Source organism: Dyadobacter luticola, assembly GCF_005860805.1.
In the GTDB taxonomy this organism is placed as follows: domain Bacteria; phylum Bacteroidota; class Bacteroidia; order Cytophagales; family Spirosomataceae; genus Dyadobacter; species Dyadobacter luticola.
In genome coordinates, this window is sequence record NZ_VCEJ01000002.1 from 115343 (window position 1) to 173013 (window position 57671).

Annotated in this window: 45 protein-coding genes; 29 read left to right on the top strand and 16 right to left on the bottom strand. The window is 47.8% G+C overall.

Translation table 11 applies throughout. The features are described 5' to 3' along the window. Window positions 1–151: 151 nt before the first annotated feature. Window positions 152–1507 (top strand): MATE family efflux transporter, encoded by a 1356-nt coding sequence (locus FEN17_RS00460; RefSeq protein WP_138363357.1) that lies wholly within the window; start codon window positions 152–154, stop codon window positions 1505–1507. Between the two features lie 452 nt (window positions 1508–1959). After that, window positions 1960–2961, top strand: a complete 1002-nt coding sequence (locus FEN17_RS00465) for a T9SS type A sorting domain-containing protein (protein WP_138363358.1) — start codon at window positions 1960–1962, stop codon at window positions 2959–2961. 9 nt (window positions 2962–2970) lie between these two features. Here the strand turns inward: FEN17_RS00465 and FEN17_RS00470 are convergent, their stop codons facing one another. Next, window positions 2971–3618 (bottom strand): 2'-5' RNA ligase family protein, encoded by a 648-nt coding sequence (locus tag FEN17_RS00470; RefSeq protein WP_138363359.1) that lies wholly within the window; start codon window positions 3616–3618, stop codon window positions 2971–2973. Window positions 3619–3765: 147 nt separating this feature from the next. Continuing rightward, window positions 3766–4611: an AraC family transcriptional regulator gene (locus tag FEN17_RS00475; RefSeq protein WP_138363360.1), complete on the bottom strand. Its 846-nt coding sequence runs from the start codon at window positions 4609–4611 to the stop codon at window positions 3766–3768. A gap of 143 nt (window positions 4612–4754) precedes the next feature. Between FEN17_RS00475 and FEN17_RS00480 the strand changes: the two genes are divergently transcribed. Both FEN17_RS00480 and porV read left to right on the top strand, forming a co-directional pair. Next, window positions 4755–5726, top strand: coding sequence for a phytanoyl-CoA dioxygenase family protein (locus FEN17_RS00480; RefSeq protein WP_138363361.1), 972 nt, complete (start codon window positions 4755–4757; stop codon window positions 5724–5726). 116 nt (window positions 5727–5842) lie between these two features. Continuing rightward, window positions 5843–6940, top strand: a complete 1098-nt coding sequence (gene porV, locus FEN17_RS00485) for a type IX secretion system outer membrane channel protein PorV (RefSeq protein WP_138363362.1) — start codon at window positions 5843–5845, stop codon at window positions 6938–6940. A gap of 27 nt (window positions 6941–6967) precedes the next feature. Here the strand turns inward: porV and FEN17_RS00490 are convergent, their stop codons facing one another. After that, a complete protein-coding gene (locus FEN17_RS00490; RefSeq protein ID WP_138363363.1) occupies window positions 6968–7354 on the bottom strand; it encodes a type II toxin-antitoxin system VapC family toxin in 387 nt (128 codons plus the stop codon). Beyond that, on the bottom strand, window positions 7354–7563 hold the full coding sequence (gene vapB / locus FEN17_RS00495) for a type II toxin-antitoxin system VapB family antitoxin (RefSeq protein WP_138363364.1): 210 nt from the start codon (window positions 7561–7563) through the stop codon (window positions 7354–7356). Before vapB ends, FEN17_RS00490 begins: the two co-directional genes overlap by 1 nt. Window positions 7564–7715: 152 nt before the next feature. On the opposite strand from vapB, the gene FEN17_RS00500 reads away from it, so the two are divergent. Then, window positions 7716–8441, top strand: a complete 726-nt coding sequence (locus FEN17_RS00500; protein ID WP_138363365.1) for an START domain-containing protein — start codon at window positions 7716–7718, stop codon at window positions 8439–8441. Between the two features lie 122 nt (window positions 8442–8563). After that, entirely contained in the window at window positions 8564–8797 is a 234-nt protein-coding gene (locus FEN17_RS00505; protein WP_138363366.1) for a hypothetical protein, read from the top strand. A gap of 111 nt (window positions 8798–8908) precedes the next feature. Here the strand turns inward: FEN17_RS00505 and FEN17_RS00510 are convergent, their stop codons facing one another. Together FEN17_RS00510 and FEN17_RS00515 are read right to left on the bottom strand one after the other, a co-directional pair. Beyond that, the gene (locus FEN17_RS00510) at window positions 8909–9973 is read right to left on the bottom strand and encodes a hypothetical protein (RefSeq protein WP_138365215.1); all 1065 of its coding nucleotides are present in this window, start codon (window positions 9971–9973) and stop codon (window positions 8909–8911) included. Window positions 9974–10007: 34 nt separating this feature from the next. After that, window positions 10008–11120: a hypothetical protein gene (locus FEN17_RS00515; protein ID WP_138363367.1), complete on the bottom strand. Its 1113-nt coding sequence runs from the start codon at window positions 11118–11120 to the stop codon at window positions 10008–10010. Between the two features lie 150 nt (window positions 11121–11270). Here FEN17_RS00515 and FEN17_RS00520 point away from each other — a divergent pair, with 150 nt between their 5' ends. Next, on the top strand, window positions 11271–11516 hold the full coding sequence (locus FEN17_RS00520) for a type II toxin-antitoxin system ParD family antitoxin (RefSeq protein WP_138363368.1): 246 nt from the start codon (window positions 11271–11273) through the stop codon (window positions 11514–11516). A 3-nt stretch (window positions 11517–11519) separates the two neighbouring features. Further along, the gene (locus FEN17_RS00525; protein ID WP_138363369.1) at window positions 11520–11813 is read left to right on the top strand and encodes a type II toxin-antitoxin system RelE/ParE family toxin; all 294 of its coding nucleotides are present in this window, start codon (window positions 11520–11522) and stop codon (window positions 11811–11813) included. A gap of 9 nt (window positions 11814–11822) precedes the next feature. Here the strand turns inward: FEN17_RS00525 and FEN17_RS00530 are convergent, their stop codons facing one another. Continuing rightward, window positions 11823–12623 carry a 5'-methylthioadenosine/adenosylhomocysteine nucleosidase gene (locus FEN17_RS00530; protein ID WP_138363370.1) on the bottom strand — a complete coding sequence of 267 codons (801 nt, stop codon included), beginning with the start codon at window positions 12621–12623 and terminating at the stop codon, window positions 11823–11825. A 6-nt stretch (window positions 12624–12629) separates the two neighbouring features. Next, on the bottom strand, window positions 12630–13928 hold the full coding sequence (locus FEN17_RS00535; RefSeq protein ID WP_138363371.1) for an NCS2 family permease: 1299 nt from the start codon (window positions 13926–13928) through the stop codon (window positions 12630–12632). Between the two features lie 96 nt (window positions 13929–14024). Here FEN17_RS00535 and FEN17_RS00540 point away from each other — a divergent pair, with 96 nt between their 5' ends. Further along, complete coding sequence (locus FEN17_RS00540; RefSeq protein ID WP_138363372.1) at window positions 14025–16799, top strand: DUF6797 domain-containing protein; 2775 nt, start codon at window positions 14025–14027, stop codon at window positions 16797–16799. Between the two features lie 24 nt (window positions 16800–16823). Here the strand turns inward: FEN17_RS00540 and FEN17_RS00545 are convergent, their stop codons facing one another. After that, entirely contained in the window at window positions 16824–19211 is a 2388-nt protein-coding gene (locus FEN17_RS00545) for an ABC transporter permease (protein WP_138363373.1), read from the bottom strand. A gap of 301 nt (window positions 19212–19512) precedes the next feature. Here FEN17_RS00545 and FEN17_RS00550 point away from each other — a divergent pair, with 301 nt between their 5' ends. Next, window positions 19513–19929, top strand: a complete 417-nt coding sequence (locus tag FEN17_RS00550) for a hypothetical protein (protein WP_138363374.1) — start codon at window positions 19513–19515, stop codon at window positions 19927–19929. A gap of 50 nt (window positions 19930–19979) precedes the next feature. Here the strand turns inward: FEN17_RS00550 and FEN17_RS00555 are convergent, their stop codons facing one another. The 4 genes from FEN17_RS00555 to FEN17_RS00570 form a co-directional block, all read right to left on the bottom strand. Continuing rightward, window positions 19980–20405 carry a hypothetical protein gene (locus FEN17_RS00555; RefSeq protein WP_138363375.1) on the bottom strand — a complete coding sequence of 142 codons (426 nt, stop codon included), beginning with the start codon at window positions 20403–20405 and terminating at the stop codon, window positions 19980–19982. 96 nt (window positions 20406–20501) lie between these two features. Then, window positions 20502–21650 (bottom strand): efflux RND transporter periplasmic adaptor subunit, encoded by a 1149-nt coding sequence (locus tag FEN17_RS00560; RefSeq protein ID WP_138363376.1) that lies wholly within the window; start codon window positions 21648–21650, stop codon window positions 20502–20504. Window positions 21651–21660: 10 nt separating this feature from the next. Continuing rightward, entirely contained in the window at window positions 21661–26010 is a 4350-nt protein-coding gene (locus FEN17_RS00565) for a CusA/CzcA family heavy metal efflux RND transporter (protein WP_138363377.1), read from the bottom strand. 102 nt (window positions 26011–26112) lie between these two features. Further along, a complete protein-coding gene (locus tag FEN17_RS00570; RefSeq protein ID WP_229208630.1) occupies window positions 26113–26463 on the bottom strand; it encodes a hypothetical protein in 351 nt (116 codons plus the stop codon). Window positions 26464–26772: 309 nt separating this feature from the next. On the opposite strand from FEN17_RS00570, the gene FEN17_RS00575 reads away from it, so the two are divergent. The 5 genes from FEN17_RS00575 to FEN17_RS00595 are packed head-to-tail and all read left to right on the top strand — an operon-like array spanning window position 26773 to window position 35533. Next, window positions 26773–29913, top strand: coding sequence for a SusC/RagA family TonB-linked outer membrane protein (locus FEN17_RS00575; protein WP_229208631.1), 3141 nt, complete (start codon window positions 26773–26775; stop codon window positions 29911–29913). 12 nt (window positions 29914–29925) lie between these two features. After that, window positions 29926–31821, top strand: coding sequence for a RagB/SusD family nutrient uptake outer membrane protein (locus FEN17_RS00580; protein WP_138363379.1), 1896 nt, complete (start codon window positions 29926–29928; stop codon window positions 31819–31821). 29 nt (window positions 31822–31850) lie between these two features. Next, on the top strand, window positions 31851–32540 hold the full coding sequence (locus tag FEN17_RS00585) for a DUF3823 domain-containing protein (RefSeq protein WP_138363380.1): 690 nt from the start codon (window positions 31851–31853) through the stop codon (window positions 32538–32540). Window positions 32541–32593: 53 nt separating this feature from the next. Further along, window positions 32594–33904 (top strand): glycoside hydrolase family 99 protein, encoded by a 1311-nt coding sequence (locus FEN17_RS00590; RefSeq protein WP_138363381.1) that lies wholly within the window; start codon window positions 32594–32596, stop codon window positions 33902–33904. Between the two features lie 54 nt (window positions 33905–33958). Beyond that, window positions 33959–35533: a glycoside hydrolase family 43 protein gene (locus tag FEN17_RS00595; protein ID WP_229208632.1), complete on the top strand. Its 1575-nt coding sequence runs from the start codon at window positions 33959–33961 to the stop codon at window positions 35531–35533. 1 nt (window position 35534) lies between these two features. Here the strand turns inward: FEN17_RS00595 and FEN17_RS00600 are convergent, their stop codons facing one another. Then, window positions 35535–38087 carry a galactose oxidase gene (locus FEN17_RS00600; protein ID WP_138363382.1) on the bottom strand — a complete coding sequence of 851 codons (2553 nt, stop codon included), beginning with the start codon at window positions 38085–38087 and terminating at the stop codon, window positions 35535–35537. A gap of 188 nt (window positions 38088–38275) precedes the next feature. Between FEN17_RS00600 and FEN17_RS00605 the strand changes: the two genes are divergently transcribed. The 10 genes from FEN17_RS00605 (at window position 38276) to FEN17_RS00645 (ending at window position 47507) form a co-directional block, all read left to right on the top strand. Continuing rightward, window positions 38276–40513 carry a GH92 family glycosyl hydrolase gene (locus FEN17_RS00605; RefSeq protein WP_138363383.1) on the top strand — a complete coding sequence of 746 codons (2238 nt, stop codon included), beginning with the start codon at window positions 38276–38278 and terminating at the stop codon, window positions 40511–40513. An 87-nt stretch (window positions 40514–40600) separates the two neighbouring features. Further along, window positions 40601–41110, top strand: coding sequence for an RNA polymerase sigma factor (locus tag FEN17_RS00610; protein WP_138363384.1), 510 nt, complete (start codon window positions 40601–40603; stop codon window positions 41108–41110). A gap of 8 nt (window positions 41111–41118) precedes the next feature. Next, entirely contained in the window at window positions 41119–41688 is a 570-nt protein-coding gene (locus tag FEN17_RS00615; protein WP_138363385.1) for a hypothetical protein, read from the top strand. A gap of 10 nt (window positions 41689–41698) precedes the next feature. Then, window positions 41699–42604, top strand: a complete 906-nt coding sequence (locus FEN17_RS00620) for a DUF4097 family beta strand repeat-containing protein (RefSeq protein ID WP_171037795.1) — start codon at window positions 41699–41701, stop codon at window positions 42602–42604. A gap of 26 nt (window positions 42605–42630) precedes the next feature. Beyond that, window positions 42631–43860 carry a hypothetical protein gene (locus FEN17_RS00625; protein ID WP_138363386.1) on the top strand — a complete coding sequence of 410 codons (1230 nt, stop codon included), beginning with the start codon at window positions 42631–42633 and terminating at the stop codon, window positions 43858–43860. 13 nt (window positions 43861–43873) lie between these two features. After that, window positions 43874–45151, top strand: a complete 1278-nt coding sequence (locus tag FEN17_RS00630; RefSeq protein ID WP_138363387.1) for a hypothetical protein — start codon at window positions 43874–43876, stop codon at window positions 45149–45151. A gap of 96 nt (window positions 45152–45247) precedes the next feature. Continuing rightward, the gene (locus tag FEN17_RS00635) at window positions 45248–46165 is read left to right on the top strand and encodes an NmrA family NAD(P)-binding protein (protein WP_138363388.1); all 918 of its coding nucleotides are present in this window, start codon (window positions 45248–45250) and stop codon (window positions 46163–46165) included. Window positions 46166–46177: 12 nt separating this feature from the next. After that, window positions 46178–46975 carry a TspO-related membrane protein gene (locus tag FEN17_RS00640; protein ID WP_138363389.1) on the top strand — a complete coding sequence of 266 codons (798 nt, stop codon included), beginning with the start codon at window positions 46178–46180 and terminating at the stop codon, window positions 46973–46975. Between the two features lie 77 nt (window positions 46976–47052). After that, window positions 47053–47217, top strand: coding sequence for a hypothetical protein (locus FEN17_RS27170; RefSeq protein WP_171037796.1), 165 nt, complete (start codon window positions 47053–47055; stop codon window positions 47215–47217). Window positions 47218–47240: 23 nt separating this feature from the next. After that, entirely contained in the window at window positions 47241–47507 is a 267-nt protein-coding gene (locus FEN17_RS00645; RefSeq protein ID WP_138363390.1) for a hypothetical protein, read from the top strand. 23 nt (window positions 47508–47530) lie between these two features. On the opposite strand, the gene FEN17_RS00650 is transcribed toward FEN17_RS00645, so the two are convergent. Next, window positions 47531–49042: a glycoside hydrolase family 32 protein gene (locus tag FEN17_RS00650; RefSeq protein WP_138363391.1), complete on the bottom strand. Its 1512-nt coding sequence runs from the start codon at window positions 49040–49042 to the stop codon at window positions 47531–47533. A gap of 193 nt (window positions 49043–49235) precedes the next feature. Here FEN17_RS00650 and FEN17_RS00655 point away from each other — a divergent pair, with 193 nt between their 5' ends. From FEN17_RS00655 to FEN17_RS00670, 4 genes are all read left to right on the top strand, one after another. Further along, window positions 49236–50027 carry a glycerophosphodiester phosphodiesterase gene (locus FEN17_RS00655; protein WP_171037797.1) on the top strand — a complete coding sequence of 264 codons (792 nt, stop codon included), beginning with the start codon at window positions 49236–49238 and terminating at the stop codon, window positions 50025–50027. 313 nt (window positions 50028–50340) lie between these two features. Then, window positions 50341–51117, top strand: a complete 777-nt coding sequence (locus FEN17_RS00660; RefSeq protein ID WP_138363393.1) for a response regulator — start codon at window positions 50341–50343, stop codon at window positions 51115–51117. A gap of 26 nt (window positions 51118–51143) precedes the next feature. Next, window positions 51144–52967: a tetratricopeptide repeat-containing sensor histidine kinase gene (locus FEN17_RS00665; RefSeq protein WP_138363394.1), complete on the top strand. Its 1824-nt coding sequence runs from the start codon at window positions 51144–51146 to the stop codon at window positions 52965–52967. Between the two features lie 86 nt (window positions 52968–53053). After that, on the top strand, window positions 53054–57235 hold the full coding sequence (locus FEN17_RS00670) for a hybrid sensor histidine kinase/response regulator (RefSeq protein ID WP_262711553.1): 4182 nt from the start codon (window positions 53054–53056) through the stop codon (window positions 57233–57235). Here the strand turns inward: FEN17_RS00670 and FEN17_RS00675 are convergent. Further along, the gene (locus tag FEN17_RS00675; RefSeq protein WP_138363396.1) at window positions 57232–57567 is read right to left on the bottom strand and encodes a hypothetical protein; all 336 of its coding nucleotides are present in this window, start codon (window positions 57565–57567) and stop codon (window positions 57232–57234) included. The genes FEN17_RS00670 and FEN17_RS00675 overlap by 4 nt on opposite strands. Window positions 57568–57671: the final 104 nt, after the last annotated feature.

A 57671-nucleotide genomic window follows, 5' to 3' on the forward strand; every position in this document is an offset into this window, starting at 1 on the left:
TTTATATCCGATATGCCAATTCTAAATGTAAATAAAATAGAGGAAAAGATAAAGGCGTCAACCGCGCGCATCGGTGCGCAGGATACTGTTTTTTACAAATATCTTTAAAACAGCACCAGATTTTCCCGAATGTTTGCGGTAATTCGCGGCCATGAACGCTTCTAATCCGCTCAGTACCGCTCCTATTAAGTCCCTGTTTTTCAAGTATTACATTCCCACATTGACCAGCATTGCGTCCGTGCTTTTGCACCAGGTAGTAAATGGATTGATTCTCAGCCGTCAGGTCGGAAAAGAGGGGATCGCGGCAGTGGGCCTTTATGGTTCTGTTCTGATGGTTTTCACAGCGCTCAATCTCCCGATCCTAATTGGCGGCGGGATTTTAATCGGTAAAAATATCGGCGCTGGAAATTACCAGAAGGCTCAGCAAGTTTTTCGGTTTGCGACAACGATTGGACTGGTTTTAGGTTTTATGGCTGTGCTTTTAGCGCCCTTTATTGTCACCCCCATCGCGCGATTTCTAGCCGGGAACGAAAATACCGAGATCATTAAAAGTACTTCCGATTATATGTTCTGGCAGTTTATGGGCTTGCCATTTTTCTGCATCCGGATTTTCTGGGGCAACTTCGTGGCCAATGATAATGCGCCCAAAGCATCCAGAAATGCTGCCGTGCTCGCCGTAGTAATCAATTTGCTGCTGGATTTTTTGTTGATCATTGTTTTTCCTTTTGGAGTTACCGGCGCTTCCATCGCCACCACGCTTGCGATTTTCGGCGGAGCACTGTATTTGTTTTTCCATATTAAAAAAGGGCAAGGACATTTAACACTTAATGGTTTTCGGTTGACAATCAGGCTACAAGAGTGGCGGGAATTGCTGAATCTTGGCCTGCCTTCCTTCGCTTCCGAAATCGCATTTTCAACCGGTTTGCTCGTGATCAACCGCAGCGTTGTTCCGTATGGTCAGTCGGCGGTGGCGGCTTTTGGGATCATTAATTACATGAGTTTTATTTTTATCCGGCTTTTCACATCTGCCATGATCGCCTCGTTGACCATCATTTCTTTCAATATGGGTGCAAAACTGCCGGGCCGGGTTTTAGAAACATTGCATTTTGGATTGGGCTTTACATTGATACTTGGCTTTGTGGTGACCGGGGTCGGCTTCGCAATTCCTGATTTACTGGTAAGCCTGTTTTCGGGCGACGAGCCTGAGGCATTTCAGCGCGAAGCAGGGCACGCGCTGAAAATTTACTTTCTGCTTTTTCTTGCTACTGGTCCCAATTTTATTCTGGCCGCCTATTTTCAAAGTATCGGAAAGTCGGTGGTTTCGATTTTAATCAATATCTCAAAAGGCGGTGTGCTGATCGCATTTTTTGCTTTTCTGCTACCGCGGTGGTTCGGGCTCGACGGCATCTGGCTCGCTCGCGGACTAGCCGAAATCGGGACTTTGTTGCTCGTAGCAATGTTCAGTGTGTTGAACTGGAAGAAGTATTATGTGGAAACGGCTATTTAGCATTCTCCAATGTTCTATCATTTTTTGGTCAAACATCTTTAATGCGCAACTTGCACGAGAGCCAGGCAAAAGGTCGGCAGCATTCCACAGCAACTACAATGATTGGCTCAAAATCGAACCCAAAGACCGATTAGACGCCGAAGTCGACATCAAAATTTCGCCGGTATAATTACTTCCTAAAAACGCTACGCAAAAAGGCTAACAGTCTACAACAAGCTTAAAGCTTCTATAAATATTACGTGCGATAAAGTTTTAGGGTAGATAAATATAGTTCGTATTCATCTCGACGAAGTACATTTCAATCGTAGGATAATGCTAATATCCAATGTAAAAGATTGCTGAAATTGATTCCTCCACGTCCCAAACCAATGTAACCTGACTATATTTATATTAATACGAATTCATGACTAACTGATTGATCGTGAGCGTGTAGTAGTGTAAATGATATTGTTATGATTGGAAAATTACTGTTTTGTCAAAGCATTTCGTTGTGGCGAAAGGCATTTGCGATACTTCTGACATTCGCCATTTTTCAAGCTGAATTGTCAGCTCAAACCCGCCGGAATAAAGCCTATGTCGCCAGTGGCGGGCAAATCACGATTTTGAAAAATTTCGATTTCGGTGTTGACGGCAGCCTCTCTGCCATCATCCGCACAGACCGCGAGCTTCCTTATGGTGTCGTGAACTTTGCTGCCAATATTCATTCTGTCAATGGTGGCGACAAAGCTCACGTCGACGGCTACGTCCGGAAATTTGGCTCCGCTAACCTTCTTTTTCCGGTCGGCAACAAAGGGTTTTACGGCCCATTTTCGGCGACAGCGGATGGTACTACCGGTGCATATTTCCGTCAAAACCCTTCCGACGCTTCTTATCGCGCGAGTTCCAAAGATCAAACCATCGGCCCTGTGAACCTGAAAGAATTCTGGGACATTGACGGAAAAAACAAAACCAAAATTTCACTCACCTGGGATGCCGACAGTAAAGTAGACACGCTGGTTGACCAGCTCAGCAAGCTTACCATCATCGGCTGGAAAAATGGTATGTGGGTGACAATCCCTTCCAAAGTCGATTCTATTTCTATCCTGAAAAAAAGATCAGATCTGCAATCCGGCTCCATTACCACGGCTGATGCAATCGCCCCCAACGATTTTGAAGTTTACACATTGGCAGGTAAGGCCGATCCGCCGATTGTGATCGACTCTCCACTCACAAACCTGACAGTCTACCCAAATCCAGCCAGCGAAGTATTGAAACTCGCCCAGGAAAAAACTGCGAAACCATTTAAAAAAGAAACCCTCCGAATCACGGATATTCTCGGCCGGGACCGCACGGACGCCGTTTATTGGATCAAAGACGATCTGCATATCGGCAACCTGATCCGGGGAATGTATATTATCTCCTTCCAGGATCAGTCAGGAAAATCGATCAGCTCGAAATTCCTGGTAGCCCGATAAACCCTGCTGCTAAAACAATGAACCCTGCATATACTGCCCATCCGGCAGGCCAAGCAGCGGAAAGGTAGCCACAGTTTCATATTTGGCCCCGTGGATGAGCGACCTCCGCAACAACTTCATCTCTGTCGCCTGAAATGATGCCTGGAATTCACGGTACAGCCAATCCATCACTGCTTTTTCAATTTGCGAGGCGGTCATATTCCGGGCTACTGTAAAATGCGGGTCTTCGCTGAAAATATATTCCGCTGGTGCCCATTGTTTTACATGCGTGCCAACTTCATTCCTGAGTTTTCGGACCAGGTCAAGAACATGGTCGGAAGACTTTGAAGCAAGGTCGACATAGAATGTGCCATGCTCATACTTGTTAAACTGGGTCAGGTCGATTTGAAGTGGCGAAGCATGTTTCGCCACTTTTGAAAATCCCTGAATGATCCGATCCACCTTGTTTTCGTGGATGGTGCATTTGAAAAGGGTCAGATGCGGGATAAGATTGGCCGCGTAGTGACAGCCGTAATTATCCTCGAAATACCTTTTTACATTGTGGATCAACGCCTCGGTAACCTTATCACATGAAAATACCAGCAGATACTCATACATGTGATAACGAATGTTCACCAGTGTATTCCAGTGATTGTTGTTGATGTGAGCGCTTTTCATTTTATGATGTTGATGAAGTGTAACTACTTTGTAAAAATAGTAATTGGTATTTTTAATATCAAACAAATGATCTCAAAAATATCTAAAATATTTTTCATAACACCTTGATGAGGCGCTGATTGTGGCAATAGTAGCTGGAAAAGGCAATTATTTGAGGTAGCGCCTTTTGAAATCGGAAGGGTTTTCGCCGACAACTTTTTTGAACAGCTTATTAAAATAGGATAGGCTTTCGAAACCAACCGCAAAACAAGTCTCCGACACCGTTCTATCCAGCAGCAAATAATTCTTGGCCTGGTTCACCCGATATTGATTCACGAAATCGGTGAACGTCATCCGCGTGTTCTTTTTAAAAAACCTGCAAAATGCTGCGGTAGTGAGATTTACCTGCTCCGCAATAAAGTTGACATCCGGATTCTGGTCAAAATGCGTTTCTACATACTTATAGATAGCATCCATCCGGTGCTGCTCTTTTTGCAGCGATTTATTCGCGGCGGGCGCAGCATTTAAAATCTCAACGTGTTCTGAGCCAGCCAGTAATCTGAGAATTTGCAAAAGTGAAAGCAGTTGTTCAAAAGGGTCAAGGCCAGGAAGCTGTTTCAATTTCTCGCCAGCGATTTGTTTGGTGGTACCAGAAAACGACAAGCCATAATGTGACTGGTTGAAAAGTGCCTTAATTGGAGCAAATTCAGGTATTTCCAGAAAATCTTTTCCCAGGAAATTCTCTTTCATTTGAATAATCACCTGCTCACATTCTGTACGGACGCCATAGTCGAAATTCAAATGCGGAATGTTCGGACCAATAAAAACCAGGTCGCTGCCCTCGTAAACCGACGTATGGTCGCCAACGTGACGGGTACCGCTCGTGCCTTCGACATACACGATTTCGTACTCGGGGTGAAAATGCCAAAGAAAAGTATCATTCAAACCGGGAGTCAGCAGCACCTTAAATGAGCTGCCCTGATCGGGGATGATTTCTTCTCGGATAACCTTCATTTCTAACCTTCATTTGCAGAAGTCGCTTTTCAATTTGGCAATAATATCAATACAGAGCAAATAGTGGTTATCTCAAAGGTGGAGAAGTGGGTTCAATGACAGTTAATTTTGTTTTATTAATTCACGAAAAAATAGTGATAAATATGGAGCATCAAACCATGGCGCCCACGATGGCACCCGCAAACGCACATAAAGATATTCCCGGCAATCCTTCGACGGCAAAATCGAGCAACATTAAATTGAATGACAGGAGTAATGGAAAGCCGCTGAAATTGCTGAGTGAGGATGACTGGAAGTTTTGGATTGAAAATGGTTATATCGTAGTCAAAAATGCAGTTCCGAAAGAACAGGTGAAGAAATTGGCTGATTTTCTTTGGGAGTTTGAAGAGAAAGATCCGAACGATCCCGGTACCTGGTATACGCCGCCGCGGGCTGAGATGAAAATGAAGGAACTGACCAATACAGGCATGGTGGAAGTTTACAACCATCAGTATATGTGGGACAACCGCCAGTTTCCGAAAGTGCATGAGGCTTTTACGGATATTTGGGGAACTGAGAAACTTTGGGTGACGATAGACCGCGCCAATCTCAACCTGCCACTTCGGCCTGGATTCGATTATAAAGGCTTCATTCACTGGGACTACGATCCCGAAACCAAGCCGCAGAATGTTCAGGGCGTGCTGGCTTTGGCTGACCAGGACGACGAAAACATGGGTGGTTTTCAATGTATCCCCGAGCTTTTCAGGACTTATGATACCTGGAAGCTGACCCAGCCTGAGGACCGCAATCATTTCCAGCCCGATACGACTGGTTTTGAATTAGTTAAAGTAAAAATGAATGCAGGCGACCTCCTGATTTTTAACAGCTCGCAACCCCACGGCATCCGCGCCAACCGCAGCGAAAACAAAGTCCGCCTCGCGCAATACATTTCGATGATGCCGGCTCAGGAAGACGACGAGGAACTGCGTCAGTGGCGCATCAAGTCATGGAAAGAGCGCCAGGCGCCGGAAGGATACGCATTTCCAGGCGACCCAAGAAATTGGGAAAAGACGAAGTATGAGACTGCGGAATTGTCGGATTTGGGTAGGAAGCTGCTGGGGCTGGATCGGTGGTAAATGTGCCGGGGAAAGCAAAGTATTAAATCTTAGAAATTTAATACTAATTCTCTGTTAGGCCACGTTCTCGATTTTGTAACTGCGGTTACAAATCCTTCAACTTAATCCTAACATCCATGAAAGCAAATTTCTTATTTATCTGCTTTGCTGCCCTCGCGTGTTCCGATGTTTTTGCTCAAAGTTATGGTACGAGAATCCCGAATGGCGAGCCGGGAAGTTTGACGATTGTTCCTGATGCCCGGAGTGCGGGGATAGGTGAAGCGGGAGTAGCCCTAAGTGCCGATGCCAATGCAACTTTCTGGAACCCAGCAAAACTTCCGACTGCCGAACATGATTTCGGCGTATCTGCTTCTTATGCGCCCTGGCTGCGTACATTGGTTGATGATAATTGGTTGGGATACGCCAGTGCGTACAAAAAGATTGGGACAAAGCAGGCGGTAGCGGCCTCGGTCAAATACTTCAACAGCCAAGCTTATTTCGCTAGCGGTGGCTCTATGCACGCTTATGATTTGGCTATCAGTGGCATGTATTCGAGACAATTAGGCAAAAATTTTGCGATGGGAGTGGGGTTGAAATACATTTCTTCCAGTATCGGGTCCGGCGTAATCAACGCCAATACATTAACACCAGGCCGCACGGTAGCGGCGGATCTAAGCGCTTATTATCACAAGCAAGTCGTGACTAGTACGAGCGGAGAAGATTTTAACTGGTCGCTGGGCGCCACACTTTCCGATTTGGGAGGGAAAATCAATTATGGGACAGGTAGTGAAGTTTTCCTGCCGACAACGCTGAGAGTGGGCGGCGGAATTTCTTACACGGCAACCGGAAAGCATCGGCTGAATGTGATTGCCGACTTGCGCAAGTTGCTGGTACCCACGCCAAATGGCACTGCAAGCCCTGGTTTACAATCATCCTGGCAGGGCGTCTTACATTCTTTCTCAGATGCGCCCGGCGGTTTTAAAGAGGAAATGCAGGAAATAGCTTTGGCGATGGGAGCAGAATATTGGTACAATGATATGATCGCTTTGAGAGGCGGCTACAACGCCCAAAACAAAAACAAAGGAGACCGGAAATTCTTCACGGCCGGCGCTGGCGTTAAAGTTCTTCATAACTACACCGCAGATTTCGCCTACCTGTTTTCATTAACAGAAGGCGATCCGATTGCGCAGACTTTCCGGATTAGTCTTGGGGCGTATTTTGGGAAGAAGTCTTAGGAGTTGAATTTTATACGACAGGATATATTACCAAATGCAATCCAAGTCATACTTTTTGATTTCAGGATCTAATGTTATCACCTGCAAATCGTGATCAATTGCTGTCGAAATGATAATCCTGTCAAATGGATCTTTGTGAATGCCGGGAAGCGATTTAAGTTGACTAAGTGTGGAAATTTCGATTGGGAGGACGGTTATATCATTGGTCATGCACGCTAAATGCAAATCGTCGATTGTATAGTGTAGTTCGATTTTGCCAATAGAAGATTTGATAACGATCTCCCAAAATGTTGCAATGCTAACATGTAACTTGGAATTAGGGTTTGACAAAATGCGACGGGCGACAAGAGAAAGTGATTTGCTGTCGTCCTGCATCCAAAGTAAAGTGTGTGTGTCCAATAAAAATCCTTGCATTACATATAATCTTTAAACTCTTCAAGTGGATCGTCAAAGTCAGGGCTCATTTTCATTTTGCCTTTTAGCAGCCCGATCACTCGTTTTGGACTAGTCATAGCTGGCGGATCCACTTTTTTTTCCAAAATGGCATCAATAAAAGATTCCACCTCGCTTTCATAGGCTGGTGGGATCTTTTTTACTTTTTCCAGAAGCTGCACACTAATCATATATGACAAAGTCAGTTTTAACAAATTTAAAAATATTTAAGCTGTATCACAATTCAATTAAAACAGCATTTCCAGCAACCCAGACATTCTTTATAACAGCCTGGAAGCTAAATATTTCGGAAAGGGATTTTCATTGACAATTTTGTATTGCCATGAAAAAATTCTTATTCGTTATACTCATTTTTACTCAAATTGGGACGGCGCTCGGGCAGTCTGGTGGGAGGCCGTCCCCCGGGGAGCCGTACCTCGGGGAGCCGTCCCCCGGGAGGCCGTCCCAATGGAAGTTGGTTGCTGAAAAGGGCGACATCAAGGTTTATAATCGGCTCGTTCCCGGCTCTAAAGTCAAGGCTTTGAAGGCGGAATGTGTATTGAATGCCCGCGTCGAAGAAGTGGTTGATCTGCTACTGGATATTCCCGCTGCCACAAAATGGGTTTGCCATGCCAAGTCCTGCACGATCCTTCGCAAGGTTTCCGACCGCGAAGTTTTTTATTATACGGAGGTAAGCCTGCCTTGGCCGCTCGATAACCGCGATTTTGTTACAAATCTTACAATTTCTGAAAATCCTTTGACGAAAGTTGTGACCGTCGAAGCGCCTGCGGTTCCCGGATTTTTGCCTGAGAAAAAGGGACTCGTGCGTATCAAAAAATCCGTCAGTACCTGGACTATTACGCCGGTCGCGACCGAAAAAGTCAAAGTGGAATACACCTTACAGGTTGATCCTGGCGGCGCGATTCCCGCCCATATTGTTAACCTTTTTGCCTGCCAGGGGCCGATTGAAACATTTACCAATATGAAAAAAGAGCTGCAACTCCGGCAGGCAAAATCTGCGGAAAAGGACTTCGGTTCGTTATTGAGTGGCACCGCAGCGAAATTTTGACCCAAAAAATTGATAAGTAGGACTTTAACGAAGTAAGCTTTCGACTTTAAATGCTTGCCTGATCAAAAAGGCATAAATTTTTTAGTAAAAAGTATTGAAATAGTTAAAGAACATTACGCATCATGGGGAAGGGAAAAGAACTTTTTGGGCACTATAACGACTTGGCAAAAGCAAAAGGGCCGGGCACAAAAGAGAGCACTTATGCCGGAATTTTGTTTCAGGCGCTGTTGATGGTGGGTGAGCGCCGAACATTTGAGCTACTGGAAGAGGCCGATGAGCAGGGCAAAAAATTGAAGTTGCTGTACCCTGAAAATGCAAAGAAAAATGCGCCTCCGACCGGCATTGCGCTGGCTTGAAATATTGCTTTTGAATGTTAATTGTCGGCCAATACACGTCAACCGTGGATTCTATGGGATCAAGTGGTCAATAGCAAGTTGCGGGATAAAAATCGCCAGGCGTAAACCGGGTTATTTAACCTGAAAATTAACCAGTACAAAAGCCTGCGGGCCTTTTTGTTCTTCACCTTTCGTAATGTCACGGTCAAAAGGCCTGTTTACATTATTCGCAGCCAGATCTTCCAGTCGAGCATCGACTTTTAAATGATAAGTTCCTGGTTTCCAGTGGTCTTTTGGAATAAATAACTCACGCGTTTCTTCCCGGACAAACTGCCATTCACCTGCAATCTTACTGCCATCTTCATGTGTGATCTCAAATGCTTCGTCGAGAAGTCCATGATCCAGCGGTTCCTGAAAATCAATCATTAGTGCTGAAAGAGTGCCAGATTTTGGCGGGTTGATTTTCCAACTTTCGGGAACAGGAGAGAGGCTGTCGCGGATTGTGGTCACAAATGTTTTAGTGTAACTTTTCGCTAGCGCGCTACCGTCCACATCCTTCCAATGTTGTGAAATGATAATGCTGTACTTTCGATTTTTAAGCATGGGCGCGCCTAACTTTTTATTCGGTTGTAAATCGCGCTTGATCCTCCCCGGATCGAGCCAGAGCGTGAGCTGCGTGCGGTCTTCATTCCAGAGTTCCGGCTGCAAGTCGAGAAATGCGTTTTTAACCGTATCTGCCTGATCGTCAAGTAAAGCAACATGTTGCGCCGATCTTCCTTCGCGCATCGGCTGGCTGAATTGCAGATAAACTTTCAGCAGGTTTTCGGGGACGGTATCCTGCGTCGGAAAAATGGCGGTTAGTTTCGGAGCGTCTGAGGCGTCGGGCTGAGGAATCGAAAATTGGGCAATCGATTTTTCGCCTTCAAAAATTTCATAAGTAAGTCCGCGGGTGAACGGGATCAACGGCGTGAAAATGAGCCTATCTTCCTGTTTTTCAATGTCGCCAAAAATGGTAAGCTCATTATCATAGCTCGCATCGACCCGAACAGAAATGGGCTTCGTGCCCTCCGCAAGCTGGTTTGGAATGGAAACCGCGACTGCCTTTTTGTTTTTCCAGATGATGGAAACCGCTTTTTTCTCGTCGTTTTTCTGGCAGGAAATAATTATAGTTAATACAAAAAAAGTCAGGCTGCACATGATGTACAACCTGACTTGCCTGAAATTCAATATCTTACAAATAGCGCTCACTGGAAGTCCAAAGATCGAGGCTGCCATTAGATCTGCGTTGCAGCATGATCATCCGCGAATCGTCCAGCTTGTCCATTTGGATCACATTCGTCACCGGCAGTGACACAAAGTTCACGCCTGCGGTAGCAAAGTTTTCTTCCACCGGCGTCGTCAGAGAACCCTGGTAGGATTCAATGTTTTTATATTTCACTTTGAAAACCGGTCTCGCTGAATTCGCCATCATTAAAAAAGAGTCGCCGCCTTTTTTGACCGTTACCATATCAATCGGCTGATTTCCACTGCCCATTTCCGCTACGGTGCGGCCTTTCACATGAGTGCCCGGTTTCAGTTCATCCATCGGGAAAAGAACCAGCGGCGTGCAGGTGTAGCTCGCTACCAGGTATTTTTTTCCACTGATTTCAGCAGTCGTAAAAGTTTTGATCGGCGCCAATGTTTCGTATTTGCCGTGCGCGGCGTGGTAGATTTCTAATGTTGCAGCATCTTGTTTATCTGTAAAAGGAAAAGGAATGCTGCGGAAAGTAGAGCTGAAAGTCTGGCCCGACAAGCCGCTCACCAGTACTTTACCGTCGGCAAAGCCAATATCTGAAATCGCCGAAACGCGGATCGGGTTGCCGCGCTGGTCTTTATCCGTCTCAGAAGGAACATTATTCAGCGCCAGGCTCGAAAAGGGTACATTCTTGGTACTTACCGCCTCAATTTTTTCACCCGCAATTTTGAGTAAAACCGGCGTGCCATCATTGCTCTGCACCGCGCAGTAAACTGTTTTCGAAACCGGATTTACCACAATATCCTGGATGGTCACATTCTCGGCAGTAGTACCCAGCAGCGAAGCAATTTTTTGGTCAATGTTCTTGATTTCCACAGGAGTAGCTGCATTATTTGCTACCGCATCTTTCGTATCCATCGCAAAAACCGTCCCGCTTTTCGAATCCCCTATCAGCAAAACCCCGTCCGGCCCGAAAGCCAGCGCGCTGATCGATTTAATCTCCGGCGTCCCCACCTTAAACCCATATTTGCTCCCCGCCAACCGGTTGGTATTCGCCAGAAGCACCACCCCGGCGCAGATCACAGCCAGCACGAAATACATTTTTTTCATAGTCTGATTAGTTTAGTGATTTTGTGTATGGTTCTCAGGAAATAGAAAGAGTGTATGTCACGCATCTACCGGGCAATAATGGATTTTCTAACATAAATTTAGATTGTTACCAATTTTTGGTATTTTTAGGATATTAATAGATATATACTCGTGGGGAAAAATACATCAATATCAATTAGCCCTCATTTTGATTCCTTCATCGAAAGTCAAATTGAGACAGGGCGCTATGCCTCAGGCAGTGAAGTTATTCGCGCAGCTCTAAGATTGCTGGAACGCGAAGAGGAAAAATTAAAAGCGTTAAGGCAAGCTCTAATTGAGGGCGAGCAGGGCGGTTGGGTTGAGAACTTCGACCCGGAAGAATTCAAAGCGAAATTGAGGCGAGATCATTTAACTTAAAATATGCCAGAATACCGATTGACTATACCCGCACAAAATGATCTTGAAAAAATTTGGGAGTACACAGCAGATGAATGGTCTATTCGTCAGGCTGACAAATATTTGGACGGATTGGTATCCATTTTTAACGCATTAGCAGACAGGAAAATTAAGGGTAAGAGGATCGACTTGATCAGAAAAAATTACAAAGAAATTTCGTTTATGAGGCATCACGTTTTCTTCCAGGAAACCCTCGACGGGACTATAGAGATCATGCGTATTCTTCACGTTAGTATGGATGTCGAAAGCCATCTTTAACTGGCCTGCTTACTTCACCCCAACCACACCCATCACCAACAACGCTGCATTCTCCGCCGCGATCTCATAAAAAGTATCCATATCCGCCTTTGCTTTCTGATTCGCCTTGTCGCTTAAACTTCGAATGATCAGAAACGGGATGTGCTGCTGGTAGCAGGCCTGGGCGATGGCGGCGCCTTCCATTTCGGTGGCATCGGCGTTTAGGTCTTTTAGCAGGCGTTTGGTGGCGATTTCGGAGGAGACGAAAACGTCGCCGGTGACGATGATGCCCTTTTTGACGGCGGGTGCAATGTTGCCTTCTTCGCGGTTTACTTTTCTGAATGTCAGTTTTTTAGAGACGGCCAATGCCTTTTCTACCAACATGGAGTCGCATTTGAAAAAAGCCGGGTTTTCTTTTCCGGTTAAAGGATTTTTGGTCGCCCAGTATTTCATTCCGTCATCGCTCAATGCGCCGAAATCGTGGTAGCCGATCTGTGTTCCGATGACCAAGTCGCCCGGAGATAATGCCGGATCAATCCCGCCTGCGATGCCTGAGAAGACAATTTCCCTCGGCTTGAAATGTTCGATCATGATGGTGGTCGTGATAGCAGCATTCACTTTGCCAACGCCGGTTTCCGCTAGCACCACGGGCCGCCCGCTGAGTTTGCCTTTTGTAAATCTGACATTACTAATCAGCGTGTCTTTCGGGTTTTCCATTTTCTTTTTGAGCAAAACCAACTCTGGTGAAAATGCACCCAGTATTCCGGTAACATCTTGTGCAGCAACCAGGTAGGGGAAAAGGAGTAGACTTAGCAGGAGTGATTTTTTCATTTGTTCTTAAAATATAAGTGCCAAAATGGCAAAGAAATCAATGATCCAGAGTGCGAGGGAAATCTGGCGGCTTCTGCCCGTCAGCAAATGCAGGGCGGTCCAGCTGAGGAAACCCCAGATAATACCCTGGGTGATAGAATAGGTAAAAGGTATCAGCACCATCGCCATGAATGCCGGAAATGCTTCGTGCAGTTTATTCCAGTCGATTTTGATAACCGGTTTCATCATAAAAACACCCACCAACACCAGCGCCGGAGCCGTGGCAATCGCTGGTACTGCGCTCAACACCGGCGACAAAAAGAGAAAAGGCAAAAACAAAACCGCCCCTGCGATAGCCGTAAGCCCGGTTTTTCCACCCTGCTCAATCCCGACGGCCGATTCAATGTAAGCTGTTCCCGGACTGCTGCCGGTCAGTCCAGCAATTGTCGTCGAAAATGCATCGACGATCAAAGATTTGCGAATGTTCTTGGGCTCTCCGTTTTCGTCGAGCAAATTGGAAGCTTCCGCCAGCCCCACGAATGTGGAAAGACTGTCGAACATATCGGTGAAAACAAAAGCCAAAATAATTGGTGCGAGGCTCCATTTCAGGGAGTTAGCCAAATCCAGCTGAAATAACAGGCTGAAATCCGGCTTTGCGATTAACTGATTAATGGTGATCACAGGTTCGGTTCCGCCCCACCATCTGCCGATCGGCCAGGCGAGCAGGCTTGTGACGACGATGCCAATGAGAATGCTGCCTTTTACATTCCGGATTAGCAGAACGACCGTAATCAGAAGTCCGGCAATGAATGTGAGCGTTGAGGCATTCAGATTGCCCAAACTCACCATCGTAGCGGGATTGGCGACGATGAACTTGGCATTTGCAAAACCTATCAAGGTGATAAACAGTCCGATACCCGACGCAATCGCGTATCTCAAAGGTTTTGGAATAGCTTTGACAATGTAGGAGCGGACATTGAAAATAGAAAGCAACAGAAAGAAAACGCCAGACCAGAAAACCGTCCCCAGCGCTACCTGCCAGCTCAATTTATCCGTCAAAACCGCCGAGAATGTAAAAAAAGCATTCAGCCCCATGCCTGGCGCTACGAGGATCGGGTTGTTGGCATACAACCCCATCATCATGCTGCTGAAAAACGAAACGAGGATCGTGGCTGTCAAAACCGCCGAAAATGGCATGCCGGTCTGGCTTAAAATCGACGGGTTAACGACTATGATATAGGCAGTTGCGAGGAAGGAAGATACCCCGGCCAGGATTTCAGTGGAGACGGAAGTTTGTTCTTTTTTTAGGGAGGAAAAAGAAAACATAGGAGCGCGGTTTCTTTCAAATATATTGATTTAAATCGAATGAGGAGGTTTTGCCGGTGCCCGACTTTTAGCCTTGATCTATCAATTTATCGTTACATGAGTCAAATTGCTAAAAACCGGGTGCGTAAGTGGGGAGTTGTTTCAATCCTGATCCTGGCCCTGACCACCGTTTTGCTGACCGGTTATACCCGTTTTGAGAAACAATCCGATATACCTGATTCCCTGCATCTTGCGTCTTTTGTCGAGCCGGGTTTTCCCTACATTTCTACTTCTGTGGATGCCCGGAAGTTGGGTGCGGGTTTTCCAGCTGACAATCAGGCTGCGCGTACATTGGCTTTGCAGTTGGGCGACAACGCTTATGCGTGTTTTGATACCGATTTGTTGCGCTGGTCGGTGGCGTGGACAGGCAAGTTTTTGCCGATGGTTTTGATGGCGCAGATTTCTTACAAAGACTTTTTTAATAAAAATAATGGTATCGCAAATGTGACTGGTGAGCCTAAAATCGCGACGGGGCCTTATGCTGGCTGGACGACCGGAAAGCCCGGTTTCAGAGATGGAAAAACGGAAATTGAACCCACCTGGAAAGCATTACCGGCGGAGCAGGCGCGGTGGGGCGGAGCTTATGTATATGGTAACAAGGCGATTTTACACTACACCGTCGGCGATGCTAAAATTTATGAATTGCCCGGCAGCACCCGATTTGAAAATCAGGTAGCTTTTACCAGAACATTGCGCGCGAGCCAGGTTAGCAAAGAAATATATTTGACTGCTGCGGAAATCAGCAATGCCACTTCCAGCGAGGTGAAAGGCAAAATCGCGTATGTTTTTCAGGGCGCAAATAAAGACAGTGTGACTGCCCTGGGTATTGCTGGAAAAGGTAACTGGCAGCCGGAAGTTTCGGAAGGTAAATATCTGACAGTGAAGTTGCCAGCTTCCGAAAAGCAAACAGAAGCAACTGTTTTGATCTGGAAAGGACCGGTAAAGTCTTTGAAAGCATTCGAAAAACTTTGCCGGGCGAAACCGGAAACATTACCTGCATTTGAAAAAGGCGGCCCGGCAGCGTGGAAAGAAACCATCGTCACGAAAGGCAAAACCGCGCCGGATACCGCCGCATTTGTGACAGACCAGCTGACATTACCATTGAATAATCCCTGGAAACGCAATGTGCGCGTGGCCGATATTGCGTTTTTTACCGACGGCCACGCGGCGGTTGTGACGTTTGAGGGCGATGTTTGGAAAGTGGAAGGTATCGACAAAGATTTACAGAACATTCAATGGAAACGCTTCGCCTCCGGCCTGCACGAGCCGCTGAGCATTGAGGTGGTGAAGGACACGATTTATGTTTTCGACCGGAGCGGGATTGTGAAATTACACGACCTGAATAATGATGGTAATGCGGATTTTTATGAGAATTTTTCCAATGTGATGTCGCAATCCGCAGAGTCGCGGGAGTGGGCGGCGGATCTGGTGCATGCAAAGGATGGTAGTTTTTATATTGCCAAAGGCGGCAGTTTGAGCAATGGTCCGGGGATGACGAAGGCGGCTTTCGGGAAAGGTTTCAGGACGGGCTCGGACCAGAATGGTACCATCATGCAGATTTCCCCCGACGGCCGGAGGTTTGAGATGATCGCTACCGGCCTGCGCGGCCCGTATCTTGGTTATAACCCAAAATCTGGAATGCTCACCGCCACCGACCAGCAGGGCAATTTTGTTCCTTCCAGTCCGATTTACATCATTAAAAAAGGTGATTATTTTGGCGTGATCCCCACCATGCACCGCAGCGATAATCCGCAGATTGCGCCGCCCCTGACCTGGATCCCTCACAGCGTCGATCGGTCGAGTTTGGGGCAGGCATGGATTACCGGTACAAAGATGGGCCCGCTGAATAACAGCCTGATACACTTTTCTTTCGGCACGCCCGGCTTGTTCAGGGTTTTGATTGACAGTACGTCGAAAATCACGCAGGGGGCAGTTTCTTTTATCAATGCAAACTACCCGGCACCGACTTCCAAAGGCGTGATGAACCCGGTCGACGAGCAGCTTTATGTGACAGGTTTCAATCTCTGGGGCTCGGCTTCGACGGGCATCAGTTCGCTGCTGAGGCTCCGGTATACGGGCAAGCCAAGTTATATGGCGAACCAGTTTAAAGCTGGTAACCAGGGAATTATCATTGGTTTTGATTCGGAATTAGCAAAAAGCAGTGTCGTGAATGCGGCTAATTTTGAAGTAAAAAGGTATAACTATCAGCGCACCGAGGAGTACGGTTCGGGCCACTTCAAGCTCGATGGAAGTACCGGCGAGGAAATATTGCCGGTGGCGGGATCCTATTTGTCGGCGGATAGCAAGAAAATTTTGCTACTGGTGCCCGATATGAAGGAGGTGATGCAAATGGAAGTCGGTTACAAGCTGCTGGCGAAGGACGGAAAAAAGGTGAATGATCATTTGTATTTCACGGTCAATAGCTCGGATGATATTGATTTGGAAAAGGCTGGTTTTAAGAATGTTGACCTTAATTTACTGACAGCCAAGAAGGCGGAAATGACTTCGCAGCCCGCGAAAGTAGAATTGGCGTCAGCCGAAAAAGGAAGACAGATTTTCCAGAAAATGGCTTGTGCAGGCTGTCACTCTCCCGGAACGAAGACCGACGGAATGTACGGTCCTCCCTTCAAGAATTTATATAAATCGGAAAGAACATTTGACGATGGTACCAAAGCCGTGGCCGACGAAAGCTACATCCGCGAGTCGATCCTGACGCCTTCCAAACACATTGTAAAAGGATATAATGAAGAAATGCCGTCGTTTGTGGGTGTGCTTTCCGATCCGGATATTGAGTCGGTGATCCTGTATATTAAATCTTTATCCGGGAAATAAACTGCCAGTGCATTTTGTCGCCCATTAATCTGTCTTTAAACTTTGAACCGGGTTCATCCATGCTGCTTTCACACTCCGGAAACCGACGGTAAGCAGTGCTATTAAAACAGATAAAATCCCTGCTAAAACAAACACCCACCACTGTATATCGATTTGATAAGCAAAGCTTTGCAGCCAGGTTTGCATCAGGTACCAGCCGACAGGCGCGGCAACCAGCATAGCGATGAAAACCAGTTTTAAGAAGTCAGCGGACAACAATGCCACAATGCTGGCCACCGATGCCCCGAGCACTTTCCGGACGCCAATTTCCTTCGTCCGCTGCTGCGCCGTGAATGTGGCCAGACCGAATAATCCGATGCAGGCGATCACGATGGCAATGCCCGAAAATGTGAGGAACAATGTTCCGCGGCGCTCGTCGGAGCGGTATTGCATGGCGAAGGATTGGTCAAGAAAAGCATACTCGAAAGGCTGGCCGGGGTTGATTTCCCTGAATGTTTTTTCAATGGCGGCGAGAGTTTGGGGCATATTTTGCTGCGAAACGCGGATCAGCATATTATCGGCATCCCTGCTCCGCAGCATCAGCGCCAGCGGCTCGATCTGGTTGTGAAGCGAGCGGAGGTGAAAATCGTTGATGACGCCCGTGATAGGAACCTTCCGCGTATCGATCTCAATCAGCCCTTCATGGATACTTTTCCAGCCGAGCCGCGCCAGCATTGCCTTGTTCACCAGCACCGCGTCGGTCGAGTCATTATCCAGGTTCGCGGAAAAATCGCGGCCCTCTTTTAGCTGCATTTGCAATACCTGCACAAAATCCTGGTCCACATGAAAGTATTCGGCGCTCACCGGCACTTCCTGGCCTTTTGAATAAAAAGAAAATGTACTCTTGTTGTTAAGCTCTCCGCCAATCGTTCCGTCCATGAGGCTAATGTGCTGGATCTGTGCGTTTTGTAATAATTGATTTTTCAAAACCTTCGCGAATTGCTGTGCCGAAGGCGACCGAAGCGGAACATTGATTACCTGCTGCTGGTTAAAACCGAGCGCTTTGTGGGTCATGTATTGCAACTGCTGGTAAACCACGATGGTACCGATGATCATCACCATTGAAATAGAGAACTGCAAGACTACCAGTGATTTCCGCAAAAATGCACCCTGCGTCTTTGACCCCGCAGAACCTTTGAGTACTACCGCCGGATTGTATTTTGAGAGAATAAATGCAGGATACAAACCGCTGGCCAGACCGACGATGCACGTCAGTATCATAAAAATGCCGACTGTTTTGAAGCTCAATAAGTTGACTTCCAGTTTTTCGTCCGCGATGGTATTGAAAAGCGGCAGTAAAATTTCGAGTAATAACACACTCGCAGCCATAGCCAGCGCGGATACCAGCATACTTTCTGCCAGAAACTGCGCGATCAGCTGCCTTTTTTGAGAACCTACCGCTTTGCGGACACCAATTTCACGCGCCCGGCCGGTAGCGCGGGCAGTAGCAAGGTTGATATAGTTTACGATCGCGATCAGCAGAATAAAAAATGCAATCGCCGATATCGTATATACGTAGCGCATCGTGCTGCCATTTTCTTCACCCAGCAAATGCGCCGATTTCAGGTGAATGTCGTGAAGCGGCTGAAATGAGATTTTAAAAACCACTTTGTTATTACCCTCATCACCAATGCTTTTGGCAATATATTTTTTGTAAAAAGCCGGCATTTTATTGCTGAGCTTTTGCACAGTGCCAGGGTCGTTTAAAAGCAGGTAAGTAAGGGTGTTGAAATTGCCCCAGTTGTCGGCCGTGACGCGATTCACCTGGTAATTAAAATAGGGTAGGACCGCATCGAATTTTAAATGATGGTTTCCCGGCAACTCACGGATAACGCCCGCAACAACAAAAGGCATGTTGTCTTTGACAAGAACCGTTTTTCCGACCAGACCGGCCGTTTTTCCAAATAAAGTATGCGCCAGGTTTTCGGTCAAAACCACCTTGTTTGGACTATTCAGCGCGGTTTTAGCATTGCCTTCGACAAAATTGTAATCGAAAAAAGTGAAGAGCGTGGAATCGGCGAAAATCATTTTTTTGACATTGATGGCATTGTCACCATTTCGGAAAACCTGGCTGCCGGTTTTTACACGCAATGTGCTTTGGATTTCAGGATACTCGCGCTGCAATGTCGGCCCGAAAGGAGCGGAGGCAGTTGCCATATTGTACTGATTGCCAGACCATTTAATGTCGAGATTGAGCCGGTAAATTTTATCGGCCTGGCGGTGATAACCGTCAAAACTAAGTTCGTCCTGCACATATAGACCCAGCACGAGCGCGCAGGTCAGGCCGCAGGACAAGCCGGCGAGGATCAGTAAACTGTACGTTTTGCTTCTCAGCAGGCTCCGCCACGCGATTTTAAAGTAGTTTTTCAGCATGATTCGTCAGGTTTGCGCTCTTTGTTTCAAGATAAATAAATTATCATGCCGACGAAAATATTACCTTTAATCTACTGATTTTAAGATGTTTGTATTAAAATGCATGTACGAAACCGAACAGCTGCGTCCGGTTAATTTTTTCTGATCCGGTCATTTTCATCTTTGGAAGTTCAGTGAGATGATCCAATTCAAAAAACATGCTTCCCCGTTTCAAAAAAGGGCATTTTACAATTGAATTTGTAACCTGGCATCGATATATTTGCTCGTGCCGCGAACTCGAAACTGATCTTCAACGGACTGCATGAATGCATTAACCCACTTTCGTAAAGAAATCAAAGCATACTTCCCAGAATCCTCGGAGCTGATACTTTCCGAGAGCTTTGCTACGCATCCGAGGTTCAATTTTTATTTTGAAATAAAACCCGGAGAACGTTTCCTGCTCTATCTCAATTCCGACGGCGATGACCTTGGCTATACCTTGAAATGCCTGGAATTCAGGGATTCAGACGTTTTGAAAAGGCTGATCAACTCCTATCCAACCATCGGGTCCAAAGCATTCAACATTGGTCAGCCGCGCACAAGGATTTCCTTTATTTACCGGGCCGAAAATAGGATTTCCGTCACCCAAACCGGAGGAGACATTCATGATGATTTTAACTGGCACGAGATCTCCGCCAGCCACCTGCTCCAAGGCCTGGATCCGCTCATAAAAAACTGACAGGCCACATCCGGAAATGTAACCTGCCAGCTTAATATGTTCTCTTATAGTTAGTTCTTTGTAAATTGGAGCTGCTCGTTGCTTGAACTATTATCATCTTTAAGCGAAATCAGCTTGTCCGTTTTGGCTACGATCACCCAGTCGTGGTTCAATGATTCGAGGTCCTTATCCTGCACATTCAAGCCGATTTTAAACTTTGTAACCCCATCATTCTGAAACTGTTGCCAGATTCCTGACACAGCTTTGTTGTTTCCAGTCAGCTTGATCGTCCCGGAGTCAGCAAATTCAAAAGTATAGCCGCTATAATCCGCGGTTTTGTCCTCTCCGGGCTCTTTAAAAAGTGAAACTTTCCATCCCGCGCCGGGTGCCGCGGTCGAAATTTCGGGTGACTTATCATCATCATCGCTCGAACACGCGCTCAAAGTGAGCAGTGCGACACAAAAAAGCAGCAGTGACAAATAGGATTTGGCTTTCATAAACATTGTTTGGGGTGAATGTGAAGATTTAAAATCAATACGAAAAGAAGTCTGGAACGGTTGCTAGTGACTTCTCAGGATTGCGGGCAACATTTGCTACCCTTCATCATCGGTATTCATGATTTTCATCAAAAGCGCGTAGGCATTTTTTACCACCAGCCGCGTGTCCGGACGAATGCTGTCACCGCTAATTTGCTGACGTCCGCTATGCAACGCGCCGGTTGTAACTTCCTGCATTTCAAAGCTTCCCTTTGGATTTTCAGTGAAAACATAAAATTTATTTTCCCAGCGCACCACGGCTTCCTCCGGCACGGTCAGCGCGGGTTTGTTACCTACGGAAACTTCACCGTTCATAAACATCCCCGGCACCAAAGTCGGGCTGTATTTCTCAAAATGACAGTGTACCTCCGCCATCCGGTCCTGGTCGAGGTTTTTGCTGATCAAAATAATTTCGGCTTCAAACTTTTTATCCGGGTCACTATTGGTGTAGGCGATAACCTTTTGTCCGACTGACAAAGCGTTCAGATCCTTCTCGAACACGCTGAGCGCCAGGTGAATGTCACCCGGATCGACCAGCTCGAACAGCATATCTGTCGGGGAAGTGTATTTGCCTACATTCACATTCACTTTTGAAACAAAACCATTGATCGGCGATAGGATAGAGACACTTTTTGAAATATTGTCAGCCCTTAATTTGGCAGGGGAGATGCCGATTACTTCCAGTTTTTGGCCCAGCGCGCTCATCAAAATCCGCTGCGTTTCCATCTCGGATTTCGCCTGCTGCATCACTTTGTCGCTGCTGGCTTTGCTGGTATTCAGGTCGCGCTGGCGGTGGAATTCGGTTTCGGCGAGGGAGAATTTTTCTTTTGCTGTGAGGTAATCCTGCTGTAACTGAATGAATTGCATGTCTTCCAGCTCGGCCAAGACCTGACCTTTTCTGACGTGCATCCCCGGCAACATTTTGGTCGACCGCAGGTAACCGCCCAGCGGGAAGCTGAGGCTGATGGTACTTTGCGGCGGCACGTCGATTTTTCCCTGCAATTTCAAAACGCCGCTCACATTTTCCTCCGCCGGCGTCCCCACTTCTATGCCCACATTTTTCATCTGGGCCGGGTTGAAGGAAACCGTTTGTGCGGACATAGCGGTATCCGATTTTTCCTGGGTTTCAGTCGATTCCGATTTGGGTTCTGTTTTGCAGGAAGCCATGACAATCAGGCAAATGCAAACGATTTGATATGTTTTCATCCTTGTATTTTTAAAGATTATTCAGTTTCATAAATTGGATCACCGACATATTGTAGCTGTTCAGCGCGCCGATGTACTCGCTTTTGATGGTCACAGATTGATCAACCAGAATCACCCACTGCAGATAGTCGATATCCCCGGCCTGAAATTGTTCGTTGGCCGTGTTTATGATGATATCCGCATTTTTAAGTGCTTGCATTTCAAAGTATTGGAGACTTTCCTGGTATTTCCGAACCTGTTCTCCCGCACTGATCAGCTCAGCCTTAACTTGCAGCTGCACCAGGCCTGTTTGCTGGCGGCTTCTTTCCCAGTCGAGCCTGGCGGCATTGGCTCGGGCCGAGTGGGCCTTGTAAAATATCGGGACCGAAATCCCGGCATTGACATAACTGAACCGGTTTCCACTGTTGAAATACCGCTCCTGCCCATTGACCGTCTGCGGACCAATCAAACTTTGATTGTTATACCCCAAGGTAATATCCGGTAACATTCTCGACTTTTCGGTTTTCCAGCGGAACTGCGCTGCATCCTGCTCATGCTGAGCGAGTTCGACGAGTGGAAGCCGGCTCAGACTGGCTGTATCAGCAGCTGCCAGCAGATTTTGAATCTTGGAATTGCCTGGCTGGGGAATATATCTTTCTTCATCCTGAACCAGAAAATTGAATTGGTTCAAAACAATTTCAAGGTCTTTTTCAACCATGCTTAACTGATTCGTAATCTGCTGCCTGTGCGATTCTGCGGTCGTTTTTTCGAGCAAGTTTGTGGCGCCTTTTTCAAAACGCAGGTTGGATTTGGTTTCGAAAAGCCGGTAAATGCTGTCGGCGTAGGTCAGCAATTTTTTACGCTCATTTAAAACGGCGTATTCATAAAAAAGCTGCCGGATACCCGATTTGATTTCCTGCTCGGTAAGCCGCGTTTGCGCACGAGCGGCCAGGAGATTGGCTTTCAGGACGTTTTTTTGATTGGAATAGACCGCCGGAAAACTGAAAGTCTGGCTGATGCCAAACCGGTTGTCATGGTTAATGCTGTTGAACCGCCCGTAATCCGCATTCAAATTGGTTTTTGCCAGATCAAAAGCCGTGGATTGCAAAGCTTCGCGACTTTGCTCATTCAGCTTCGAAGTTTTGCCCTGAATGTTCTTTTCCAAAGCAATTTTCATTGCATCGTCCAGCTGCACAGGCGTTTGTGCGTGACTTACACTCACTATTCCGAAAATCAGGCAGGCCGCTACAACCGCTTTGCGCACTTTTACTTTGCTTTCGACCAAAAGATAAAGGGCTGGCAGAACAAACAATGTAAGTAATGTTGCGGTGATCAGTCCGCCGATCACAACCGTCGCGAGCGGACGCTGCACCTCGGCACCCGCACCGTTACTTAATGCCATCGGCAAAAAACCGAGGGAGGCTACGGCGGCGGTCATCAATACCGGGCGCAGGCGGTTTCGCGTGCCGGTCATCACGAGCTGCCAGGTATCGGTGATGATGCCTTCTTTTTTGATCCGGTTAAATTCCGAAAGCAGCACGATACCATTTAGAACAGCCACGCCGAACAACGCGATAAAGCCAACCCCGGCCGAAATGCTGAAAGGCATCCCACGCAGCGAAAGCGCAAAAACGCCTCCGATGGCCGAAAGCGGGATCGCGGTGTAAATCAGCGCACCATCTTTAACTGATGAAAATGCAAAGTATAACATAATGAAAATGAGCAGTAATGCGACAGGTACCGCGATGCTGAGTCTTGATTTTGCCTGCTGTAAATTCTCAAATGCGCCACCGTAGGTGATGCTATAACCGGCGTCAAACTTCATTTTCGCATCTACTTTTTTCTGCAATTCCTCCACGATGGACTGCACATCCCGGCCGCGGACATTGAAACCGACAATGATCCGGCGTCGCGTATTTTCACGCTGGATCTGGTTCGGGCCCTCCACTTCCTGGATGCTGGCCACCTGGTAAAGCGGGATCTGAATGCCGGACGGCGTGGAAATCAGCAGGTTTTGTACATCATCGATATTCTTGCGGCCTTCGTCACCAACGCGCACCACGAGGTCAAATTTTTTCTCACCTTCATAAATTTGGCCGGCGGCAGCTCCGGCAAAAGCAGCATTGATCGTGCGGTTGACTTCGTCGATGTTCAGGCCATATTTGGCAATTTCGCTGCGGTTAAATTCGATGACGATTTGCGGCATGCCGGTTACTTTTTCAATGTACCAGTCGGCTGTCCCCTTCACGGTTTTAGAAATCGCACCGAGTAGTTCCGCATAGCCGGCAAGCTTGTCCAGATCTTCCCCGAAAATTTTGCAAACTACATCCTGCTTTGCTCCGGTCATGAGTTCATTAAAACGCATTTGCACCGGATATTGAAAGCCCGTAGTGACGCCCGGCACCACTTCCTGGGCAGTAGCGGCCATTTTTTCAGCCATTTCAGGAAAAGTACTAGCAGTTGTCCACTCTGATTTATCTTTTAAAACAATGATCATATCGCCGCCTTCGATCGGCATCGGATCAGTAGGAATTTCTGCACTACCAATGCGGGAAACCACTTTTTCCACCTCGGGATAATCTTTTTCAAGTCTTTCCGAAATGCGGTTGATGGCGTCGATGGTCGTGCTCAAATTGGTCCCTACAAGCAATCTGGTTTCCGTAGCAAAATCGCCTTCTTCGAGCTGCGGGATAAATTCGCCGCCCATTTGCATAAACAGAAAAACCGCCACGCCGAACAGTGCAAAAGCTGCTACGACCATCGTTTTGCGGATTCTCAGTGCACGGGTCAGTAGTTTTTGATATACATTTTCAAGCCGCAGCATGATGCGGTCCGAGAAACTGGGAGCATGCGGGATTTTTTTGCTGATAAACATTGCGCTGATCATCGGCACGTAGGTCAGCGATAAAATGAATGCACCGAGGATCGCAAAAGCAACCGTCTGCGCCATGGGCTTGAACATTTTACCTTCAATGCCTGACAGGGAGAGAATTGGGAGGTAAACGATGAGGATAATGATCTGCCCGAAAACCGCTGCATTCATCATCCGTGCTGCCGAGCCGGAAACTTCTGCATCCATTTCATCCTGCGAAATCCGGTCGATGGTTGCGTATTTTTTGGAGAAATGTAAATGATGCAAAATCGCCTCCACGATAATCACCGCGCCATCGACAATCAAACCGAAATCCAGCGCGCCGAGGCTCATCAGGTTTCCGCTGACGCCGAAAGTGTTCATCATCGCAATCGCAAAAAGCATAGAAAGCGGGATCACCGACGCCACGATCAGCCCCGCCCGCAGGTTTCCCAAAAACAAAACGAGGACAATGACGACGATCAGCGCACCTTCGAGCAGGTTGTGCTCCACGGTCCCGATCGCATTGTTTACCATTTTGGTACGGTCGAGGAAAGGCTCGATAGTGAGTCCCTCGGGCAGTGTTTTCTCAATTTCGGCAATGCGGTTTTTGACATTTTTAATCACGTCGGAAGAGTTGCCGCCTTTCAGCATCATCACAATTCCGCCCGAAAGTTCACCTTTTCCGGCCATCGTCAGCGCGCCATAACGTATCGCCGAGCCGATGCGCACCTCGGCTACATGGCTGATCAGCACCGGCGTACCATTTGCCGTGTTTTTCACGACAATGTTATTGATATCATCCTTCGACCCGGCCAAACCTACACTGCGTATATAGAGCACCGACGGGCCTTTTTCAATGTAAGCACCACCCGTATTCTGGTTGTTTTTGCTCAAAGCCGTAAACACATCGCTGATCGAAAGTCCGAGCGATTTCAGGCTGGCGGGATTGACGGCCACCTCATATTGTTTGAGATCGCCGCCGAAAGTGGAAACATCGGCAACGCCCGGGGTTCCCAGGAGCTGGCGGCGTACGATCCAGTCCTGCGTGGTGCGGAGATCGGCGAGGGAATATTTCTTTTCAAAGCCATCTTTGGGCTTGATCACGTATTGATAAATCTCTCCGAGACCGGTCGTAACCGGCGCCAGCTCAGGTGTATTGGCATTTTCATTGATCTGCACTTGCGAAAGCCGCTCGGTAACCTGCTGCCTTGCCCAGTACACATCGGAGCCGTCATCAAAAACAATGGTAATGAGCGAGAGTCCGAACCGCGACATGCTGCGACTTTCTTTCAGGCCTGGTATGTTGCTGATAGCCTGCTCGATAGGAAATGTAATGAGGCGTTCAACATCTTCGGCACCGAGTGCTGGCGCGGTCGTGATCACCTGGACCTGGTTATTGGTAATGTCGGGGACGGCGTCGATGGGAAGTTGCGTCACTTCATAAATACCGTAGATGATCCACAGCAACATGAAAATGCCCACAACCAGTTTGTTCCTGACGGAGAACTGAATGATTTTATTAAGCATAACGAGTTCATAAATAAATACATAGCAAAAAGGATTATGCTTGCACAGGATTGCGCAGGCATGGTTTTGCCAGGGCGGAATGCGCCGGCTGTATGTAGTTATTTAAGCTCGCGGAGGGCGAAAAAGAGCACCTAATGATGCATTGTAATGCACCTGCGGCTCGTCGGGGCCGTAGTCAGCCCGGATAGGCCAATCGGGATTTTTGAAGGTAAAAGAAGTGGCAAAAGGTACAAAAAGGAAGCTGGTATGCTGTATTTCAAACTTTTTGAAGGGAAGCTGCATGTCCTTTTCATCGTCGTCATCATTGAGATCGTCGCCCCAATAATGCATGGAAAGGAAATCCATAAAGCTGATTTCGTGGTTTAATGCTTTATGTTCTACGAAATGTGTTATCAGTGAAGGTACTTTCAGAACCTGATACAGGGAAGTAGTATCAAGTATGACGATGGTCAAGAGGATATGTAGTATAAACCTTTTCACGATTGCGAAGGTACGGGCTGAGGCGCATCTTTGCAAAAGGATTTAAAAAACACAAAAATTCTCAATTAATTATCCGGATAATTAAAAAATTAATGGGTTTTGTGGCTCCGTTAATCATTTATTAACCATTTCTTAATACGCCCCGTCTTTCTTTGACACATGGTTAGGCCGACCAAAATGTAACGCGTTAAACTTGGATTTGAATTATGGAAAGAGGCAGCAGACAGCTTTTCGCAGGAAAGGCCGGCAGAGAGGGTTTGTACTTGAACTTAAAAAGATGATATGGAAAATCGACCTTTATTAAAACGGAAAGACTCCGGGAGCTTTCGGAAGATGCATTGGATCGGGACCTTATGGTGCCTGATGTTATTACTCGGTAACATGGCTTCTGCCCAGAATGCCGGGCAAGAAGCGGCTATCTCCGGCGACGTGCGCGATGAGAAAAATCTGGCTATTCCCGGCGCCAGCATTGTTTTGCAGGGAACCACAAAAGGTACTACCACGGATGTCGACGGGAAATTTTCCATGTCGGTTCCGTCATCGGGTTCTGTGCTTATTGTCAGTTTTTTGGGCTACAAGCGGCAGGAAATTACGGTAGGGAGCCGCACCAGCTTCGACATTAAGCTGGAACTGAGCACCGACGAGCTGAATGAAGTGGTGGTAGTGGGTTACGGTACCCAGCGCAAGCAGACATTGACCGGTGCCATTTCCAACATTGTTTCGGAGCAGATCAAAACGACCACGCATACCAGCCTGGCGCAAAGTCTGCAGGGAAAAGTAGCCGGCGTGCAGATCCGCCAGAATTCCGGCGAGCCAGGGTCGTTCAGTACGAACATCAACATTCGCGGATTTGGCGAGCCGCTTTATGTGGTCGACGGGATTGCGCGGGACGGTGGCTATGAATTTCAGAAGATCAACCCGGACGACATTGAGAGTATTTCGGTTTTGAAAGACGCCTCGGCCGCAATCTTCGGGATCCGCGCCGGAAATGGGGTGGTGATTGTCACGACTAAAAAAGGCAAGCAGGGCAAGCCGCAGTTTAGCTACAATGCAGTGTACGGCCGCCAGAGCCCTACGGATGTCCCGAAAATGACGTCGGCATTGCAGTGGGCTGAAATGCGGAATGATGCGGCGAAAAACCTGGGTGAAAATCCGGTGTACTCGCCAGAGGAAATTGAGAAGTTCAGGACTGGCGCGCCGGGCTACCAGGGAACGGATTGGTATAAAGAGGTATTGAACAAATCGGCATCCCAGCAGCAGCATTTTATCTCGGCGTCGGGCGCAGAGGGCGCAACCTCGTATTTCGCAAGTTTTGGCTATCAGAAAGAAAACGGTTTGCTGAAAAGCAACGATATGGGCTATCAGAAGTACACTTTCCGTACCAATGTTGGCATCGACCTGCATAAGAATCTGCACGCCGACATTATCCTCTCAGGACTTTTCGACAAGCGGACGCAGCCCGGCGATAATTTTTTCAATGTTTTCAAAGGTACCCGCGTTGCGCTGGCCACCGAGCGGCCTTATGCCAATGATAACCCCAAATACCCGGCACTGTTGAGCGGAGGCTACAATCCGGTGGCGCTCGCAAATGGTGACCTGACAGGCTATTCAGAGGATGTGAACAAGTTTTTCCAATCCACTTTTGCACTGACTTACACGGTGCCTTTTGTGCCGGGACTGCGGATCAAAGGCCAGGTAGGGTATGACAGCAACAATTATCGCAACAAGTCGCTCTCAAAAAGCTATAACCTTTACACCTATGATGCCGCGACGGACAAATACACGGCGCATACGCAGCGAAACCCCTCACGGATCAGCAACAATTTCTCCGACAATAACCGGGTAACATTTCAGGGGCAGCTTTTTTACAATAAGGTGATTGCTAAAAATCACAACATCGGCGCCACGCTGGTATACGAGCAGCAGGAATCGAAAAACCGCTGGGCTGGACTGGGCAGGGAATATGCTTTCTACACCAATGACCAGATTGATCAGGCTGGCCTGAATAACCAGACGACGAGCGGATCGGAAAGCGAATATGCCAGCCAATCATACGTAGGGCGGTTGAATTATGATTTTAAAGAAAAATACCTGCTGGAAGTAGCTGCCCGCTACGATGGCTCCTACCGCTACCATCCCGACCGTCGCTGGGGACTTTTCCCCGTGGTGTCTGCTGGCTGGCGGGTTTCGGAAGAGGAATTTATGAAGCGGATCCCTTTTATTTCAATGCTGAAACTGAGAGGTTCGTACGGTTTGGTAGGAGCGGATGCAGGTGCGCCTTTCCAGTATGTGCCAGGTTTCTCGCTGACTGGCGGGGGAGGGTATGAGTTTACCAATGGAAATTATACCACAGGGGCTGCTTCTCCGGCGATCGTGAATGAAAACCTGACCTGGTTCAAGTCTAACATTCAGGACGTAGGTATCGATGTGGGACTTTGGGATAATAAGATTGACCTCACATTTGACATTTACCAGCGTGACCGGAAAGGATTGCTGGCGCGCAGGAATGTTTCCTTGCCCAACACCTTCGGCGGAACATTGCCCGAGGAAAACCTGAACAGCGACAGGGTACGTGGGATTGAATTTTCAGCCGGTTACAGCGGCCAGATCCGCGATTTTAAATATGGCATTTCAGGAAACTTCAACTACGCCCGCACCATGAACCGGTATGTAGAGCGGGGCGATTTCCTGAGCAGTATGGACAGGTGGCGCAATGGTGCTGCCAACCGCTGGAATGATGTGGTGTGGGCTTACCAGCTCGAAGGCCAGTTCCAGAATAAGGACGAGGTGATCTACGCGCCGATCCAAAATGGCGATCTCGGCAACACCCGTGAACTTCCAGGCGACTTCCGCTACAAGGATGTGGACGGAAACGGTGTGATAGATGGGAATGATGCTACCCCGCTTTTCTTCGGTGGCGATCCGAAAATGTACTACGGTGTCACGCTCAATGCATCCTGGAAAAACTTTGACTTTACAGCTTTGTTCCAGGGTTCGGGAAAATATAGCGTGCGTTTCCGTGAGGTATATGCCGAGGTATTTGCGTTCCGCGGAAACACACCTGAATATTTTTACGACAGATGGCATCTGTCAGATGATGACCAGTGGATTCCGGGTAAATGGCCGGCTTCCCGCTTCAACTACAATGTGGGTGCGATGTATGCCGAAAGTTCTGCCTGGCGGAAAGATGCTTCATATCTCCGCTTCAAAAGTGCGCAGCTGGGTTACACGGTTAAACTTGGCTGGCTGAAAAAAATCGGCATTCAGGATGTGCGGCTCTATGCCAACGCCCACAACATTTTCACCTGGGCCGACCCTTTTGTAAAACCTTTTGACCCGGAAAAAATTGAAGGATTGTTTGGTGCAGGGCTGACTTACCCGGTCACGAGGAGCTACAATTTTGGTATCAATGTTAAATTTTAATTGCTGCGAAAAATGAAATGGATTAAAAATACCGTACTGCTGCTCACATTCTTTTTCGCGATAAGCTGCGGGAATGTGCTTGACAAGCAGCCACTTGATAAATTGCAGGGCGAAAATCTTTTTTCCGATCCGGAGGGCGTGAAGCTGTACATGGCCAACCTGTACTACCAGCTGCCGATCGAGGATTTTACCTATTTCAGACAGGGTTTCAACTGGAATACCGGCGACCCCAATAATGGTGGGTTTGCGCCAGCCATGGTCACCGACGAGGCGGTGCATACCGAGTTTGGCGATTTTATCGGCGACGGTGATTTTCAATGGTGGGACCAGGGCTACAAGCTGATACGGGATACCAATATCCTGATCGACATTATCCCGACACTGGATGTCACCGACGAGGAAAACAAGGCGCTGGTGGGTGAGAGTGCATTTATTCGTGCATTCGCCTATTTTGCCCTCGTAAAAAGATATGGCGGAGTGCCCCTGATCACCTCGGTGCAAAAATACGAAGGCAATGTGGACGCTTTGAAAGTGCCGCGGAGCACCGAAAAAGAAACCTGGGATTTCGTGATGAAGGAATGCGATATTGCCATTGCCAACCTTTCAGATTCCTGGCCGGGCGGCGAAAGACGGGCTACGAAATGGGTGGCTTACGCTTTAAAATCGCGCGCAGCACTCCACGCCGCTTCCCTCGCCAAATATGGTGACCGCTCCCCGATTTCTGGTACGGCCGTCGATCAGAAACTCGTAGGACTGGATAAATCGGCTGCTGCTGAGTACTACAAAGCGGCGATCGACGCCTCCGAGGCGATCATCGCCTCAGGAAAATTTGCATTGTACAAGCCTGCTCCTGCCACACCGGAAGAGGCTGCTAATAATTACCGCCTGCTTTTCGAAGATCCGAACAATGCGCCGGAGGAAGTGATTTTTATCAAAGGCTATGCAAGACCAGGTTCCGGTACCGGCCACAATTACGGTATCTGGTACCAGCCCAACCAAACCGCGAACGGCTGGCCGCACCCGGGACGCATGAACCCGACGCTGGAACTGATGGACACTTACGAAAGCTACGACAAGCCCGGCGTCAGCTCGCCGGTAGTCACGACTGTGGCGGGCAATGATATTACCGACTACAACGGTTTCAATGCGGGCAAACAGTACAAGCGTTTTGATGAAGCCAATGATATTTTCAAAGGGAAAGATGCCAGGATGTGGGCCACGATGATTTTGCCGGGTACAAGCTGGAAAGGCCAGAAAATTGTTATTCAGGCTGGTTTCGTCAAACCCGACGGCAGCGCGCAGATCATGGGCGGCGATCCGTTCACATTGGCTGGAAAAACCTACTACACCTATGGCTCAGCGGACCGGACGCAGTATTCGGGTTTTGATACCTGGGGCGGGAACAACACGCGGACGGGCGTCAGTTTCAAGAAGTTTTTGAATGAGGGTGTTAACATTGCTCCGGGATGGAACCAGACCACGACCGATTTCGCGGAGTTCCGCTATGCCGAAGTCCTGCTCAATTATGCAGAAGCAATCGTCGAAAGTGGTACCGGCGACAAGGTGAAAGGTGCTAAGGCGCTGAATGATATCCGTCACCGCGCAGCCCATAAAACAGACATTCCGCTGACGATCGACAATGTGATCCGTGAAAGAAGGGTAGAGCTGGCGTTTGAAAACAAGCGTTTCTGGGACCTGATTAGAAGACGTGAATACCACACGGTTTTCAACAATACCATGCGACACGCCATCCTTCCCGTGCTGGACTTGCGGGTAACCCCGGCGAAGTACATTTTTATCCGTACCAACGTCGCCAGAAGCAACCCGTCTACCTTCGACTACAAACAATATTACAGAGCAATCCCGGGAATAGGGGCCAACGGACTTGTGCAGAATCCGCAGTATTGAGAAGCTGTTGCCTAAAACAATCAATGATCATGAAAAAAACAAAAACATACATTTCTGCGCTGCTGGTGGCATTTTTGGCTTCGGCTTGCAGCATCGACAATTATCCGGCACCGGATGCGCAACTTTACGGGACGTTCCTGGATAGTGAAACCAATGAGCCGGTTGAACAGGACATTATCCGCGGGAGCCAGATCGAGTTTATCGAGCATGGCTATTCCTCGGAAACCAAGCAGACGATGCTTGTGAAAAACGATGGTACATACCGGAATAACCTCATTTTTTCAAACACTTATACTATCACGCCGGTACGCGGAAATTTCGTTCCGCTGACACCGCAGGAAGTGACGGTCAAAGGAGAGACGCAGCTCGATTTCAAGGTGCAGCCTTACATTCGTTTAAAGGACGTGAAAATTGAAAAGGTCGGCAGCAAGGTGGTGGCAACATTCAAACTGCAGCAGACTGTAATCAATAACGTACGGAAAATAGGTCTTTACGTCCACCCTGAACCATCAGTAGGCGAGCCTATGCGCACGGCCCTGGCAGAGCAGGAAATTAATGCGGCGACGGACCCGAATAAGGTATACAAGCTGGAACTGGATGTAGCAGCAAACAGCAATGTGCTGAAAGCCGGCAATCAATACTTTTTCCGCGCGGGAGCCATTATAGACGCGCCAGAGTCCAAATTCAACTATGCCAAAGCCGTAAGGCTCGGACTCTAACTCAGAACCACAAGCCAGCGGCCTTTTTTTGTCATTGAATCAAATGCTTAACTATGAGACTACTACACCTCTTTTTACTCTTACCTTTTCTTTCTTTCAGCTGCCGTGGGGCGGATGATGATGATAAAAAGCCGATTGAACCGAAACCCGTTGAAGAAGTGAAATATGACGAAACCGGTGTGCTTTTCAAGAGCTATAAAGGGCTTGTGATGGCGGGTTACCAGGGTTGGTTTACCGCTGAGGGCGATGGTGCGGGTCGTGGCTGGCATCATTATCAGAAAAACGGAAAGTTTGAGCCAGGTTTTACTTCGATTGATTTCTGGCCGGATGTGACCGAGTATTCCAAAACCTACAATACCGCATTTAAATACGCTGACGGCACAGCCGCCAAAGTATATAGTCCGTATGACGAGGAAAGTGTGGACCTGCATTTTAAATGGATGCAGGAGCACGATATCGACGGCGTTTACATGCAGCGTTTTGTGGGGGAGGTGAAAGGTGAAAGCGGTAAAAAGCACTTTAACAAGGTGCTTGCCAATGCTTTGAAGGCTTCCAAAAAATATGGCCGCGCGATCAGCATCATGTACGATCTGAGCGGATCGGCTTCGGCGGATATGGATTTTATTGTAAAAGATTGGGAGGAACTGCAAAAGCAATTTTTACTTTTTGACAACAAGGAATATCCGCAATACCTCCGGCACAACGGCCGGCCGCTCCTCGCCATCTGGGGCGTAGGCTTCAATGATGGCCGGAAATACACGATCGCCGACATTCAGAAACTGGTAGAAAAATTAAAAGGCCCGACGAAAAAAGCTTCCATACTACTGGGTGTGCCGTATTACTGGCGGACTCTTGGTAATGACACGGAAAATTCGCAGCTGCTTCACACCGTGATCAAAAGCGCCGACGTAATTATGCCTTGGGCTGTGGGTAGGTACAATGCGTCGAGCTATACCGACATTGCGGGGACACATTTGCCGGCGGACATTGCCTGGTGCAAGACTAATAACATTGACTACGCGCCGCTCGTCTTCCCGGGTTTCAGCTGGGGAAACCTGAAAAACGATAAATCACTTTACAATCAAATCCCGCGCGGCAAAGGCGATTTTCTCTGGCAGCAGGTAGCCGGCGCTAAATTGTCGGGTGCGGAGGCATTGTATGTCGCTATGTTTGACGAGGTGGATGAGGGTACTGCGATTTTTAAAACCAAAAAAGAAGGCGAAACACCGCTCAATGCCGATGGCAAATTTGTCGGCATCGAGCCGGATCTTCCCTCTGATCATTACCTCTGGCTCACCGGACAAGCGGCCAGATGGTTCCACGGCGAAAGCGGCTTTACGGCCCAGCGGCCCGTGCGAAAGTAACAGGCGCAGGGGAACAGGCTTCCGATATTAGAAATAATTCTTTTTCTTAGCCCCATGAAAAAGACGAAGTCCTGTTCCCTTGTTGTCAGCCTGATGCTGTTTTTTGTGACCTGTACCTTTGCCCAGAAACCCGCTCCGGCGCCGGTCATCACCTATCGTAATCCCGTCATTGCCGGTGATTTTGCAGATCCCTCGGTGATAAGGGTCGGCAATGTGTATTACGCGGTGGGCACTTCGTCGGAGTGGGGGCCGGCCTATCCGATGTATACTTCCAAAAATCTGGTGAACTGGGAATACATCGGACCGGTATTTCTGGATATGCCCGACTGGACGATGGGCAGCTTCTGGGCACCGGAGTTCTTTTACCGAAACAATACCTACTACATATACTATACCGCCCGGCGCAAATCCGATCAGAAATCCTTCATCGGCGTCGCCAGCACCAAAGACCTGAAAAAGGGTTTCAAAGACCACGGTATCATCATTGAGTGGACAAATGAGGCGATCGATGCATTTGTGGTAGAAGATAAGGGCAAATTGTTCATCACGTGGAAAGCCTACGGGCTGGATAAGGGAAAAGACATTGAGCTGCTCGGCGCAGAGCTTTCCGCGGATGGGTTGAAAATGGTGGGTCAGGAGTTCAGTCTAATAAAAGCGGATGCAGCTGGCTGGGAAGGTGGGGGTGCGGAGGGACAAACAATTTTCAAACGTGGAAATTACTGGTATATGCTGTATTCGGGCAATGCTTGCTGCGGTGAAAAATGTGATTACCAGGTTGGGATGGCACGGGCTGAAAAATTACAGGGGCCCTGGAAAAAATTCTCCGGTAACCCGGTGCTTTTTGGAGATGATACGTGGAAATGTCCGGGTCACGGCACCGTAGTAGTGACGCCTGACAAGCGGTATTTTTACCTGCATCATGCTTACAGCGGCTCCGACTTCACATTTGGCGGACGGCAGGGTGTGCTGAGTGAGCTCGTTTGGGATGAAACTACGCAGTGGCCGGCATTCAGGTATGGAAAAACGACGCCCGCCCAGGCCGAGTCGCCAAGTAATATACTGGCAATCGATCAGGCCGATTTTTCCGTCAATTATGAAAAGGATTCGCTGCAGATACCCTGGGTATATGATGTAAAATATCAGAAGCCATCTTACAGTATTGAAGGCGACGCCCTGCGGATTACAGCGAATGAGCATCAGCCGGTCAGTAACTTTCTGGGTGTTGTTGTAAAAAAAGGCAATTATGACTTCACCGCGCAGATAGGTGTCCTTGAAGATCTGAACCAGAACATTGTGGTTTACGGTGATAGCGAAAATGCGCTGGGCTTTGGTGTGAGGGAAGGTCAGATCGAACTTTGGCAAATCAAAGACGGTGAATATAAAGTGCTGAACAAGCAGGATATTCCCGACAAATACAAAATCATCGACCTGAAACTGAACAGCCGGTTTGGCCGGTTCTACGAGTTCAGCTGGGGCGTGAAAGGGCAAAAGGTGGATTCTGCAAGTCCCGTGAAAATGGAAGCTTCGTGGCTGCCGCGCTGGGACCGGGCGCCTCGCGTGGGTATCAACGTGTCGGGTAAAAAGCAGGGGAAAAGTGACATTCGCTCCGTACAGATGAAATATAACTGACCTACGAATGCAGCACCTCGGGCATATCTTTGTTAAACTCTTCGCCGTAAATCCGGCTGTATTCACGTGCAAAATTTTCGAGCGTCGCCTTCGCCATCGAATGTTTGCCTAAATGGGCCAGCGCCTTGCATTTCAGGGTCATGGCTTCTTCATTGACCGGGTCAAAATAAAAGATATAATTGGCCAGGCGTATCAAAAATTCCGGATCGTCGGAGATATCGACCGAGGTGGCGTAGCGCAGATAGGCATCGACAATTTCGTTCGAAACCTCTGATTTGAAGCTATCGAGCCACTCATACTCCTGGTTGGCCAGAAAGCTGCCGCGTTTTGTAATGTTCGCCAGCTCAGATACTTCCTGCTTTGTCAGCGTCCTTTTTCCGGAAACCAGGTCGAGGTAAAGCGCGTAATCGATCAGAATGTGCTCATGGTCCACATTCAGCCGCCAATAGCCGGTTTCTTTGGAAATCGTGCAATGCTGCAGCTTATCCAGTACAGTTTTCAATTTCGCAATGTTCACCGACCGGTTGTTGCGCGCGCTGTCCGCGGTTTTGTCAAACCAAAGCAGCTCTTTCAGTTTTTCAGAACTAATACCTTCCCGGCGTGTAGAATACAGAAGCAGCACGAGAAATAGCTCTTTCAAAAGCGGCGTAAACGATTTCGTGATCTCAACGCCTTGATCGTCGAAGATCTGCAGGTTTCCAAAAAGCAGGATACTGTTCAGCTGCGGGATCGGCTTTATCTTGACCGGCTGCCGGTTTGAAACAGCTGCTTCATCCATTTCAGGCGCGGGGATAACTTCCCCTGGCTCAGTGGGCAACTCTGCTTTCGCAGGTGTTTTTTTCCGGAGATACAAAATAAACCCGCCAGCCAAAACCAGCAGTGCAATCCCGATCCAAAGCTGTTTTCCAGTCCCCGCCTGCTCCTGCACATTCACCTGCGACGAGCTCAGCGGCGGCGAGTACAGTGAATAAATGGCAACCCTGGTTTGGTTTTTATCCAGCTTGTTCAGCGTCACTGCCACAAAACGGTGGCTGTGCTGGTCGTAATACAGGTCGGCAAAAGAGCCGGTATCCAGAAACTGATAGGGTATTTGAGATCCTACCGTCACGTATCCGGGGGTTGTCAGCGATCCGCGGATAAGTTGCAGCGCTGTGTTGAATTTGTCTTTCGGGTGTATCAATGCATAAAACGAACCCTCATTTTCGCGGATCACCATCGAGTTTGCGAAAACAAAGTCTTCCGAAGGCGTTTCAAGCTGATATATTCGTTTGAATGTCTGGTTTTTAACATTAAAAAATAGCAGATCGTACCAGTTACGCGGGTTCAGGATTTGCTTTCCCGTGGTGCTGCCATAGCCGCCAATGAGGTAGGCGCCGCCCTTTGCAGCGCCGAGCGCCGCCAGGTAGCGCGGTGTAAAGACAGTATCTTTTTTCGGTAAATCCGTCCAGGTTCCACTGCCCAGGCTGTATTTCTGGACATTACTTTTATATTCCAGGTGCCCGTAGCCGCCGAGCAGATAAATCGCTGAGTCGGGTTTTGAGTAAAATTTGTTTGCGTGTAAAAAGTGCGTTTTTAGTGTGGAATCAGGTTCGTTCCGGTTCCAGGTTCTGGTTTTGAGGTCGAAGGCAGTAACTTTTCTTTCATTAATATGAATGTTGAAAACCTTGTCCAGCGACTTTTCGTATAACACCTGATCATCCATAAAAATCGACTGCGGCGCGTGCGGCGTAAAAGTCATCTGGCTGGTCGCGATCCGGTAGCTGATCAGCGAATCGCGGCTTACAATGTGCACATTTCCGCCGGCCTGGTCGCAGGTTACCCGTGCAGGCCCTTGCAACACAAAGGTTTTGAGCGGCTGCCAGTCGTAATGCATTTTCTTGATCCACAACGGATTATTGGTAAATGCATCTCTCCCTGCCAGCATCTCCGGGGCTTTGTTTCCAGACATTTCGTCCAGCGGCCAGTAATATTTCCGGGTGCCGTCTTCGCTGATAACAACATTACGGAGCTTCATCGGCGGCACGTCCGTCGTGGTGAAATTTTTGTATCTGGTGGCCCCGAAAAGCATTTTATAGCAGCTTTTTTCGCCCGACTTGAAGGGGTAGCGGTAGCTTTTTGACCCGGAAATCAGGATAATCGTTTTTTGTTTTTTATTAAAAAGCAGCCTGATTTTGTTCCACTTGCTATAAAGGTCCGCCTCGGGAATGTTAAAGGCGATGGTCGAGAACCGATCGCCGATTACTACTTTAAAATGCTGGGTGACGGCGTCGGAATTGTCATAAAGTACATCAATGTTCCGCGTGTCATTTTCGATGAGGCGCACAATGTACCCGAAGTAATTTTTCCGGTCAGCCAGGAAGGACATTTCGAAAGAGATTTCGAAATCACTGTTGAAGCAAAGCGTCTGATCGGGGCTCAGATCAAGGCCGGTCCTTTTATCCTGAACAACTTCAAAGCTTTCAAAACCAAGACCATAAGATTGTGCGCAGGTGCTATTTTTATAACCTGATAAGATCAATACAAGTACTGGCAGGAATAAAAAACGCGCACGCATGCCGGAATGAAAAAAGAAAAAGTTTGCTGAATTGAAGTATCAATGTTGCCTTATGGATTTTTGCCAGGGCTTGTTAACTAAATATTAAGCTTTTTTTAAGTGCTATTTACTTAATTCGCTGCTAAATCAGTCACTGTCGGCCTACGCCTCCCGTGCACAAAACTACATTTTTAAATTTACCTGAATTTATGCGCATTCATCATGCTACGCTCCTTTGTTTTATTTTCAAGATCGCTCTTCACCAGGTTTCCGGCCAAAACAAAACAGAAAAATATCCGACCGAAAACCTGCAATATATTGACCCGAAAATTGGGAACGTAGGCCAGCTGCTGGAACCTACCAGGCCAACGGTACAGCTTCCAAACCAGGTGATCCGTATGGCACCGATCCGGGGAAATTACCTCGATGATCAGATTTCCAGCTTTCCGCTGACAATCGTTTCGCACCGGCTTGGGGAGGTTTTTTCAATGAAGCCCGCCGTCTCTGCTATTACGCCGGCCAGCTGGGACGAGAAAATGACTTATGACCATGACCTGGAAATGATCCGTCCGTGGTACTACTCGGCTTATCTGGTTGATGATGAGGTGACATTGTCTTTTGTGCCGGGTAAAAAGGCGGGCATTTTCCGTTTTCAGTTTCCTGAAAAATCGGCCAGAAATGTGCTGTTTGGGCTATATAATAGTGAAGGAAGCTGGGAATTTAAGGATGGTAAGGAGCTGATTGGCACCGAAACGTATGCGTCTGACATTAAGATACATTTATATGGAATGTTCAGCGAGAAAGGTACGGCGGGGACGGGCACGAAGGCAGGTATTTCCAGCCAGCAAAAGCTGACCGGCAAAGGCGCGAGGGCTTACATTTCGTTTCCTGAGGGCAAATCGGAGATCGAGTTCCGGTATGCGATTTCTTTCGTTTCGGCTGAACAAGCAAAGAAAAATTTCGATAACGAGCTGAACAACGTTGACTTTGAAACATTAAGAACTGCCGGTGAACAAGCCTGGGCGAAAGTGGCGGGCCAGATCAACCTTAAAGGCGGCACGGAAGCACAGAAGCGCAGTTTTTACACATCGCTTTACCGGACTTACGAGCGAATGGTAGACATTACCGAGGATGGGCAGTATTATTCAGGATATGATAAGAAAGTGCATCAAACAACCCGTCCGTTTTTTGTAGATGACTGGATGTGGGACACTTATCTTGCGCACCACCCGCTGCGTACGATTCTTAACCCGGTGCAGGAAGAAGATATGCTGCAATCTTTTGTGGATATGTACAAGCAAAGCGGCTGGATCCCGACCTTCCCGGTGCTTTTTGGCGATAATCCCTGCATGAATGGTTTCCACTCGTCCATCGTCCTGCTGGATGGTTACCGGAAAGGTTTGCGGAATTTCGATTTCAACGCAGCCTACGAAGGCATGGTCAAAAATGCGAATGAGGCGACAATGCTACCCTGGGTAAATGGTCCGAAATGCGAGCTGGATGACTTTTATCACAAAAAAGGTTACTATCCGGCCTTGGCAAAAAATGAAAAAGAAACGGTTAAACTGGTGACACCTTTTGAAAAAAGGCAGGCGGTAGCGGTAACATTGGGCGGCGCTTACGACGATTGGTCTGTGGCGCAGATGGCGCAGGAACTTGGTAAAACGAATGATTTTAATGTGTTCAGCAAGAGAGCTTTGAATTACAAAAACTTGTGGAACGATCAGCAGCGCATGTTTATCCCGAAAGATAGTAAGGGTAACTGGATCAAAATCGACCCGAAATTTGACGGCGGGATGGGCGGCAGGGAATTTTATGATGAAAACAACGGATATACCTACAAGTGGCAGGTGCAGCACGACATTCCGGGGCTGATCGGGCTTATGGGCGGAAAGCAAAAGTTTGAGGCAGATCTGGACCAGCTTTTCCGGGAAGGTTTGGGACGCAGCAAGTATGAATTCTGGGCGAAGTTTCCGGACGCTACCGGGCTGGTGGGGCAGTTTTCGATGGGAAATGAGCCAAGTTTTCACATTCCCTATCTGTACAATGCAGTGGCTCCCTGGAAAACGCAGAAGCACATTCGCTTCTTGCTCGATGTCTGGTTTAAAGACAACATTTTCGGTATTCCCGGTGATGAAGATGGCGGCGGGATGACCGCATTTGTGGTTTTCTCTTCGATGGGTTTTTACCCGCTCACGCCCGGAATCCCTGAGTATACCATCGGCAGCCCGCTTTTTGAAAAAACGACGATCAATTTGTTAAATGGAAAAACCTTTACGGTAAATGCCAACAAAGCATCCGTCGTGAATAAATACATTCAAAGCGCGAAGTTCAATGGTAAGGTGTTGAGCAAGCCGACTTTTACCCACGAGCAGCTGATGGCTGGCGGAACTTTGGAACTGGAAATGGGCCCCAAACCTAATAAAACCTGGGGTTTAAGCGAGTAGCTTCACATTTTTTGCAAATTTTTCTTCTTCATACAACCAATCCGCCTCCGACGATCCTCTTTAACCCGAATACTTTAAAAATCACTTATGACGTCGGAGGCGGAGTTGATTTCAGGGTGCCTTTTACACGACCGCATTGCGCAGCGGCAGTTGTACGACCGGTACAAAAAGGCGATGTATACCCTCGCTTACCGCATTACGGGTGATTTTGACGATGCCAATGATGTGTTGCAGGACGCGTTTCTGGAAGTATTCCGGCATCTCGACCAGTTCCGTGGCGACGCGACGCTCGGTGCCTGGATCAAGCAGATCGTAGTCAGGAAATCGACCAAGAAAAAGCGGCTGGTGACCTGGCAAAGCCTGGATGACTATCCTGGTGAAAGCATCGACTGGGGCCAGATCGAAATCAATTCGGCACATTTGGAAACGGCGGTTCTGTCGCTGCCCGATGGGTTCAGGACGATTTTCGTGCTGGCCGAGGTGGAAGGTTATACGCACCGTGAGATTGCCGTCATGCTGAAAATTTCGGAAGGTACCTCGAAATCGCAGCTGCATCACGCCAAGCGACGGCTGCGAAGTATTCTTTCCTCAAAATGAAAAATGCTATGGAGAAGAACCAGGATAATTTAAAAAATGCACTGGCGAAAATGAATGATTATGAACCGGATGAAAAGGTTTGGTCGGCGCTTTCGCAAAATATGGACGAGCTGCCACTGAAAACTGCTTTGTCGGAAATGCCGCTGTATGAGCCGGATGAGCAGCTTTGGAATTTGATTGTACACAGACCTGAAAAGACAAACCTGCGTGCAACCTGGCGATATGCCGCGGCTGCGATTTTGATCGGGATCATTGGCAATCTGTTGTTTCAAAAAACTGCTAATCAATCCATTTCCTACTCGCAGGAAAAAGCCGACGAGCGACTTCAAGCTGACGGCTCTTTGTTGACCGATGAAAAATATGCGCATTTAAAAGCCTACTGCGAAACGGAGACATTGGTGTGTAACAGTAAGAATTACAAACGATTGCAGCAGGAATATGAGAAGCTGGACGCTGCGGCGGACCAGTTGCAACAAGCGATCGGGGCATATAATACGGAGCCGGAGCTGGTGCGACAGTTTAGCGCGGTGGAAGAGCAAAAGGCCGAAGTTTTGAACGAAATGGCCAAAATGATTTAACAGGAAAAATATGAAACCGTCAGGGCGATTTTTTGAAAAATACATTTTAACGGGGCTTTTCCTGCTGATACTTATTGTGATCGGCGGGCAGGCAGCGGCGCAGGGCGTGTTGCAGGTGGCGACGAAGACCATTGAAAAAACCGTGGGCTCACCGGCTGTCCGCACGCTGCACATCAATGCAGAAAAGGCTGACATTGAAATGATTACCTGGGAGAAAAGTGACATTTCGGTGGTGATGGAGCTTTCGGCACGGCATCCCGACCGGAGCACTGCCGCCAGTGATCTGGCGAAAGTGCAGTACATCGCCGACCGCAATGGCAGGGATTATTTTCTCAGAAATTACATTTTGCTAAAAGAAGGCGAAAGCAAGCCGGTTTCCAATCTGAAAGCGCGGTATACCATTCATTTGCCAGCGTCCTGCGCCATCGATCTGAAAAACTCTTTCGGGACGATCAATTTGAAGGGGTTAACCAACAACATTCAGCTGAAAGCCGATTTTTGCACAACCAACCTTACCGGAATTAATGGAAAGGGGCAGGTAAGTACCGCTTTCGGTGAGTTGAAAGGAACTGAAATTGCCGGAACATTCTCATTTACAAGTGATCACACCAAAATCCACCTCTCGCAAATCGCCGGTGCCGTGAAGCTGGATGCGGAGTATGGGCAGGTGGAAATTTACCCTGCCACAGGGCTAACCAGCCTCGGTATCCGATCCAAAAAAGCTGAAATCACCTTGCTGACCAAGAATTGGCAGATTTTTGACTACAACATTCAGGGTGCATACGCCACCATGAAATTACCGAACGGTTTTAGGTGGAAACGCAATACGAGCGATTTTAAAGAGGCATTTTTCGAGAAAAACCAGCTGACGCACGTTGATATCAATGCCGAGTTTGGCAATGTGACGATCCGCTAGCAAGCCGCCATCCTTCAATATTAGCCATGAAAAAACTTTTCCTGCTGCTCGCTTTTTTGGGCATCTTCCAGATTTCCTACGCCCAGGACAGCATCCGGGTGACCTACTCACAGGAAAGCGATACGCTTGTAAAACAACGGTTTATCGACCGGTACGAGAATGTTTTTATGACAAAGGTGCCGACTCGGCAGATGTTGAAAGTGGGGTATTCCGGTTTTGGCGGGGTTGGTTTCCGGATAGGTTATGAGTACAAAATTTTGCCAAATTTTTCACTCGAAGCGGCGGTTTTTACCACCAAAAACCAATATAACGCTATCCCGATTTCTTATAGTGAAACCAGCGACATCTGGATGAATGCAAATGCGCGCTGGTACTATAATATGGGAAAAAGGGTGAACCAGGAAATGCGTTCCAGCAATTTCAGCGGCGGTTACTTTGGACTTTCGTATGAACAAGCCCTTCATTATGCCAGCGATGGACCTCAGTTGAAGGAGAGGGGGCGATTTGGTTTGCTCTATGGTTTTCAGAGCCGGTTTTTTAATCGGGGATATATCGATATGTCGGTCGGCCTTTTCAACAGGGGGTATATCCGCGACCTGCTTTGGGTGAATTTGTACGAGCACCGCAGATATTTTACGGCAAAAGATTTTGTACTCACTACACGATCTTCCTTCGGATTTGCCCTGGGCGACTGGAAAAAGTCCCGGCATTCGCCTGCATGCGAGGTGCTTTTATGTGATGAACAGGTGAGCGGACAATGGAAACTGCAAATTCCGAACATTACCCTTGGTTTGCGGCTGCAAAGAGGGAATACCAGCATTGCGTACGAGAGGCGGATCGGCCAGAGCCCGTTTTGGGTACAGGCGGACGTCCATGCCGAGGCGGTCCGGAACGCGGGGCCATTTATTTCACTGGTAACTTATCAGGCTGGCAGTGGGGTAGAGCTCCGGTACTATTACATCCAGAAAGCGCAGGTCCGGCGGGGAACTGGCGGCGGAAATCTCTCGGGGCCATATCTGGGCGTAGGTGCGACCACATTTATCCCAGGTTTTGATTCAAATATCGATTCGGGAAAATACAAAGATCATGCGTGGTACCACGCCGCGACAGCTTCGTGGGGCTATCAGCAAAGACTTTTTAAAAGGATCTATGTCGACGGCTCTTTGAGCTATTCGCACATCCTGAACGATTCTTCAACCTACCTGGTCCCCCCTAAAATGTTATCCATCCGGGTAGCTTTTGGCTTTACATTTTGAAAAAATAATCATCATGACAAAATATCAATGCTACTCACAGCTGGTAGCCAGGCTTTTGCTGACTATGCTGGCGCTTTTTTTAACAAGCAGAGCGAATGCACAGGATACACTTCAGGTATCTTTTTCCCAGGAGAAAGACACCCTCACTCGTCAGCATTTTATTGACCGTTATGAAAATGTATTTATGACAAAGGTGCCGACGCGGCAAATCTTTAAAGTCACCACGGTAGGCTCTCAGATTCAGGGATCCGGGATCAATTTTGCTTACGAGTACAAGGTTTTGCCATCGCTTTCCCTGGAAGCGTCGCTGTATTCGCAATTAGATCGATTTGACGAGGGGCTTGCGCAGCAACTCCTGCATTTCAACTGGAAGCAGGTGAGTTTGTGGGTTAACGGAAAGGCGCGCTGGTATTATAATATGGACCAGCGGATTAGTAAAGGTTTAAGTGCCAATAATTTCAGCGGTACTTATGTTGCACTTTCCTATGAGCAGTCGCTCGGATTGACGCAAATGTCAACTTTTGGAACTACCAAGGTAGGCAGGATGGGTCTGCTGTATGGTTTCCAAAGCCGCTTTTTCAACCGTGGGCACATTGACTTTTCGGTAGGTTTGTTTCAGAAAGAAGCTGGCCCGAATTACATATACGAAGACCGCGAACGATTCACGACCCGCAATTTCACTATCGGTACGCAGGCCAACGTTGGACTGGCATTTGGTGATTGGAAGAGGACTAGTGCAGCCCCTTTTTGTGACGTTCTTGTTTGTGATGAAGCGATTGAGGGCCAGTGGAAAGTGGAATTGCCCCGACTTGCTGTTGGATTAAAAAATCAGACAGCATCGATTTCTACGGCTTACGAGCGGAAGATCGCCAGCCTTCCCGTTTCGGTCTCAGCAGGACTGAATGCTGGATATTATCATTATGAAATTTTCTCTTCCAAGTCGACCGTGGCATTGCTGGACGCTCAGTTAGAATTACGGTATTATTTTCTGCAATCATTTTTATTGCGACATGGAAAGGCCGGAAACAACTTTTCCGGGCCGTATGCGGGATTGAGAGGCGGATATTCAATGACAACCGATAAGGTCCGGTATCAGTACCAGCCAGAGTGGAATTTTGATAAAGATATTGCCACACCCACAGGTGCACTCGCATTGGGATATCAGCAGCGTCTCTTCAAACGCATCTACGTCGACGGCTCAATTTTCTGGCAAAAGCAATACAAAAGCTGGTTCCCGGGCGGCACGAGACCGTATATTAGTTCAAAGATTGGGATTGGGTTTACGTTTTAAAACTTAAACTCTTGCCATAGGAACAATAATTATAACATTTCAACCAGGTCAGCATTGTAGAGCCAACATGCGCTGCAAATTCAAACGGCCTGGAAAATGGAGAATTTACAAACGGACAAAATCATTATTTTAGCTGGTGCGACGGGCCATCTTGGCGGGCGCATTGCCCATTATTTGTTGCAACGCGGCGCGACCGTCAGGGCGCTGGTGCGGAAAGGTGCCGACATTCGGAAGCTTAACGAATTGAAGCAGGCTGGGATAATGGTTGTGGAAGTCGATTATAACAATCCGCAGGAGCTGGCAAAGGCTTGCGAGGGCGGTATCTGTTTCATTTCTGCGGTTTCTGGCTTGGGTGATGTGATCGTGGATGCACAAACGAAGCTGCTCGAAGCGGCTGTGAAAGTTGGTGTCCCGCGTTTTATCCCTTCCGATTTTTCTATTGATTTCACCAAATTGCCCGACGGCTCTAATCGCAATCTGGATCTGCGCAGGCAGTTTTCCAGAATTCTGGATAAAGCGCCAATCCAGGCTACATCTATTTTAAATGGCATGTTCACCGATCTGCTTACCGGCCAGGCGCCGGTTATCTTGTCGGGACCAAAACTGGTTTTGCACTGGGGCAGCGCCGATCAGCTGATGGATTTTACCACCATTGAAAACACCGCGGAATTCACCGCAGCGGCAGCACTTGATCCTAAAACACCCAGGTATCTGAGAGTTGCCGGAGAGGTAGCGACCGTCAGGCAGCTTCGCCAGTCGGCCGAAGAAGCCAGCGGCAACAAATTTCGCATACTTCGTGCGGGCGGCCTTGGGTTTTTAAATTTGATGATCAAAATGGCTAAAACACTGGCGCCGCAAAAAGGAGAGGTTTTTCCGGCCTGGCAAGGAATGCAATATTTGCATAATATGCTCAGCGGCTTGCCTAAATTGCAGCCGCTCGACAATACACGTTATCCCGAAATCCGCTGGACGTCCGTAAAGGAGGTGCTGGCAAACGCAACCGAATCTAAATAAATCTTTTAGCGAATGAAAAGGACCCTGCAAATCGCCAACATTATAGCGCTGATCGTCACAGTTATTATTAATTATTTGTCAAACACCGGCATTTTCAACAATGCCACGATGGCCAGCGTATCTGATCAATATCACAATCTTTTTACTCCTGCAGGTTACGCCTTTTCCATCTGGCTTTTTATTTACATTGGGCTTGGCGCGTTTGTCTGGCATCAGAGCCGGGGGCTTTTGCACAAAGGCGAGACGCCAGTTGTCGTAGGTCAGATCGGGTGGAGTTTTGTTGTTTCCTGCGCTGCTAACTCGCTGTGGGTCATTGCCTGGCTGTATGATTACACCGGTACTTCGGTCGTCATTATGGTCGTTTTGCTGCTGTCGCTTTTGTATATCATGTATCAGACGCGCATGGAGCTGGATCTGATCACTTTCAAAAAGATTTCGTTCGAAAGCTGGCCTTTCGCGATTTACCTCGGCTGGATCACCGTGGCGCTCATCGCCGATGTAGCAGCTTATCTGACTAAAATCAAATGGGAAGGTTTCGGCATTCCCGAAGCCAACTGGACCATCATTATGATAGGCGTCGCGGCGGTTATCAATATCCTGATGATCTGGATCCGAAACCTGCGTGAATCAGCTGTGGTAGGAGTCTGGGCGCTCATAGCTGTCGCCGTTGCCAACTGGGACGACGCCCGCACCGTCGCCTACGCCGCCATTTCCGCTGCTATCTTGGTTTTTATCAATATTAGCGTCCACGGTTATCAAAACCGAAAACGCCGGTTTATTATGGAGAAGCCGGTTTATAAAAGGGTTTAGGCAAGCAAGATAAATATGAGATAGGGCTTGACACGTTGAGTGTCAAGCCCTATCTTTATGTACTTACACCGCTATATATGAATGAAAAGCAGTTAATTTTTGCAATTAGAATGGAAGTAGCGGCGATCAGGCAAGCGTTAAATGATTCTGATGATGCTGAGCTTACAGAAAATCAAGTAGATGCACTCCTGGATCGCCTGGGATTTCTTTTGGGCATTTTGAGAAAGCTCGAAGCTAATTAAGTTGCAATTTGTAGATACTCAATATGAACGTTACAGAAAAGATTAACATTGATGACCTGCTCAAAAGAGCCGATGCCCTCATTAAAGAAGGCAAAGATTTTATAATGAGCGAAGGTAAGGTATTGGAAATGCACAAGTGGCTGACAATTGCGGAGTATTCCACAAAGTATGGGGTCACAACACAGGTTGTATCGAAATGGATCGAGCGGGGAATAATTACCGAAAATGATTATGTTGAAGTCGGGAAGTTTGGCAAGAGGCTGGTCCGGGATACTGTTTACAAGGCTTAAAGCCGATTCCTCAAAGATTGCTTTTACTGATTCCTTGCTGCCTTCAAAGCCGTATACTTCAACTCACTCACAACAACCCCATTAACCGACTTCAAAAATAACTCTGACATTGGCTGGTCAGGGAAGAATATTTCTGTCATGACCGTCAGCCCTCCATCTGCAAATAGCTCAATCGAAGCCGCGTCGGCGATTAATGTTAAAGGAATATTTGGGTCGGTAGAGAACCTCGGGGCAGTGTGTTTTACGCCAAAGCCCTTTTCGAAATCGGTTTTGCCAGATTTGGAGCGGTCGGTGTAAAATTGGTTGGTGGCTTTGTCGTAGCCGATGATCATTTCATTGCCTGCTTTGTTGGCGAGGACGATTGAAAAGTCAGTTACTTTTTGAATGTTCAAATCCAGCCGGAACAAGCCGGTGGGGTTGCCTGCCTTTTTGCTCAGATCAACTTGTCCTTTAACCATTAAGTTTTTTTCTGTAAAAGCAGTACCATTCAAAATATCCAGCTCTTTGATAGGCTTAGAAGTCAGGTATAGTTCCTTCCCAAAAGTCTTCAAGCCCAATTCCCTGGGAATTGTATTGGCACTCCGCCAGGGATCGGTCGGGACTTGGTTGGCATATTGCCAGTTGCTCATCCAGCCCAGCAAAATGCTCCGGTTACCAGTGTTAGAAAATGTGACGGCGGCATAATTGTCTGCACCAAAGTCAAGCCATTTTGTTTCTTTAGAGTATGATTTAAAGGTTTTTCCGTCAAAATCGCCCAGAAAATACTGGCCAGCCGAGCCTTTATTTGGCCCGCCGGGATTAATGTTCACAATCAGTACCCACACCTGTTTTCCATCGTGCATGATCGGAAACAAATCAGGGCATTCCCACACGCCGCCATGCGCACCGGCATCCGTACCAAAGTCACTTTCACTTTTCCAGCTTTTAAGATCGGGCGACGAGTAAAATGCAATCCGATCTTTGGCGGCCAATGTCATAATCCACTTTTTCTGCGGCTCGTACCAGCTTACTTTCGGGTCACGAAAATCGGTGATACCGGGATTGGGAAGCACCGGGTTTCCGCTGTACTTGGTCCAGGTTTTGCCTTCGTCGAGACTGTATGCAAGGCTTTGATATTCATGTCTGCCGGTTTTTTGTTTTTCTAAAACAGGATTATGATGGGTAAAAATGGCGACGAGCGGCACCTTGTCATCTTTGCCAAAACCGGAAGTGTTTTTCGTATCCACCACCGCGCTTCCCGAAAAAATATACCCGAGACTATCGGGATACAATGCGATCGGCTGCTCCTGCCAGCTCACCATATCCTTGCTTGTAGCATGGCCCCAGTGCATGGGTCCCCACACCTTATCTTCCGGGTAGTATTGGAAAAACAAATGATAGGTACCGTTATGAAAAACCATCCCGTTCGGATCATTCATCCAGTGGGCTTTGGGCGAAAAATGGAACTGCGGACGATATTTTTCCTGCTGCGCCGTCGCATTTTGCGCAGATAGCAAGTTGATCAGCAGCAATGCGGAGAGAAGCAGTTTTTTCATATTATGATTAGTCAGGTTAAAAAGAAAATTGGCGGAATGCTATTTACGAGAATTTTTTCTTTTCCAATAAATCAAAAGCATGTTATTAATCTGTTGTCATTTTTTTTAAAAACTAAAATGTATCGCGCAGCCTTTAAATTGCCTTTTTTTGAAAATGAATTAGTTTATGAAAATGATAAAGTCAGGTAGACTTATGAATTGTATTCGGGTGACAGTGGCTTTTTGTCTGTTCATGTTGACAGATCAGACATTCGCGCAGCAGAAGCTCATGCTCATCGCCCACCGGGGTGGCGTCGTGGACAGTACCTATACGGAGAACGGGCTTCCGGCGCTAAAAAAAGCAGCCGCGGAGGGATATGCCATGATCGAGACCGATGTGCGCGTGACAAAGGATGGGATATTGTTTGCCAATCACGACGCCGATTTTAAACGATATTATCATGTTGACAAAAAAGTCACTGATCTCAATTGGAGCGAAATCAGTCAGCTGAAAAGTGCGCTGGATGGTAATGTTCCGATGAAGCTGGAAGACGTTTTTCAGTTTTGTCAGAAAAACAAAATGAGCGTGATGCTCGACAATAAGATTGCTGGACTGGATACGGTTTTGTTCAATCAACTTTTGAAAATGCTGGACAAATATCAGTTACGAAAAACAGCCTTAATGATCGGTACCGATGAATCTACCGCATTTTTTACTGGAAAAATCAAGCTCAGCTGCACCCGCCAGCAGTTGGAGGAGAATATGAAAAGGCCGGACTACCAGCCGGAACATTACTTTTTCTTTGAGAGACCAGCTAAACTTACGAAAGACGATGTTGACTGGGCTGATAAAAACCGCATCCTGTTGGTGGCTGCGATCAATAAATTTCACTATCGAAAGTCTGTGGACCTGATGAATGATGCCGGGGAGGATTGTAAGCGAATGCTTGAAATTGGCGTTACAGGTTTTCAGGTTGATTCGGAGTTTAGTCCGTTTTTACATTGAATTTATTTTGGCAACCTAAAACTGAAATCTGCCAAGCCCGGATCGGCCGACTCTTCTGCAGAGAAGAATCGACTTCACGGGCCAGCTTTTCAACGTTGAGTAAAAAGATCTTTTAAATCATTATAACCTACCCCTCAGCTTCTTTTGGTTCTGAGTGGCAAAAGTTAACCGGCCTACCGACCCTGATTTGTGCTGTAAAAGTAGTTCGGGCAGAAAGGCAAAGCCGGAAATTGTATGTGAAAACAGGGCCGGATGCAGTGAAACCGGCCATTTTTGTAAGTGAATTTTAATTACTTCCCTCAAAACAACCATAATGCGAGACGACCGGATACAGATTTTGATTGTTGAGGACGAGGCGGTGCTCGGAATGTACGTCAGCGATTTGCTCGAAGCACAGGGGTATGATGTGGTTGAGGTGGCCGATAATGGCCGCGAGGCGCTTGCCATTTACCAGCAAAACCGGGTCGATCTTTTGCTTTGCGACATCCACATTAAGGGAGATTGGGACGGCGTGGAAACCGCCCGGCAGATCATCGCATTCAAACCGGTGCCAGTTATTTATTTAACGGCATTTTCGGATAAGGATACCGTAGAACGTGCCAAGCAGACTCACCCGGCGGCTTATCTTACCAAACCGGTCCGGCCCGATAACCTCAACATTGCCGTAGACCTGGCCATCCACAATTTTGTCTTATCCAGAATACCCGCCGCACCCGTATCCGAAAAGAAACCCGAAACCGCTGACAAAGACGCCGGCCGGGAAGCGATCCTTTTGATTGACGATCAGGTTTTTATCAAACATAACTACCAGTTTGTCCGGATTTCGCTCGACGATATCCTGCTACTCGAAGCCGACAATACCCACACGCATATCATTACAAAATCCCAAAAATACACGCTCCGGCTCACGATGGGCAATACCCAGCAGCGGCTGTCGTACCCTTCGCTGGTGCGCGTGCACCGCTCTTTTGTTGTGAATTTCAAAAAGGTGACCGGGTTTAATGATCGTGAGCTTTTCATCGATCAGGTTGCTATTCCGCTTGGTGCCCAGTACAAGGAAGACTTTATGGGGCAGTTTAAATTCCGCTAATTTTTTTGATAACCAGTCTCTTACTTATGAAAAGCTGCCGGTTATATCCGCTCTTTTTAACATGGATCCTGCATTTTTCCGCGGCTGCGCAACCCGGGAGTTTTGATGCTTTTTTAGAAAAACTGAAAAACGAAACCGACTCTGCACGCTATGAAAAATTATATGATTATACCTATGAAACGGCAGATAACTTCAAGCTGGTAGAGTCGGGGCAGGCGGCGGCGGAAATGATGCGGATGGCCGAGGCAAGCCGGAAAAGGGACCTGATCGGGCGGACTTATATGGCGATGGGCTACCTGGACCGGGCACAGAATAATGTTACCCTGGCCGTGGCCAGCTACCAAAAGGCACTGACAATTTTTCATAACCTGAAAGATTTCCGACGGGAAATCCGTGCGTACCAGCGTATTGCGGGCGTTTATATTTCCACGCGAGACCTTAAATTGGCAGAACATTATCTTCAAAGAGGTCTGAAACTGGCGCGGGATCAGCAGATGCCGCGTGAAGTCGCTTTTTTATACACCGATCTGGCCACGATCGAGGATATTAAGAAAAATTATACGAAGGCGCTCTCTTACAACCAGGAAGCGATTGAAATACTGAAAAAAACAGGCGACGATTACTCGGCCACGGAATTTAACCAGGGTATTATTTTCAAGAATGCCGGGCTATACAAAGAGTCAATCGCGACTTATAAGGCAGGTCTGGAAAAGGCGATTAAGAATTCGGATAAGTATATTGAGGCGATGATTTACACCAATTTGCCCAACACTTTGGTGCTGATGAACGACCTCGACCAGGCGGAAATGTATGCCAAAAAAGCGCTTGAAATGGTGAATTTCAGTCCGCAGCGGATGGAAACTTTTGTGGAGGCGTATGGTGCGCTGACAAAAATTTACGAGAAACGCGGGCAGTTTGAGCAGGCATTTGAATTTCAGAAAAAGCTGGAAATGTATCGGGACAGTGTTTTCAATCAGGAGAAAAGCAGACAACTGATCGAAACGGAAACGCGCTTTCAGACCCGCGAAAAACAGCAGCAGATCCAGCATTTGGACGAGGAAAATCTGGAAAAACGGCGGCAACTTTTGTGGCTTTACGGCGGTGTTTCGCTGCTGACATTACTTTTAGGGATCGCATTATGGCAGTACCGTACGATCCGTAAAGTGAATGGGCAGCTCGGCGTCACCAACACAACGCTTTCCGAAGCGAACCACCGGATCAGCATTCAGTCGGGCCAGTTGAAGGAGCTGATGCAGGAGTTGCACCATCGGGTGAAGAATAATCTGGCAATCGTTTCCAGCTTGTTATCGCTGCAAGCCAACCGGCTCGACGATGAAAAGGCGGCGCAGGCGGTGCTCGAAGGCCAGCAGCGGGTTGAGGCGATGTCGCTTATCCATAACCAGTTATACCAAACCGACAATGTTACCGGCGTGAATATGCAGGAATATATCGGCGATCTCGCGCAGGGTCTGATGCAGTCTTTCAAATACAAAGACAACTTCGATCTCCGCCTGGACATTGCCCCGATTATGCTGGACGTGCAGCTGGCCGTACCTCTGGGACTGATTTTGAACGAGCTGGTTACCAATGCATTTAAGCACGCCTACAAAAACGTGGATGCGCCGGCGCTGCACATCCGACTCTGGCAGGAGGACAAATTGTACCTCGAAATCAAAGACAACGGGCCGGGGATTGATCCGGAAAAATGGCAGAAAGGCGGCAGCTCGTTTGGCAAGCGGCTGATCAAATCTTTGACAAAACAGGCAAACGGAACACTGGAAGTAGATTCGATTCAGGGCTCCCGGTTTTTGTTAACCTTTCCCGCGGCAAAGCTGGTGGAATTTGCGTAAATGCATTATATTTCGAACTAATTCTAACTCAACGTAGACCTACTCTGGCTCCGCATCTCCGAATCGAATATTGTTGGCAAAGATCCCTGGCTACACTTTTCAGGTTTGCTGCCTTCCTTCTCCCGGCGCTAGCCTCAGCGCAGGGGCCTGTTTTCGAACAATTCACGACCAATCAGGGACTTTCGCAAAACCATATCAGCTCCATTTTGATGGACAAAAAGGGCTTTATGTGGTTTGGGAGTGAAGATGGCCTCAACCGGTTTGACGGCTACACATTCCAGCATTACAAACACGAAAAAGCCGACCGGCACAGCATCGACGACAGCTATATCCTCGATATCCTCGAATCAAAAGATGGCGAGCTTTGGATTGCTACATCCAGCGGGTTAAACAAATTCAACCGCGACCTCGACCGCTTCGAGCATTATTTTGACAATGTTCCCAAACACAGCGTTAATGATATTTTCCAGGATAGTAAGGGCAGGATCTGGCTGGGTACCAGTCAGGGATTGATGCTTTTCGATCCTCAGAAAAAGCTGCTGCGGAAATATTTGCGGGTGGACGAACACCGGCAATTTAAGACGCCAGCCAACATTTCGACGGTGGCCGAGGATGCGAATGGTTCGCTGTGGGTGGGCACGGAAACCGGTCTGTACAACTTTGACCCGCAAACCAACAAGTACAAGGGTTATTTCAAAAACAATGAAGAAAACGGGCTGAAATCGAACTGGATCAAGGCCTTGTACAAAGATAAAAAGGGCAATATCTGGATCGGGACTTATGGGGGAGGGCTTTCGATGCACATTAAAGGCACCGACTCTTTCCGGACATTTATGCACGACTCGGAGAATCCGGCCAGCATTTCGCACAATGACATCCTGACGATTACGGAAAACCGCGACGGCCGGCTTTGGATCGGGACGGAGAATGGCGGTATCAGCATTTACAATCAGTCGACGGATCAGTTCAGTACCATCAGGCATATCGAGGACAACACCAACTCGATCGGCGACAACTCGATTTACAGCATTTATCGTGACAAAACGGATAATCTTTGGATCGGGACCTATGCCGGCGGGGTAAACCTGATGCCGCGTTTTGGAAAGAAATTCACCACGTACAGGAAGGTTGACCAGGCTGACAATTCGCTGAATAATAACCTGATACTATCTATATGCGGCGATGCGGACAACAACAGGGTTTGGATCGGTACTGATGGCGGCGGGATCAATGTGTTTGACCGGAAAACAAAAAAGTTCTCAGCCATACGGCACGACAAGGCCAATGTGAATTCGCCCAGCAGCGATTACATTCTTTCGGTGATCAAAATTTCGGATACGGTTTTGGGACTGGCGTACCACGTTGGCGGGTTCGACATTTACGATACGCAAACGGGTAAGTTCACGCATTTCATGCCGAAGGAGGAGGATACCAACAGTTTGGCGGTTTCGGACGTCAACAACATGTTCCGCGACCGTGACGGCGGGATTTGGCTGGGCTTGTGGAAAGGCGGGCTGGATTTCTATAATCCTGTCTCAAACAAGTTTACGCATTACCGGAACGATCCGCAGAATCCCACGAGCATCAGCGGTGACATTGTCACCAAGATTTTCCAGGATAAAGCGGGCAGGATTTGGGTAGGAACATTCGACGGGCTAAATCTGCTCGCGGGCGACCGTAAGCATTTCAAAAGATATCAAAACCAGGAAACGGACAAAAGTTCTATTTCCAGCGATAAGATTCAGACCATTCAGGAAGCCGATGATGGCAATTTGTGGATCGGGACATTGGGCGGCGGTCTCAATTATTTTGATACAAAAAAACAGACATTCACTGCTTTTACGGAAAAGGACGGGCTGCCCAGCAATGTTATCCATAGCATTGTAAAAGACAAAAAGAACCGTTTATGGCTCAGTACAAATAACGGAATCTCGGAATTCGACCCTGAAAAAGGTGTATTCCGTAACTTCGGGGTGGCCGACGGCTTGCAGGGCAGTGAGTTCAAGAGCAACTCTTTTTACCAGGCGCCCGACGGCGAGATCTTTTTTGGCGGAGTGAAAGGTTTCAGCACATTCTATCCCGAAAAACTGGTTTATAATTCCATCGTCCCTCCAGTGTACCTGACTAATTTTCAGGTATTTAATAAACCGGTTTCAATCGGGGAGGAGTCACCTTTGAAGAGGCACATCAATGCTGCGAAGGAAATTAACCTGAGTTATAACCAGTCAGTAATCTCTTTCGAATTTGCGGCACTGAATTACGTGATGCCGGAAAAAAACCAGTATGCCTACCAGCTGAAAGGTTTTGACAAAGACTGGATTTACAGCGGCACGACGCGCCGGGCTACTTATACGAACCTAGACCCGGGCACTTACACTTTTCAGGTAAAAGCTGCTAACAATGATGGGTTGTGGAATGATGAGGGCATGAGCATTTTGGTGCACATTTCGCCACCTTTCTGGCAGTCTTTTTGGTTCCGGGTATTTGGGATTTTGCTTGTTCTCGGACTGATTTATACCGTCTACCGGATCAGGATTAATGTGGTGGAAAGCCAGCAGCGGCTTTTGGAAATCCAGGTGCAGGAGCGCACAGGCGAAGTAATCACCCAAAAACAGGAGCTTTCGGCCCAGTCGCAGCGGCTGCTGGAACTGAACCACCAGTTGCAGGTACAAAATGAGCAGGAGCAGCTCGCCCGAAAAGAGGCCGAGAAGGCAAACCTGGCCAAAAGCGTGTTCCTGGCTACGATGAGCCACGAAATCCGTACGCCGATGAACGGTGTAATCGGTATGGCGATGCTGCTTTCACAAACGAAAATGACGCCGGAGCAAGCGGAATATACCGATACGATCATTAACAGTGGCGACAGCCTGCTTACCGTTATCAACGACATTCTCGATTTTTCCAAGATCGAATCGGGGAATATGGAGCTGGAAATGATCAGCTTCGATCTGCGTGATTGTATTGAAGGTGTGCTCGATCTGTTTTCTTCCAAGGCCGCGACGATCGGTTTGGACCTGGTGTATGAGATCGATCCGCAAGTGCCGAGCCAGATCATCGGTGATAGCCAGCGGCTCAGGCAGATTTTGATCAATTTGGTGGGTAATGCTGTGAAATTCACGCAGCAAGGCGAGATCGTGATCCGGGTACAGCTGCTGCGATTGATCGACGACCAGGAAGTGGAGCTGCGGTTTTCGATCCAGGATACCGGCATCGGAATCCCGGCCAACAAGCTGGACAAGCTTTTCGTCGCATTTTCGCAGGTCGATTCTTCACATACCCGGAAATACGGTGGCACCGGGCTGGGGCTGATTATTAGTCAAAGATTGGTGAAACTCATGGGCGGAGATATCGGCGTGGAAAGTGCCGTGAACCAGGGTACTTGCTTTGATTTTACTATTGTTGCGGGACTGGGCAATCTGCCTACCAGGCAATATGTCGTGTTCAATTCTACCGGAAATGAAGGGAAATCCATTTTGCTGGTGGACGACAACCATACGAACCTGCGCATTCTTCAGGCGCAAATGGAGCAGTGGAAGCTGAGCCCCACGCTGGCTTCGTCGGCAGATCAGGCTTTGCAGATATTGGACAAAGATTCAACTTTCGATCTGATCATTACCGATCAGCAAATGCCGGTGATGGACGGGATCGACCTTTCGCTGCGCATCCGCCAGAAATATCCGACTATCCCCATCTTTTTGCTCAGCTCGGTGGGCGACGATCAGGGGCGGAGCAATAAGGATCTTTTTGCTGCTATCCTGACAAAGCCTGTCAGGTATAATCACCTCGGGAAGCTGATCCAGATGCAGCTGAAACTGCAGCGCGAAACCGCGATGCCTGTGCCCGAGCCGGTCACTGCAAAACTTTCGGACACATTTGCCGCCACAAATCCGCTGTCAATCCTGATCGCGGAAGACAACCCCGTGAATGAAAAGCTTTTTGTGAGCATTTTGCGGAAACTGGGTTATGATCCGGTGGTAACTCACAATGGTCAGGAAGCATTGGACGAAGCGATCGGCAAATATTACGAAGTTATATTTATGGACGTGCAGATGCCGGAAATGGACGGTCTGGAAGCGACCAGCCGGATACGTCTCGAAGATATCGAGCAGCCCTACATCATTGCCATGACGGCTAATGCAATGCAGGAAGACCGCGAAATTTGCCTGAAAGCGGGTATGGACGATTATTTATCCAAGCCGATCAGGGTGGATGCGATCAAAGCGGCGCTGGAAAAAGCGTACGGTATCAGAAATGGCAAGGAGGTTTAAGAAGCCTGAAACAATGGTCCGCCGATCAGCGCATACTTACTTTCCCAGCTCGATTTCAGTTTTCTAAGTTCTTCCTGCTGCATGCTGATCAGTTTCGCCTGGTCCAGTTCAAAAGCCTGGTTGAGTTCCCGCAGCTTCGAGATGTAGGTGAATTTCAGGAAAGCTTTTTTGACTAGCCCCAACAACATTCCGGACGACTGGATTCTTCTTTTTTGCTGCAATTTCAAAGCCCTGCGCTGCTCGGTGACCTTCGCAGACAGGCTGCTCACTTGCTGGGTATGTACCCACAGTAGCCGGATGTACTCCTGCCGGTAGAGATGGATATTGCTCATAGGTTTAACGTAGAGTTAGGCAATTTTTAAGGATATGAAATTCCTCATTTTTTGTCACTCATGTAAACATCCGCTTAATAGATTTTTGAGAAGTTATTTAGCGG

What these genes read in the sequence shown, in the direction of transcription:
- FEN17_RS00645 (WP_138363390.1), top strand. Translation starts at nt 47,241, where the DNA reads ATGAACGTTACAGAAAAGATTAACATTGATGACCTGCTCAAAAGAGCC.
- FEN17_RS00590 (WP_138363381.1), top strand. Translation starts at nt 32,594, where the DNA reads ATGAGACTACTACACCTCTTTTTACTCTTACCTTTTCTTTCTTTCAGC.
- FEN17_RS00630 (WP_138363387.1), top strand. Translation starts at nt 43,874, where the DNA reads ATGACAAAATATCAATGCTACTCACAGCTGGTAGCCAGGCTTTTGCTG.
- vapB (WP_138363364.1), bottom strand. Translation starts at nt 7,563, where the DNA reads ATGATTAGTGTGCAGCTTCTGGAAAAAGTAAAAAAGATCCCACCAGCC.
- FEN17_RS00580 (WP_138363379.1), top strand. Translation starts at nt 29,926, where the DNA reads ATGAAATGGATTAAAAATACCGTACTGCTGCTCACATTCTTTTTCGCG.
- FEN17_RS00615 (WP_138363385.1), top strand. Translation starts at nt 41,119, where the DNA reads ATGGAGAAGAACCAGGATAATTTAAAAAATGCACTGGCGAAAATGAAT.
- FEN17_RS00465 (WP_138363358.1), top strand. Translation starts at nt 1,960, where the DNA reads ATGATTGGAAAATTACTGTTTTGTCAAAGCATTTCGTTGTGGCGAAAG.
- FEN17_RS00540 (WP_138363372.1), top strand. Translation starts at nt 14,025, where the DNA reads ATGAGTCAAATTGCTAAAAACCGGGTGCGTAAGTGGGGAGTTGTTTCA.
- FEN17_RS00650 (WP_138363391.1), bottom strand. Translation starts at nt 49,042, where the DNA reads ATGAAAAAACTGCTTCTCTCCGCATTGCTGCTGATCAACTTGCTATCT.
- FEN17_RS00515 (WP_138363367.1), bottom strand. Translation starts at nt 11,120, where the DNA reads ATGAAAAAAATGTATTTCGTGCTGGCTGTGATCTGCGCCGGGGTGGTG.
- FEN17_RS00480 (WP_138363361.1), top strand. Translation starts at nt 4,755, where the DNA reads ATGGAGCATCAAACCATGGCGCCCACGATGGCACCCGCAAACGCACAT.
- FEN17_RS00620 (WP_171037795.1), top strand. Translation starts at nt 41,699, where the DNA reads ATGAAACCGTCAGGGCGATTTTTTGAAAAATACATTTTAACGGGGCTT.
- FEN17_RS00565 (WP_138363377.1), bottom strand. Translation starts at nt 26,010, where the DNA reads ATGCTTAATAAAATCATTCAGTTCTCCGTCAGGAACAAACTGGTTGTG.
- FEN17_RS00535 (WP_138363371.1), bottom strand. Translation starts at nt 13,928, where the DNA reads ATGTTTTCTTTTTCCTCCCTAAAAAAAGAACAAACTTCCGTCTCCACT.
- FEN17_RS00600 (WP_138363382.1), bottom strand. Translation starts at nt 38,087, where the DNA reads ATGCGTGCGCGTTTTTTATTCCTGCCAGTACTTGTATTGATCTTATCA.
- FEN17_RS00555 (WP_138363375.1), bottom strand. Translation starts at nt 20,405, where the DNA reads ATGAAAGCCAAATCCTATTTGTCACTGCTGCTTTTTTGTGTCGCACTG.
- FEN17_RS27170 (WP_171037796.1), top strand. Translation starts at nt 47,053, where the DNA reads ATGAATGAAAAGCAGTTAATTTTTGCAATTAGAATGGAAGTAGCGGCG.
- FEN17_RS00605 (WP_138363383.1), top strand. Translation starts at nt 38,276, where the DNA reads ATGCGCATTCATCATGCTACGCTCCTTTGTTTTATTTTCAAGATCGCT.
- FEN17_RS00575 (WP_229208631.1), top strand. Translation starts at nt 26,773, where the DNA reads ATGGAAAATCGACCTTTATTAAAACGGAAAGACTCCGGGAGCTTTCGG.
- FEN17_RS00625 (WP_138363386.1), top strand. Translation starts at nt 42,631, where the DNA reads ATGAAAAAACTTTTCCTGCTGCTCGCTTTTTTGGGCATCTTCCAGATT.
- FEN17_RS00510 (WP_138365215.1), bottom strand. Translation starts at nt 9,973, where the DNA reads ATGTGCAGCCTGACTTTTTTTGTATTAACTATAATTATTTCCTGCCAG.
- FEN17_RS00640 (WP_138363389.1), top strand. Translation starts at nt 46,178, where the DNA reads ATGAAAAGGACCCTGCAAATCGCCAACATTATAGCGCTGATCGTCACA.
- FEN17_RS00610 (WP_138363384.1), top strand. Translation starts at nt 40,601, where the DNA reads ATGACGTCGGAGGCGGAGTTGATTTCAGGGTGCCTTTTACACGACCGC.
- FEN17_RS00585 (WP_138363380.1), top strand. Translation starts at nt 31,851, where the DNA reads ATGAAAAAAACAAAAACATACATTTCTGCGCTGCTGGTGGCATTTTTG.
- FEN17_RS00525 (WP_138363369.1), top strand. Translation starts at nt 11,520, where the DNA reads ATGCCAGAATACCGATTGACTATACCCGCACAAAATGATCTTGAAAAA.
- FEN17_RS00530 (WP_138363370.1), bottom strand. Translation starts at nt 12,623, where the DNA reads ATGAAAAAATCACTCCTGCTAAGTCTACTCCTTTTCCCCTACCTGGTT.
- FEN17_RS00665 (WP_138363394.1), top strand. Translation starts at nt 51,144, where the DNA reads ATGAAAAGCTGCCGGTTATATCCGCTCTTTTTAACATGGATCCTGCAT.
- FEN17_RS00635 (WP_138363388.1), top strand. Translation starts at nt 45,248, where the DNA reads ATGGAGAATTTACAAACGGACAAAATCATTATTTTAGCTGGTGCGACG.
- FEN17_RS00460 (WP_138363357.1), top strand. Translation starts at nt 152, where the DNA reads ATGAACGCTTCTAATCCGCTCAGTACCGCTCCTATTAAGTCCCTGTTT.
- FEN17_RS00655 (WP_171037797.1), top strand. Translation starts at nt 49,236, where the DNA reads ATGAATTGTATTCGGGTGACAGTGGCTTTTTGTCTGTTCATGTTGACA.
- FEN17_RS00560 (WP_138363376.1), bottom strand. Translation starts at nt 21,650, where the DNA reads ATGAAAACATATCAAATCGTTTGCATTTGCCTGATTGTCATGGCTTCC.
- FEN17_RS00505 (WP_138363366.1), top strand. Translation starts at nt 8,564, where the DNA reads ATGGGGAAGGGAAAAGAACTTTTTGGGCACTATAACGACTTGGCAAAA.
- FEN17_RS00660 (WP_138363393.1), top strand. Translation starts at nt 50,341, where the DNA reads ATGCGAGACGACCGGATACAGATTTTGATTGTTGAGGACGAGGCGGTG.
- FEN17_RS00675 (WP_138363396.1), bottom strand. Translation starts at nt 57,567, where the DNA reads ATGAGCAATATCCATCTCTACCGGCAGGAGTACATCCGGCTACTGTGG.
- FEN17_RS00490 (WP_138363363.1), bottom strand. Translation starts at nt 7,354, where the DNA reads ATGCAAGGATTTTTATTGGACACACACACTTTACTTTGGATGCAGGAC.
- FEN17_RS00470 (WP_138363359.1), bottom strand. Translation starts at nt 3,618, where the DNA reads ATGAAAAGCGCTCACATCAACAACAATCACTGGAATACACTGGTGAAC.
- FEN17_RS00475 (WP_138363360.1), bottom strand. Translation starts at nt 4,611, where the DNA reads ATGAAGGTTATCCGAGAAGAAATCATCCCCGATCAGGGCAGCTCATTT.
- FEN17_RS00545 (WP_138363373.1), bottom strand. Translation starts at nt 19,211, where the DNA reads ATGCTGAAAAACTACTTTAAAATCGCGTGGCGGAGCCTGCTGAGAAGC.
- FEN17_RS00550 (WP_138363374.1), top strand. Translation starts at nt 19,513, where the DNA reads ATGAATGCATTAACCCACTTTCGTAAAGAAATCAAAGCATACTTCCCA.
- FEN17_RS00595 (WP_229208632.1), top strand. Translation starts at nt 33,959, where the DNA reads ATGAAAAAGACGAAGTCCTGTTCCCTTGTTGTCAGCCTGATGCTGTTT.
- FEN17_RS00500 (WP_138363365.1), top strand. Translation starts at nt 7,716, where the DNA reads ATGAAAAAATTCTTATTCGTTATACTCATTTTTACTCAAATTGGGACG.
- porV (WP_138363362.1), top strand. Translation starts at nt 5,843, where the DNA reads ATGAAAGCAAATTTCTTATTTATCTGCTTTGCTGCCCTCGCGTGTTCC.